This window comes from Sorangium sp. So ce185 (assembly GCF_051526825.1).
Classification (GTDB): Bacteria; Myxococcota_A; Polyangia; order Polyangiales; family Polyangiaceae; genus Sorangium; species Sorangium cellulosum_D.
The window spans coordinates 6,051,594-6,109,264 of record NZ_CP150316.1 but is presented as its reverse complement, the minus strand read 5'-3'; the positions used below and the strand labels follow the sequence as shown (position 1 = coordinate 6,109,264).

At 72.6% G+C, this 57,671-nt stretch carries 42 protein-coding genes and 2 pseudogenes (2 of these 44 cut by a window edge); 19 read left to right on the top strand and 25 right to left on the bottom strand.

From position 1 onward, the window contains the following. Positions 1-102: the 3' portion of an HAD-IG family 5'-nucleotidase gene (locus tag WMF26_RS22315; RefSeq protein ID WP_437563852.1), read on the top strand. Its footprint begins 1,404 nt before the window's first position; 102 of the gene's 1,506 nt are visible here — the last part of the coding sequence; its start codon lies off the left edge, out of view; the stop codon is at positions 100-102. A 62-nt stretch (positions 103-164) separates the two neighbouring features. Here the strand turns inward: WMF26_RS22315 and dusB are convergent, their stop codons facing one another. Further along, the gene (dusB, locus tag WMF26_RS22310) at positions 165-1,151 is read right to left on the bottom strand and encodes a tRNA dihydrouridine synthase DusB (RefSeq protein WP_438001972.1); all 987 of its coding nucleotides are present in this window, start codon (positions 1,149-1,151) and stop codon (positions 165-167) included. A gap of 398 nt (positions 1,152-1,549) precedes the next feature. Between dusB and WMF26_RS22305 the strand changes: the two genes are divergently transcribed. After that, positions 1,550-3,148, top strand: coding sequence for a serine/threonine-protein kinase (locus tag WMF26_RS22305; protein ID WP_437339043.1), 1,599 nt, complete (start codon positions 1,550-1,552; stop codon positions 3,146-3,148). 227 nt (positions 3,149-3,375) lie between these two features. Further along, positions 3,376-4,752 carry an MFS transporter gene (locus tag WMF26_RS22300; protein ID WP_438001971.1) on the top strand — a complete coding sequence of 459 codons (1,377 nt, stop codon included), beginning with the start codon at positions 3,376-3,378 and terminating at the stop codon, positions 4,750-4,752. Positions 4,753-4,997: 245 nt separating this feature from the next. On the opposite strand, the gene WMF26_RS22295 is transcribed toward WMF26_RS22300, so the two are convergent. After that, positions 4,998-5,495 (bottom strand): hypothetical protein, encoded by a 498-nt coding sequence (locus tag WMF26_RS22295; protein WP_438001970.1) that lies wholly within the window; start codon positions 5,493-5,495, stop codon positions 4,998-5,000. A 663-nt stretch (positions 5,496-6,158) separates the two neighbouring features. On the opposite strand from WMF26_RS22295, the gene WMF26_RS22290 reads away from it, so the two are divergent. Together WMF26_RS22290 and WMF26_RS22285 are read left to right on the top strand one after the other, a co-directional pair. Further along, positions 6,159-6,542 (top strand): DUF7793 family protein, encoded by a 384-nt coding sequence (locus WMF26_RS22290; RefSeq protein ID WP_061623259.1) that lies wholly within the window; start codon positions 6,159-6,161, stop codon positions 6,540-6,542. Next, positions 6,539-7,675 (top strand): PAS domain S-box protein, encoded by a 1,137-nt coding sequence (locus tag WMF26_RS22285; protein ID WP_438001969.1) that lies wholly within the window; start codon positions 6,539-6,541, stop codon positions 7,673-7,675. Before WMF26_RS22290 ends, WMF26_RS22285 begins: the two co-directional genes overlap by 4 nt. A gap of 58 nt (positions 7,676-7,733) precedes the next feature. On the opposite strand, the gene WMF26_RS22280 is transcribed toward WMF26_RS22285, so the two are convergent. The 8 genes from WMF26_RS22280 to WMF26_RS22245 all read right to left on the bottom strand — a co-directional run bounded on the left by WMF26_RS22280 (position 7,734) and on the right by WMF26_RS22245 (position 16,613). After that, positions 7,734-8,021, bottom strand: coding sequence for an antibiotic biosynthesis monooxygenase family protein (locus tag WMF26_RS22280; RefSeq protein WP_438001968.1), 288 nt, complete (start codon positions 8,019-8,021; stop codon positions 7,734-7,736). A 79-nt stretch (positions 8,022-8,100) separates the two neighbouring features. After that, positions 8,101-9,165 (bottom strand): 3-isopropylmalate dehydrogenase, encoded by a 1,065-nt coding sequence (leuB, locus tag WMF26_RS22275; RefSeq protein WP_061623363.1) that lies wholly within the window; start codon positions 9,163-9,165, stop codon positions 8,101-8,103. Then, positions 9,162-10,808 carry a citramalate synthase gene (cimA, locus tag WMF26_RS22270; protein WP_438001967.1) on the bottom strand — a complete coding sequence of 549 codons (1,647 nt, stop codon included), beginning with the start codon at positions 10,806-10,808 and terminating at the stop codon, positions 9,162-9,164. The genes leuB and cimA overlap by 4 nt, the downstream gene beginning before the upstream one ends. A gap of 84 nt (positions 10,809-10,892) precedes the next feature. After that, entirely contained in the window at positions 10,893-12,596 is a 1,704-nt protein-coding gene (locus WMF26_RS22265) for a 2-isopropylmalate synthase (RefSeq protein WP_437339037.1), read from the bottom strand. A gap of 34 nt (positions 12,597-12,630) precedes the next feature. Next, positions 12,631-13,644, bottom strand: coding sequence for a ketol-acid reductoisomerase (gene ilvC / locus WMF26_RS22260; RefSeq protein WP_061623365.1), 1,014 nt, complete (start codon positions 13,642-13,644; stop codon positions 12,631-12,633). 60 nt (positions 13,645-13,704) lie between these two features. Next, positions 13,705-14,256 (bottom strand): acetolactate synthase small subunit, encoded by a 552-nt coding sequence (gene ilvN, locus WMF26_RS22255; protein WP_061623366.1) that lies wholly within the window; start codon positions 14,254-14,256, stop codon positions 13,705-13,707. A gap of 137 nt (positions 14,257-14,393) precedes the next feature. After that, on the bottom strand, positions 14,394-16,103 hold the full coding sequence (gene ilvB / locus WMF26_RS22250; RefSeq protein ID WP_061623367.1) for a biosynthetic-type acetolactate synthase large subunit: 1,710 nt from the start codon (positions 16,101-16,103) through the stop codon (positions 14,394-14,396). A 90-nt stretch (positions 16,104-16,193) separates the two neighbouring features. After that, complete coding sequence (locus WMF26_RS22245) at positions 16,194-16,613, bottom strand: hypothetical protein (RefSeq protein WP_437948175.1); 420 nt, start codon at positions 16,611-16,613, stop codon at positions 16,194-16,196. Positions 16,614-16,789: 176 nt separating this feature from the next. On the opposite strand from WMF26_RS22245, the gene WMF26_RS22240 reads away from it, so the two are divergent. From WMF26_RS22240 to WMF26_RS22210, 7 genes and pseudogenes are all read left to right on the top strand, one after another. After that, positions 16,790-16,951, top strand: coding sequence for a hypothetical protein (locus WMF26_RS22240; protein ID WP_437339035.1), 162 nt, complete (start codon positions 16,790-16,792; stop codon positions 16,949-16,951). 459 nt (positions 16,952-17,410) lie between these two features. Further along, positions 17,411-18,430, top strand: coding sequence for a hypothetical protein (locus tag WMF26_RS22235; RefSeq protein ID WP_438001966.1), 1,020 nt, complete (start codon positions 17,411-17,413; stop codon positions 18,428-18,430). Positions 18,431-18,710: 280 nt separating this feature from the next. Next, the gene (locus WMF26_RS22230) at positions 18,711-20,171 is read left to right on the top strand and encodes an amidase (RefSeq protein WP_438001965.1); all 1,461 of its coding nucleotides are present in this window, start codon (positions 18,711-18,713) and stop codon (positions 20,169-20,171) included. Positions 20,172-20,208: 37 nt separating this feature from the next. Beyond that, positions 20,209-21,408 (top strand): saccharopine dehydrogenase family protein, encoded by a 1,200-nt coding sequence (locus WMF26_RS22225; RefSeq protein ID WP_438001964.1) that lies wholly within the window; start codon positions 20,209-20,211, stop codon positions 21,406-21,408. Between the two features lie 369 nt (positions 21,409-21,777). Further along, positions 21,778-24,789 carry an nSTAND1 domain-containing NTPase gene (locus WMF26_RS22220; protein WP_438001963.1) on the top strand — a complete coding sequence of 1,004 codons (3,012 nt, stop codon included), beginning with the start codon at positions 21,778-21,780 and terminating at the stop codon, positions 24,787-24,789. Positions 24,790-24,872: 83 nt separating this feature from the next. After that, a complete protein-coding gene (locus tag WMF26_RS22215) occupies positions 24,873-25,466 on the top strand; it encodes a gamma-glutamylcyclotransferase (RefSeq protein WP_438001962.1) in 594 nt (197 codons plus the stop codon). Positions 25,467-25,470: 4 nt separating this feature from the next. Beyond that, positions 25,471-25,551: pseudogene (locus WMF26_RS22210) on the top strand (hypothetical protein); the annotation flags it as partial. A gap of 50 nt (positions 25,552-25,601) precedes the next feature. Here WMF26_RS22210 and WMF26_RS22205 read toward each other — a convergent pair. From WMF26_RS22205 to WMF26_RS22190, 4 genes and pseudogenes are all read right to left on the bottom strand, one after another. Further along, positions 25,602-25,694 (bottom strand): annotated as a pseudogene (locus tag WMF26_RS22205) (hypothetical protein); the annotation flags it as partial. Positions 25,695-25,723: 29 nt separating this feature from the next. Beyond that, positions 25,724-28,345: a DNA gyrase subunit A gene (gyrA, locus tag WMF26_RS22200; RefSeq protein ID WP_438001961.1), complete on the bottom strand. Its 2,622-nt coding sequence runs from the start codon at positions 28,343-28,345 to the stop codon at positions 25,724-25,726. Between the two features lie 252 nt (positions 28,346-28,597). Beyond that, entirely contained in the window at positions 28,598-29,821 is a 1,224-nt protein-coding gene (locus WMF26_RS22195) for a hypothetical protein (RefSeq protein ID WP_438001960.1), read from the bottom strand. A gap of 395 nt (positions 29,822-30,216) precedes the next feature. Then, positions 30,217-30,999, bottom strand: coding sequence for a hypothetical protein (locus tag WMF26_RS22190; RefSeq protein WP_438001959.1), 783 nt, complete (start codon positions 30,997-30,999; stop codon positions 30,217-30,219). Positions 31,000-31,444: 445 nt separating this feature from the next. Here WMF26_RS22190 and WMF26_RS22185 point away from each other — a divergent pair, with 445 nt between their 5' ends. Beyond that, entirely contained in the window at positions 31,445-32,983 is a 1,539-nt protein-coding gene (locus tag WMF26_RS22185; protein ID WP_438001958.1) for a protein kinase domain-containing protein, read from the top strand. Positions 32,984-33,048: 65 nt separating this feature from the next. Here WMF26_RS22185 and WMF26_RS22180 read toward each other — a convergent pair whose 3' ends face one another. From WMF26_RS22180 to WMF26_RS22165, 4 genes are all read right to left on the bottom strand, one after another. Then, positions 33,049-34,734 (bottom strand): mechanosensitive ion channel family protein, encoded by a 1,686-nt coding sequence (locus WMF26_RS22180; RefSeq protein WP_438001957.1) that lies wholly within the window; start codon positions 34,732-34,734, stop codon positions 33,049-33,051. A gap of 14 nt (positions 34,735-34,748) precedes the next feature. Next, complete coding sequence (locus WMF26_RS22175) at positions 34,749-36,149, bottom strand: family 2B encapsulin nanocompartment shell protein (RefSeq protein WP_438001956.1); 1,401 nt, start codon at positions 36,147-36,149, stop codon at positions 34,749-34,751. Between the two features lie 96 nt (positions 36,150-36,245). Next, positions 36,246-37,652, bottom strand: coding sequence for a family 2B encapsulin nanocompartment shell protein (locus tag WMF26_RS22170; protein ID WP_438001955.1), 1,407 nt, complete (start codon positions 37,650-37,652; stop codon positions 36,246-36,248). 21 nt (positions 37,653-37,673) lie between these two features. Further along, complete coding sequence (locus WMF26_RS22165) at positions 37,674-39,989, bottom strand: family 2 encapsulin nanocompartment cargo protein terpene cyclase (RefSeq protein WP_438001954.1); 2,316 nt, start codon at positions 39,987-39,989, stop codon at positions 37,674-37,676. Positions 39,990-40,417: 428 nt separating this feature from the next. Here WMF26_RS22165 and WMF26_RS22160 point away from each other — a divergent pair, with 428 nt between their 5' ends. Together WMF26_RS22160 and WMF26_RS22155 are read left to right on the top strand one after the other, a co-directional pair. Beyond that, a complete protein-coding gene (locus WMF26_RS22160) occupies positions 40,418-41,326 on the top strand; it encodes a sugar phosphate nucleotidyltransferase (protein ID WP_437948152.1) in 909 nt (302 codons plus the stop codon). Positions 41,327-41,511: 185 nt separating this feature from the next. Next, on the top strand, positions 41,512-41,958 hold the full coding sequence (locus tag WMF26_RS22155; protein WP_438001953.1) for a hypothetical protein: 447 nt from the start codon (positions 41,512-41,514) through the stop codon (positions 41,956-41,958). 107 nt (positions 41,959-42,065) lie between these two features. On the opposite strand, the gene WMF26_RS22150 is transcribed toward WMF26_RS22155, so the two are convergent. From WMF26_RS22150 to WMF26_RS22140, 3 genes are all read right to left on the bottom strand, one after another. Next, a complete protein-coding gene (locus WMF26_RS22150; RefSeq protein WP_438001952.1) occupies positions 42,066-43,472 on the bottom strand; it encodes a hypothetical protein in 1,407 nt (468 codons plus the stop codon). A 352-nt stretch (positions 43,473-43,824) separates the two neighbouring features. Continuing rightward, a complete protein-coding gene (locus WMF26_RS22145) occupies positions 43,825-45,390 on the bottom strand; it encodes a phytoene desaturase family protein (RefSeq protein WP_438001951.1) in 1,566 nt (521 codons plus the stop codon). Positions 45,391-45,676: 286 nt separating this feature from the next. Then, positions 45,677-46,768 (bottom strand): DUF72 domain-containing protein, encoded by a 1,092-nt coding sequence (locus WMF26_RS22140; protein WP_438001950.1) that lies wholly within the window; start codon positions 46,766-46,768, stop codon positions 45,677-45,679. 601 nt (positions 46,769-47,369) lie between these two features. Here WMF26_RS22140 and WMF26_RS22135 point away from each other — a divergent pair. The 3 genes from WMF26_RS22135 (at position 47,370) to WMF26_RS22125 (ending at position 52,908) form a co-directional block, all read left to right on the top strand. Then, positions 47,370-50,774, top strand: coding sequence for a hypothetical protein (locus tag WMF26_RS22135; RefSeq protein WP_438001949.1), 3,405 nt, complete (start codon positions 47,370-47,372; stop codon positions 50,772-50,774). A gap of 203 nt (positions 50,775-50,977) precedes the next feature. Then, a complete protein-coding gene (locus tag WMF26_RS22130; RefSeq protein ID WP_438001948.1) occupies positions 50,978-52,270 on the top strand; it encodes a hypothetical protein in 1,293 nt (430 codons plus the stop codon). Further along, positions 52,270-52,908: an ATP-binding cassette domain-containing protein gene (locus WMF26_RS22125; protein WP_438001947.1), complete on the top strand. Its 639-nt coding sequence runs from the start codon at positions 52,270-52,272 to the stop codon at positions 52,906-52,908. Before WMF26_RS22130 ends, WMF26_RS22125 begins: the two co-directional genes overlap by 1 nt. Positions 52,909-52,953: 45 nt before the next feature. On the opposite strand, the gene WMF26_RS22120 is transcribed toward WMF26_RS22125, so the two are convergent. From WMF26_RS22120 to WMF26_RS22105, 4 genes are read right to left on the bottom strand one after another with little or no spacing between them, the layout of a single operon-like run. After that, positions 52,954-53,688, bottom strand: coding sequence for a hypothetical protein (locus tag WMF26_RS22120; protein ID WP_438001946.1), 735 nt, complete (start codon positions 53,686-53,688; stop codon positions 52,954-52,956). A 9-nt stretch (positions 53,689-53,697) separates the two neighbouring features. Beyond that, the gene (locus WMF26_RS22115; protein ID WP_438001945.1) at positions 53,698-54,450 is read right to left on the bottom strand and encodes a class I SAM-dependent methyltransferase; all 753 of its coding nucleotides are present in this window, start codon (positions 54,448-54,450) and stop codon (positions 53,698-53,700) included. Then, positions 54,447-55,739, bottom strand: a complete 1,293-nt coding sequence (locus WMF26_RS22110; RefSeq protein ID WP_438001944.1) for an alpha/beta hydrolase — start codon at positions 55,737-55,739, stop codon at positions 54,447-54,449. The genes WMF26_RS22115 and WMF26_RS22110 overlap by 4 nt, the downstream gene beginning before the upstream one ends. A gap of 2 nt (positions 55,740-55,741) precedes the next feature. Beyond that, positions 55,742-56,605: a bifunctional 5,10-methylenetetrahydrofolate dehydrogenase/5,10-methenyltetrahydrofolate cyclohydrolase gene (locus WMF26_RS22105; protein WP_438001943.1), complete on the bottom strand. Its 864-nt coding sequence runs from the start codon at positions 56,603-56,605 to the stop codon at positions 55,742-55,744. A gap of 151 nt (positions 56,606-56,756) precedes the next feature. Here WMF26_RS22105 and WMF26_RS22100 point away from each other — a divergent pair, with 151 nt between their 5' ends. Beyond that, on the top strand, positions 56,757-57,671 hold the 5' portion of the coding sequence (locus WMF26_RS22100) for a nicotinate phosphoribosyltransferase (RefSeq protein WP_437339010.1). Its footprint extends 462 nt past the window's final position; the window shows 915 of its 1,377 coding nt (coding positions 1-915); it begins with the start codon at positions 56,757-56,759; its stop codon lies off the right edge, out of view.

The following is a 57,671-nucleotide window of genomic DNA, read 5'->3' as shown; positions in this document are numbered from 1 at the left end:
CGCGGGAGCCTGCCGCACGACCCCATGGGCGCGCCGCCGGGCGCCGACCGGCAGAACGGCGAGCCCGCCCCGGTCGACGACGCGACGCCCGTGGGGATGTAGGCGGCCCCAGCGCGGCTCGGGCGCGCTGCGCTGCGCGCGCGGCCGGCCGAGCCCGGGCGGGCTCAGGCCGCGAGCCGCTGCGCGGCGCTGTCGAGGATGTCGAGGCACCCCGCCAGGCTGTCGCAGAAGAGCAGCTCGCGCCGCAGGGCGGACGCGCCGGGGAGGCCGCGGAGGTAGCCGGTCAGGTGGCGCCGCGTCACGCGCACGCCGTGCGGCTCGCCGCGCGCCTCGGTGTTCGCGATGAGGTGCGCGCGGCACAGGGCGAGGCGCTCCTCGGTCGTCGGCGGCGCGAGCCGCGCGCCGTGGTCGAGCAGCGCCCGGGCCTCGCGGAAGACCCAGGGGTGGTCGATCGCGGCGCGGCCGACCATCACGCCGGCGCACCCCGTCTCCTGCAAGGCGCGGGCGGCGTCGTCGGCGGTCTTGATGTCGCCGTTCACCACGACGGGGATGGACACCACCTCGCGCGCGCGGGCGGCCCAGCTCCAGTCGGCCGCGCCGCTGTGCCCCATCTGGGCCGTGCGGCAGTGGATCGTGAGCGCGGCGACGCCGGCGTCCTCGAGGCGGCGCGCCAGGTCGACGATCGGCATGTGGGACTCGGGCCCCCAGCCGATGCGCGTCTTCACGGTGACCGGGAGCGAGACCGTGCGCACCACGAGGCGGGCCATCGCCACCATCGCCTCCGGATCGCGCAGCCAGCCCGCGCCCGCGCCGCGGCCGGCGATCTTCGGCACCCAGCAGCCGCAGTTGATGTCGAGGAACGCCGGCCCCGCCTGCTCGGCGACCCGCGCGGCCTCGGCGAGGCGCTCTGGGTTGGCGCCGTAGATCTGGATAGCCGTCGGCTGATCGCTGGCGGACAGGGCGAGCTTGCGCCGCGCGGTCTTGCACCCGCGCAGGAGCCCCTCGACGTTGACGAACTCCGTCACGCACAGCTCGGCGCCGAGCTCGCGGCAGATGCGGCGGAAGACGGCGTCCGTCACGTCCTCCATGGGCGCGAGGACGACGGGGCGGCCTTGGAACAGCCGGCGAAAGCTTTCGGGCGAGAGCGGCACGGTGGCGAGCTTTCAAGCACGGATCCGGCCGGTTGACCAGGGCGACGCCGCGGCCCCGGGCCCGCGGCGCCAGGCGCCGGGCGCCGGGCGCCGCGCGCCGGGTCCGCCGGGCCGGAGCCGCGGAGGCGCGGCAGGCATTCGCCACCTCGGATCTCGCGACGTGTATGCCGGCAGCGCACGAACACGGCAGGTCCGGCGGCGAGCGGCCTTGTTGGTATGACATCCTGGGTGGGAGACTGCGCGCGGCGCAGACCGCCATCGTGGCCGGGGAAACCAGCCGCGCCGATGCCCGCAACGCTCGCTTGACGTGCGGCGCGGCTCTGGCGACCCTCGAGTGTGCCATGAAGCGCGCGCTGCTCAGAGACGCTCTCCGCGCTGAGCGCTCGGCGTCGTCGCGCATGCTCAGGGAGCGCGAGACCCGCGCCATCGGCGCGCGGCGCGGCACGCTGACCGCCCACGACACAGAGAGCGTCCGCCGCGCGGTCCGCCGCGCTTTCCGGGTCGCGCTCTGGATATGGCCCGCGTTCACGCTCGTCGACGTGTTCATGGCGACCGTGCTCTACCCCGCGGCGCCGATGTGGCGCTTCATCGTCATGCGCATGATCGAGCAGGCGATCGCCATCGCCGTGTACCGGCTCTCCGGTCGCCCGACGGTCTCGGGGCGGGTCGTGCTGCTCGGGTACGACGCGGCGTTCCTCGTCGCCGCGATCTTCATCTCGCTCATGGCGCTCGATTTCGGCGGCCTGACGAGCGCGTACATGCACGGCCTCTCCATCGTCGTGCTGCTGCGCACCGCGCTCGTGCCGGCGCCGTTCGGCAAGGCGCTGCTCGCCTCCGCGCCGATGTTCCTCGCGTTCCCGACCGTCATGGGCGTCGCCGCGGTCTTCTCCCCGGACATCCTCGCGGCGTGGCTCGACCCGACGACGCTGCTCACGGCCGCGAGCCATTACATCTTCGTCCCCTCCTCGGGGGTGATCGGGGCCCTGTCGAGCCACGTGGTCTGGGCCGCGCAGCAGCAGGTCTATCAGGCGCGCAAGCTGGGCAGGTATCGGCTCGAGGCGCCGATCGGCAAAGGGGGGATGAGCGAGGTCTGGCTCGCCTGGGACGAGACGCTCCAGCGCGGCGTCGCCCTCAAGCTCCTGCGGACCCGCGACGCGCCGGACCCGGCGGTGCTGAAGCGCTTCGAGCAGGAGGCGCACGCGGCCAGCAAGCTCAGCGACCCGCACACGATCCGGATCTTCGACTTCGGCGCGAGCGACGACGGCATCTACTACATCGCGATGGAGCACCTGCGCGGGGCCGATCTCGCCGCCATCGTGCGCCACTACGGCCCCATGCCCGTGGCGCGCGCCGTGCGCTTCGCCCTGCAGGCCTGCCGCTCGCTCATCGAGGCGCACGAGGCCGGGATCATCCACCGGGACATCAAGCCGCAGAACCTCTTCGTCACCCGCGTCGGCGACGATCACGATTTCCTCAAGCTGCTCGACTTCGGCGTCGCGCGGATGGTCGAGGGCGGCCGGGACGCCGAGCTGACGAACAGCGGGATGCTCTGCGGGACGCCCGCGTACATGGCGCCCGAGGTGTGCCGCGGCGACCGCGCCGACGCGCGCAGCGACGTCTACGCGCTCGGCGGCACGCTCTATTTCCTGCTCACCGGGGAGCTGCCGTTCGAGGGCTCGTCGTCGGGGCAGCTGTTCGTCGCGCACATGACCAAGGCCCCGCTCGCGCCGTCGGTGCGCCGCGGCCCGGTCGTCCCGCGCGCGGTCGATCGCCTCGTCCTGCGCTGCCTCGCCAAGGACCCGCGCCACCGCTTCCAGAGCGCGCGCGCGCTGTACGACGCGCTCCTCCCGCTGCTGGACGAGTCCGCCTGGAGCGCGGCGGACGCGGAGCGCTTCTGGGTGACCGATCGAGCGGAGAAGCTCGGCCAGCTCGAGGCGCCGCCCGAGCGCCTCGCCCCGGCGCGGGGCGGCTCTACGCAAACCGCCTCAGCGCGATAACACCGAGACGCCGCGCGCGCTCCTCGACGCGAAGTCGGCCGTCCACGAGATCGGCGCCGCACGGGAAAAGTGCGTCGAAACCGTTCGGAAACACACGAGAAACTCCGATTTTTGATCACTGCCTGTATGACGTAGTGGCCGATGCAGAGCAGGAATTGATCGGAGAGTGGCCGCCTCGTGCGCCATGGTGGATGGCCGCCGCGCCCCGGTCTCGGTGAGGAGGACAGATGTCGACTTTGATTACCGAGTGGAATCCCGACGATGAGGCATTCTGGGAGAAGACAGGGAAGCGGATCGCTCGTCGGAACCTCATCTGGTCGATCATCGCCGAGAACATCGGCTTTTCCGTCTGGCTGCTCTGGAGCGTGACGGCCACCCGGCTCCCCAAGGTCGGCTTCAACTACACCACGGACCAGCTCTTCTTGCTCGTCGCGATCCCGGGCCTCGTCGGCGCGCTGATCCGGTTCCCGTACACGTTCGCCGTCCCGAGGTTCGGCGGGCGCAACTGGACCATCGTCAGCGCGCTCCTCCTGCTGATCCCCACGATCTCGCTCTCGGTGCTCGTGACCAGGCCGGACACGCCGTTCTGGCTCATGGCGCTCGCGGCGGCGACCGCGGGGCTCGGCGGGGGCAACTTCGCCTCCAGCATGGCGAACATCTCGTTCTTCTATCCGGACAAGAAGAAGGGGCTGGCGCTCGGGCTCAACGCCGCCGGCGGCAACATCGGCGTCAGCAACGTGCAGCTCCTCGTGCCGCTCCTCATCGGGCCCGGCGCGGTCGCGACGGCGATCGGCGGGTACCACACCGACGCTGGGATTTACCTGCAAAACGCGGGGCTGATGTGGATCCCGTTCATCCTCCTCTCGGCGGCCGGCGCTTACTTCTTCATGAACAACCTGGCGTCGGCGAAGTCGAACTGGAAAGACCAGGCGGCCGCCGCCAGGAACAAGCACACCTGGATCATCGCGTGGCTGTACGTCGGGACGTTCGGCTCGTTCATCGGCTACTCGGCGGCCCTGCCGCTGCTGCTCAAGATGCAGTTCCCCGCCGTGACGCTCGAGCTCACGTTCCTCGGCGCGCTCATCGGCTCGGTGGCCCGCCCGCTGGGCGGCTACCTCGCGGACAAGATCGGCGGGGCGCGCATCACGTTCTGCAACTTCGTGGTGATGGGCCTCGCGTCGCTCGGGATCATCCACTTCCTCAACGAGAAGAGCTACGCCGGGGTCGTCACGATGTTCATGATCATGTTCGTCTCGACCGGCATCGGCAACGGCTCGACCTTCCGGATGGTCCCCGTCCTCTTCCGGCGCGACTTCCTGCGCGCGGCGCAGGGCAGGGGCGAGGCGGCGCGCGAAGAGGCGCTGATCATGGCGCGCCGCCAGAGCGCCGCCGTCCTCGGGTTCACCTCGGCGGTCGGGGCGCTCGGCGGCTTCTTCATCCCGCGGAGCTTCGGCGCCTCGATCAAGGCGACGGGCGGGGCCACGACGGCGGTCATGTATTTCTTCGTCTTCTATCTCACCTGCATGGGGCTCACGTGGTGGTGCTACATGAGGACCCGCTTCCTCGTGAACCGCATCCCGAGCCTCGCCGAGGCCGACGCCTGATCTGCGCGGGCCGGCGCGCCGCCGAGCGCGCCGGTCCCCGGACGCCTCCTGACGCCGAGGCTCCCCCGCGCGGCTGCGCGAGGGGGCCTCGGCGTTACGGGAACCCGAGCCGTTGACCATTGTGGAGCCGACCGTGGCGTCCCCGAAGGCGTGAAGCGCCATGGCGAGGACCGAGCCACGGCGCTGCCGCCGCTCATCGAGGGCCGCGCGTCGACGTCACCGAGCCGGGCGGTCGCCAGCGCTCGCTACCAACCGCAGAAGCCGCCGCCGCAGCCGCCGCCGCCCCACCAGCCGCCGCCCCAGGGCCGGAAGCCGCCCCACCAGCCGCCCCAGGGCCGGAAGCCGCCCCACCAGCCGCCCCAGGGCCGGAAGCCGCCCCACCAGCCGCCCCAGGGCCGGAAGCCGCCCCACCAGCCGCCGCCCCAGGGCCGGAAGCCGCCCCACCAGAAGCGCGATGCCGCGTCGGGGGTCGCGCCGACGTTCTCCTCACCGGAGGTCGTCGAGCCGGGGCCCGCCGAGCCGGGGTCTGCTGCGCTCGCGTCCTCCGGGCTCACGCCCGTCGCCGGCGCCGCGCTCGACTCCTGATCTGCGGAGTCCATCTCGTCGCCCTGAGCCGCCTGCTTCGCCTCGTCGGTTTGGACCATCGTGTCGTCCGTCGTCGCCTCGGCCGCCACGGCCACGCCGGCCGCGGAGAGCGCCGTCGAGAGCGCGACGAGCGATGCGAACTTCGTCAAATGGCTCATGTTCCCATTCTCCTGTGCACATCGATTCATGTGGATGGCGCCAACGCCCGTCGCGACGACGAGCGTCGACACGCGGGGACCTGAGCTTCCCCGTCGCGAGATCATGTGTGGTGTCAGGGGAGTGATGTCGATTACCCCAGAAAGGACACCTGAGACACCATGGACGCTTTCGGCGCTCGCCCTCGGCGCTGCTGCGCGCGGGGGGGCGCCGCGCGTCCCTCGCCGGCCCCCCGGCAGATCCTCCGGGCGGCGCTACGCGCTTTCCCAGCTTGCGCGCGGCGCGCCGCGCAGGCAGAGGGCGGGCGGGGAGGCTGGGGGCCGAACGCGGGCGAACCGCTGCGGCGCTGCGGCTGATGAGCGCGAGACCCAGCGCGCGCGCAAGACCCAGCGCGCGCCCGCGCGCGCAAGACCCAACGCGCGCCCGCGCGCGCAAGACCCAGCGCGCGCCCGCGCGCGCAAGACCCAACGCGCGCAGGCGGTCAACATGCGTCGGACTGCGGCGCTATGGACAAGCCGGCGAGAAATGCCTTATAGTCGTAAGACTGCCGTGGTCGTGCCCTGGGATACAAGCAGCTCGATCAACCGAGGTGACGCGGAGCCCCCGAGGCTCCTGCCCCCTGGGCGAGCGCTGTGCGGCTGGCGCGGCGCGGTAGAGGATGCGACATGAAGGCTCGCGAGATCGTGACGTCCGCCCAGATACTCCGGCTCGAGGACGACGGAATCATCCGCGCGACTGCGTTTCCTGTGCACATGAGCCTGGGCTTCGCACAGGAGGTCGTCAGGGCCACCATCGAGCTCGGAGGCGGCACGCCGCGCCCCGTTCTGGTCGATATCCGCGCGCAAAAGACGGTGGACAGGGCAGCGCGGGAGTACTTCGCAGGAGCGGAGGCCGCGAAGGGGCACTGCGCCCTCGCGCTGCTCGTGGGCTCGCCCGTGAGCAAGGCCATCGGGAACTTCTTCCTCGGGCTGTCCCAGGCCCCCGTGCCCCGGAAGCTGTTCACGACCGAGGACGAGGCCATCGGCTGGCTGCGGGGGTTCCTCCGTTGAACGACGGACCGCAGGCGGAGGGCCACCCCGACCGCGGCGAGATCGAGCGCGTGATCCAGGAGCTCGCCGCGGGCAACTCGGCGGCCCGCGCGGCGGCGCTGCGCGGCGGCCCGCTCGATCCGGCGCTCGCGCAGCTCAACGCGCTGGCGGAGGAGCTCGCGGCGCTGCGCGCCTTCAAGGCGAAGGCGTCGGCGCGGCTCTCCGAGCTGACCGACGTCGCGCTCGCCGTCGCCTCCCTCGACTTCTCCAGGAAAGCCGAGATCAGCCGCGACGTCGACGAGCTCGACGGGCTCGCCGCCGGCATGAACATGATGATCGAGGAGCTTCAGTCCTCGACCGCGTTCGTCAACAACGTCCTCTCCGCGATGCCCGACGCGCTCCTCGTGCTCGAGGTGGACGGGTCGCTCAAGAGCGCGAACCGCGCGGCCCTGGAGCTCCTCGGCTACTCGAGGGACGAGATCCTGGAGCTGCCGGCCGAGCGGGTGCTCGGGGAGGGCGCGGCGGCCTCGGTGATCGAGCGCCTGCGGCAGGCGAGCCGGATCGCGAACGAGGCGTCGGCGCTCCTGACCCGGGAGGGCGCGGAGGTCCCCGTCGCCCTCTCGGCCAGCACGCTGCGCGGGCCTCAGGACGAGCTCTTGGGGCTCGTCCTCGTCGCCCGCGACGTCACCGAGCGGAAGCGCGCCGAGGAGGAGCGGGAGCGGCTGGAGGCCGCCGTCCGGCGGCAGGCCCGGATGCTCATGGAGCTGTCGACGCCGCTCATCCCCATCAGCGACGGGACCGTCGTGCTGCCGCTCGTCGGCGCGCTGGACGAGGACCGGGCGGCGCAGGTCACGGAGACGCTCCTCCGGGGCATCACGGCCCACCGCGCCCGCGTGGCGATCCTGGACGTCACCGGCGTCTCGGGGGTCGACCAGCTGGTCGCCAGCGCGCTGCTGCGCGCCGTGCGCGCGACCCGCCTGATCGGCGCGCAGGTCGTGCTGACCGGGATACGGGCGGAGGTGGCGAGGACCATGACGGCGCTCGACATCGAGCTCGGCGGCGTCGTCACGTGCGGCACGCTCAAGGACGGGATCGCCTACGCCGAGGGCGCGGGCCAGGCCGCCGCGGGCCGCGAGCGGCGCGCGGCACGCTGACCGCCGGGCGGCGCGCCGACCGCCGGCGGCTCGGCGACCGCCGGCGGCTCACGGGGGCTCACGCCATGATCTCGCCTTCGTAGAACGTGATGTGCGCGGCCCGGAGCGCCTGCTCGCCGTCCATGCCGCGGTGATGGCGCCGGAACACGTCGGACCTCGGGTACTGCTGAAACGCCTCCCGGCTCTCCCACCGCGAGATCGCCCGGAGGCCGCCGTCGCCCAGCCAGATCTCGAGGCCGAGGAAGCCGGAGAACTGGCGCATCTCCGGGGCTGCTCGCCGGAAGCTCTCCACCATGGCCTGGAGCGCCGGACCGGAGGCGGTGATGGTGTTGACGACGATGAACATGGTGCCGTTCTAGCGGCGCGCCGGGCGGCAGCAACGCGAGGCCAGGGCCGGGGTGCCCGGCCCCGCCCCGCGCGGGCGATCAGGCCGCGAGCTTCGCCCGCACCGCCTCGCCCATCGCCTGGGTCGACAGCTTGCCGCCGAGGTCCGCCGTCCTGGCGCCGGCGGCGATCGCCTGCGCCACGGCGCGCTCCAGCGCCGCCGCCTCCTTGTCGAGGCGCAGCGAGTGCCGGAGCAGCATGGCGGCGCTCAGGATCGTCCCGATCGGGTTGGCGAGCCCCTTGCCGGCGATGTCGGGCGCCGAGCCGTGGATCGGCTCGTAGACCCCGCGCGTGCCTTCGCCCAGCGACGCGCTCGGACAGAGCCCCAGCGAGCCGGCGAGCACGGCCGCCTCGTCGGTCAGGATGTCGCCGAACATGTTCTCGGTGACGATGACGTCGAACGCCGCCGCCGCCGTGATCAGCCGCATCGCGCACGAGTCGACGAGCTGGTGCTCGACGCGGATCTCCGGGTGGCGCGCGGCGACCTCGGTCGCCACCGTCCGCCAGAGCCGCGACGACTCGAGGACGTTCGCCTTGTCGACCGACGTGACGAGCCGCCGGCGCGGCGCGGCCAGGCGGAACGCGAGCTCGACGACGCGCTGGATCTCCTCGTCCGTGTACTCGAGCGTGTCGACCGCGCGCCTGCGCCCGTTCACCTCCTCGCGGAGGCGCGGCTTGCCGAAGTAGAGCCCGCCCGTGAGCTCCCGGACGACGAGGATGTCGACGTCCGCGAGCCGCTCCGGCTTGAGCGGGGAGGCCTGGACGAGCTCCGGGAACAGGCGGATCGGCCGCAGGTTCGCGTACAGGCCGAGGCCCTGGCGCAGCGCGAGCAGCCCCTGCTCGGGCCGGACGTTCGCGCTCGGGTTGTCCCACTTCGGGCCGCCGACCGCGCCGAGGAGGACGGCGTCGGCCGCGCGGCACGCGTCGAGCGTCTCCGGCGTGAGGGCGGTGCCGGTCGCGTCGATGGCGCACCCGCCGATGAGGTGCTCGGAGTACGTGAAGCTGTGGCCGAACTGGGCGGCGACGGCATCGAGGGTGACGCGGGCTTCGGCGACCACCTCGACGCCGATGCCGTCACCGGGCAAAAGAACGATATTGGCCTTCATGCGACCTCGCTGGCAGGCAACGTGGATGTGTACTGCGCTGGCTCTCGCGCTGCGAGCGTGAGCCCATACTCGATCCCGTCCGCGAGCGCATGCCAGGAAGCGTCGATGATGTTCGTCGAGGCGCCGACGGTGCTCCACTGGCGGTGCGCGTCGCGGCTGTCGATGAGCACGCGCGTCGTCGCCGAGGTGCCGTCGCGCCCGTCGAGGATGCGGACCTTGTAGTCGACGAGCTGGATGTCGCGCACGGCCGGGAACACGGGCGCGAGCGCCTTGCGGAGCGCGCCGTCGAGCGCGTTGACGGGGCCGGACCCCTCGGCCGCCGTGATCACCACCTCGTCGCCGACCGCGATCTTGATCATCGCCTCGGCGAAGGTGCCGACGCCCTCGCGCTGGCCCGCGATGACCTTGAAATCGAGCAGCCGGAAGGGGGGCTTGTAGCCCGGCGAGCTCCGGCGGAGCAACAGCGCCACCGACGCCTCGGCCGCCTCGAACGACGAGCCGCGCGCCTCGCGCTCCTTGATCTGCTCGAGCACCTCCACCTCGGCGCCGGCCTTCACCTCGAGCCCGAACTCCTCGGCCTTGCTGAGGAGGTTGCCGCGGCCCGACAGCTCGCTCACCACGGTGCGCATCGCGTTGCCGACGAGCGCGGGGTCGATGTGCTGGTAGGACGCCGGCTCGCGCCGCATCGCCGCGACGTGCACGCCGCCCTTGTGCGCGAAGGCGCTCCGCCCGACGTAGGCCATGTGATCGTCGGGGGCGAGGTTCGCCAGCTCGGCGACGTAGTGCGAGAGCTCGGTGATCCCGCGGAGCGCCCCCTCGGGCAGCGCCCGGAGGCCGAGCTTCAGCTCGAGGTTCGGGATGATCGCGCAGAGGTTCGCGTTCCCGCAGCGCTCGCCGTAGCCGTTGATCGTGCCCTGGACGTGGCGGGCGCCCCCGCGCACGGCGGCGAGCGAGTTGGCGACCGCGAGCTCGCCGTCGTTGTGCGCGTGGACGCCGAGCGGGTGGCCGAGCAGCGCCTTCATCTCGGCGACGATCGCCTCGATCTGCCACGGCATCGAGCCGCCGTTCGTGTCGCAGAGCGTGAGCACCTCGGCCCCGCCGCGCGCCGCGGCGCGCAGCGTCTCGATCGCGTACGACCGGTCGAGCGCGAACCCGTCGAAGAAGTGCTCGGCGTCGTAGACCACGCGGCGGCCGTGCGCGCGCAGGTAGGCGACGGTCTCCTCGATCATCCGGAGGTTCTCGTCGAGCGTCGTGCGCAGCACCGCGGTCACGTGCTGGGTCGAGCTCTTGCCGAAGATCGTGCAGACGCTCGTGCCGGCGGCGAGCAGCGCGCGCAGGCCGGGGTCGTCCTCGGGGGCGAGCGAGGCGCGGCGCGTCGAGCCGAACGCGGCGATCTTCGCGTGCTTCCACTCGATGTCCTTCGCCCGCTCGAAGAACTGCGCGTCCTTCGGGTTCGAGCCGGGCCAGCCGCCCTCGATGAAGGTCAGGCCGAACGCGTCGAGGTGGCGCGCGATCTGCAGCTTGTCCTCGCACGCGAGCGAGATGCCCTCGCGCTGGGTGCCGTCCCGTAGCGTGGTGTCGTAAACGTCGACGCGGTCCGCGGGGCGGGCGCCCTGCTCCGCGCCGTTGAGAGGCGGATTCATAAGCTTCAACTTCCTTGTGCGGCGGGGGCAGGCCGCCGAGCTCGCCGGCCCCGCGCGGGGCCCTCGTGCGCTCGGCGCACCGGCCTACCTCGCGCTCTCGACGGCGGCGCCGTGGCCGCTCTGGTTGCTCTCGTTGCTCTCGGACGCCGTCGCGTCTTCCCGGGGCTCGACGCCGTAGGTCGCGAGGAGCCGGTTCAGGGCGGTGAGGTACGCCTTCGCGCTGGCGACCAGGATGTCCGTGTCGGCGCCGTGGCCGTGGAACACCCGGTGCGAGGCGTCGTGCTGCGGGTGCCGCTTGCTCGACGTCGCGTCCGCCCGGACCCGGACGCTCACCTCGCCGAGCGCGTCGATCCCCTCGGTCACCGCGTGCACGGAGAACTCGAGGAGGCTGCTCGGCACGCGGACGATCTCGTCGATCGCCCGGTAGGCCGCGTCCACCGGCCCGGTGCCGATCGCGGCGCGCACGTGCAGCGCCCCGTCCGGCCCGCGGAGGCGGACCGTGGCCGTCGGCATCCCGGTGGTCCCGCAGGCGACCTGGAGCGCGTCGAGCGTGTAGAGCTCGTCGCCCTGCGCCCGCGTGGTCGAGACGATCGCCTCGATGTCGGGATCGGTGACGTGCTTCTTCTTGTCGGCGAGCGCCTTGAAGCTGGCGAACGCCGCCGCGAGCTGGGCCTCGTCGAGGTGGTAGCCGAGCTCCTCGAGCCGGTTCCTGAGCGCGTGCCGGCCCGAGTGCTTGCCGAGGACGAGCCGGGTCTGCGTCACCCCGACCATCTCCGGCCGCATGATCTCGTACGTCTCCTGGTGCTTCAGCATCCCGTCCTGGTGGATGCCCGACTCGTGCGCGAAGGCGTTGGCGCCGACGATCGCCTTGTTCGGCTGGACGTTGAAGCCCGTCGCGGCGCTGACGAGGCGGCTCACCGTGGCGATCTGGGTCGTGTCGATGCCGGTGCGCAGCCCGAAGACGGCCCGGCGCGTCGCGAGCGCCATGACGACCTCCTCGAGCGCGGTGTTGCCGGCGCGCTCGCCGATGCCGTTGATGGTCACCTCGGCCTGGCGCGCGCCCGCGCGGATGCCCTCCAGGGCGTTCGCCGTCGCGAGCCCGAGGTCGTTGTGGCAGTGCACCGAGATGATGGCGCGGTCGATCCCCGGGACGTTCTTGCGGATGCCGGCGATCAGCGCGCCGAACTCGCTCGGCATGGTGTAGCCGACCGTGTCCGGGATGTTGAGCGTCGTGGCCCCGGCGGCGATCGCGGCCTCGAGCACCTGGTAGAGGAACTCGGGCTCGCTCCGGCCGGCGTCCTCGGGGCTGAACTCCACGTCGGCGCAGAGGTCGCGCGCGTACGCGACCATGGCCCGCACGCGGTCGAGCACCTCGGCCCGGGTCATCCGGAGCTTGTGCTTGAGGTGGATGTCGCTCGTGGCGAGGAAGGTGTGGATCCGCGGGTGCGCGGCCCGGGAGACGCCCTCCCACGCCTTGTCGATGTCGACCTTGGTGGCGCGGGCGAGCGCGCAGATGATCGGCGGGGTCGCGGCGGGGCGGCCGGGGACCGCGGCCGCGCCCACGCGCTCGGCGATCGTCTGGACGGCGAGCAGGTCGTCGGGGGAAGCGGCGGGGAAACCCGTCTCGATGACGTCGACGCCGAGCTTCGCCAGCGCGAGCGCGATCTCGAGCTTCTCCGAGGACGTCATCGTCGCGCCCGGCGATTGCTCGCCGTCACGCAGCGTGGTGTCGAAGATGCGCACGTAATCGGACGGGGGCATCGCTTGATTCGCAATCATCTCAGGCATGGTGTTCTCCGCCGCCTCCCACGAGTGGAGACGCTCAGTCGCCGGGCTTGATGGTGACGGGGTCGATGAACGGCATCATCTTGCGCAGGTTGGCGCCCACGACCTCGAGCCGCTGCTCCCGCTCCTTGGCCCGCGTCGCCTCGAACTTCGGCCGGCCCTCCTCGTTCTCCGCGATCCACTTGCGCGCGAACTCGCCGCTCTGGATGTCGGCCAGGATGCGCTTCATCTCCTCGCGCGTGCGGTCGGTGATGACGCGCGGGCCGGACACGTAGTCGCCGTACTCGGCGGTGTCGCTGATCGAGTACCGCATGTAGTTGAGGCCGCCGCGGTACATGAGGTCGACGATGAGCTTGAGCTCGTGCAGACACTCGAAGTACGCGATCTCCGGCTGGTAGCCGGCGTTCACGAGCGTCTCGAACCCGGCCTTCACGAGCTCGCTCGCGCCGCCGCAGAGCACCGCCTGCTCGCCGAAGAGGTCGGTCTCGGTCTCCTCCGCGAACGTCGTGAGGAGCACGCCGGCGCGCGTCGCGCCGATGCCCTTCGCGTAGGCGAGCGCCTGCGCCTCCGCCTTGCCGCTCGCGTCCTGGTGGACGGCGAGCAGGGCCGGGACGCCGCCGCCGGCCTCGTACGTCTCGCGCACCCGGTGCCCGGGGCCCTTCGGCGCGATCATCGTGACGTCGACCGACGCGGGGGGCGTGATCGTGTTGAAGCGGATGTTGAACCCGTGCGCGAACATGAGCGTCTTGCCCGGGCCGAGGTGCGGCGCGATCTGCTCGTTGTAGATGCGGGCCTGCGACGTGTCGGGCGCGAGGATCATGATGACGTCGGCGGCCTTCGCGGCCTCGGACACCGTGGCCACCTGCAGCCCCGCGGCCTGCGCCTTGGGCCGGCTCTTGCTGCCCTCGGGCAGGGCGACGATCACCGTCGCGCCGCTGTCGCGCAGGTTCAGCGCGTGGGCGTGCCCCTGGGAGCCATAGCCGACGATCGCGATCTTCTTGCTCTGGATGAGCGACAGATCCGCGTCGTTATCATAAAAAATCTTCGCCATCTCACTCTCCTTCAACAGGGATCCGCACCTCGCGGCTCCCGTCCTTCACGTCATCCGTCATCAGGGCGCGCTGCTGTCGCTCGCGCGCGTAGGCAGCACGGTGTCGAGCCTGGCCTCGGCCTCCTCGGCGCCGCGGGTCATCACGATCATCCCGGTCCGCACCATCTCGATGATCCCGAACGGGCGGAGCACGTCGAGCAGGCCCTCGATCTTGTCGCCGGTGCCGGTGATCTCGATGGTGAGCGCCTCGGGGGCGACGTCGACGGTGCGCGCGCGGAACACCTCGCAGAGCTGGAGCACCTGCGCGCGGGTCGTCGCGTTCGCCTTCACCTTGATCAGCGCGAGGTCGCGCGCGACCGAGGCCGTGTGGGTGACGTCGCGGACCCAGAGGGTGTTGACCAGCTTGTACAGGTTCGCCTCCAGGCGGCGCGCCCCGTCCTCGTCCGCCTCGAGGACCAGGGTGAGGCGCGAGACCCCGGCGATGTGGGTGCGCCCGACGCTCAGCGACTCGATGTTGTACGCGCGGCGCCGGAACAGCGACGCGACGCGGTTGAGCACGCCGGGGCGGTCTTCGACGTAGGCGATGAACGTGCGCAGGATGGGTCGATCCATGGATGCCTCTTGAAAGTCCCTCTTGTCTCTGGGGCGCCCGGCAGCGGCCGCGACGCGCTCGGACGCGCCCCGCTCGTCCAGCGAGCGGGCGCTCGCGTCGGATCGAGCGCTCGGGGCGCGCGCCTCTACGGGTGCGTTCACGGATCCTCCCCGGTCTCCAGGATGGGGCTCGGGCGGCGGATCATGTCGTTCAGGTCGGCGCCCGCGGGGACCATCGGGTAGACGCTGTCCTCCTGCTCGACGCGGAAGTCGACGACCACGGTGCCCGGCGTCGCGCGGGCGCGCTCGACCGCGCCCGCGATCTCCTCGCGCTTCGTCACGCGGATGCCGGTCAGCCCGTGGGCCTCGGCGAGCTTCACGAAGTCCGGGCTGCGCATCGGGGTCGCCGAGTAGCGCCGGTTGTAGAAGAACTCCTGCCACTGGCGCACCATGCCGAGGTAGCCGTTGTTGATGATGGCCACGTGGACCTTGATGCCCTCCTGCGCGCAGGTCGACAGCTCGCACGCGGTCATCTGGAAGCCGCCGTCGCCCACGACCACCCAGACCTCGTCGTCCGGCTTCGCGAAGCGCGCGCCGATCGCCGCCGGCAGGGCGAAGCCCATCGTGCCGAGCCCGCCGGAGGTGATGAGCTTCCGCGGGTGATCGTGCTTGTAGTACTGCGCTTCCCACATCTGGTGCTGGCCGACGTCGGTTACCACAAGCGCCTTGCCGTCGGTGAGCCGCCAGAGGTCGTGCATCACGTGCGCGGCGTACAGTTTGTCGTGGTACGGCAATTGTTGAATGTCACGGACCGCCGAGTCCCCCTTCAGGGTGGTGATGCGCTCGATCCAGCCGCTCCGGTTGCGCTGCTTGCACCCGGGGATGAGCGACAGGAGCGTGTCCCGGACGTCCCCGACGAGGCCGACGTCGACCTTGACATTCTTGTTGATCTCGGAGCGGTCGATCTCGACGTGGATCTTCTTCGCCTTCACCGCGTAGGTCTTGAGGTTCCCGGTCACGCGGTCGTCGAAGCGCATCCCGAGCGCGATGAGGAGGTCGGCCTCCTGGATGGCGGTGTTCACCCACGCCTCGCCGTGCATGCCCATCATGCCGAGGCTGAGCGGGTGGGTCGCCGGGAAGCCGCCGAGGCCGAGCAGCGTGGACGCGACGGGGATGCCCGTCTTCTCCACGAAGGCGAGGAGCTCGCGCGTCGCCTCCGCCCGGACGATGCCCTGGCCGGCGAGGATGAGAGGCCGCTCGGCCTCGTCGATGAGCTCGATCGCCTTCTCGATGTCCGTCTGGACGGCGTGGTAGCCCGGGCGGTAGCCGGGCAGGCGGACCTCGCCCTTCGGCAGCTCGAAGTCCATCGACGCCTGCTGGGCGTCCTTGGTGATGTCGACGAGCACCGGGCCCGGGCGGCCCGAGCGCGCGATGTAGAACGCCTCGCGGATGGCGGGGGCGATGTCCTGGACCTCGGTCACGAGGTAGTTGTGCTTGGTGATGGGCAGGGTGACGCCGGTGATGTCCGTCTCCTGGAAGGCGTCGGTCCCGAGCAGCTTCGAGGACACCTGCCCGGTGATACAGACGATGGGCGACGAGTCGAGCATCGCCGTCGCGATCCCGGTGACGAGGTTCGTCGCGCCGGGGCCCGAGGTGGCGACCGCCACGCCGACCTTGCCCGAGGCGCGGGCGTACCCGTCCGCCATGTGCGCCGCGCCCTGCTCGTGCCGGACGAGGACGTGGCGGATCGGGTAGCCGAGGATCGTGTCGTAGGCGGGCATGATCGCGCCGCCCGGGTAGCCAAAGACCACGTCCACGCCTTCGCGGACGAGGACTTCCCAGATAATCTGTGCGCCGGTTCGTTTCATAGTCTCGACTCCGATCGAGTCATGCTGGTGGAAGGTGGCGCCGTGGGCGCCGTGGCCGCGGGTTCCGCCGTCTCTCAGAGGCTCGGCAATTTAGGCGATCGCGCGCTGGAGGTCCTCCCGCGGGCCGCCGCCGCTGCTCTCCTCGCGGCGGATCGCGTCGAGCACCCGCCGCGCGTCGTCGAGCGACACGACGCGCGACGAGCCCGCGGCGGGGGCCGCGCCGGGCCGCGCGGAGGGCGGGTCGGAGTGGAACTCGAACGAGGCCTCGGCGGCGCCGCCCGGGCGCGCGCCCTTCAGGTGCGTCGAGGAGCGCTGGGGCGCGCGGACGGCGCCGCGGCTCGCGCGCGCGCGGATCTCGTCGACGAGCGCCTCGAACTCCTCGCGCACCGCGCTCGACGCGACGGGCATCCCACAGCCCGCGGCGACGAGCTCTGCGAGCTCCGCGATGCGCTGGCCAACGGCCTCGCTCGAGGCGTCCTCGCGATTCTTCCTCGAATGTTCCTTGCTCACCTGATCCTCCTTGACGACGGCTGCTCTTCGTGAACCCACAGGCCAGAAAAACGAAAGCCCCCGGACCTTCTCGGTGCGGGGGCCTATCTCCATGCTGCTCAGCTCAGAGCGGCGGCCCGCACCCGTTCCCGACGCGAATCAGCCCGACGACGTCGACTAGGCTGACGAGCGCAGGAATGGCTAGGCCCGCTAGGAGCCCGACGGACACGCCGCCCTCGACGACGAGCGAGCGCGCCGCCGAGGTCGCCGACGAAGCGCGGTGCACCAGCTTCACAGCGGGGGTCCCATCGCCGGAGGCGTGGGCGCTGGCGGTGCACGTCGACTTCTGCATAGCGTGAGTGCCTCTAGCTTGCAGAGCTGCTGCGTCGCGTCAAGTTGTTTCTTTACAGATCGCTTGTTTCTGCGGTGTTTCGTGCAGTTTTTTTTGCTCGCGCACGTCCGCGGCGAGCGCGTGACGTTCCGCACGAACGCGCGCTGTCCGCGTCGCTCGCCGATGCGCCGCTCTAGATGCGCCGCTGTTGTTGAGACGGCGCGACTGCGCGACGCGGACGCGCGCAGTGTGCAGGGATGCGTCGCTCGATCGCGGCGCGCGGCGGGCCCTGCGAGGCGCACCGAGCGCATCGCGCGCACCGAGCGCGTCGCATGGAGCGCGCGGAGACGAGCGGATGCGGCGCCGCTGCCGGAGCCCCAGGGGAGGTGTGAGCAAACACCGGACCTCGTCTCGTGCGCGCCCGAAGCGCAGAGTGCTGCCTTGAACCGACTGCCGCCGGTTCGCGCGGCTCCACCATGGAACCGCCATGCAAGCGCATCGCGTGGCGCAGGCGCGCCCTGCCAGTCGAACGATCTCGCCCTGCGGTCGCCGGCGCCGCCGCGCGGTCTCTCCCGCCGCGATCGGGCTCGTCGCGCTGTGCAGCGCGCGGGCCGGCGCCGCCGCGGATCGCGTCGAGCCCGCGCGACGCGCGGAGCCCGCGGCGCTCGCGAGCGCCCAGCCCGCGCGGCCGCTGCAGCCCGCGCCGACGCGCCCCGCGCCGTCGCGCCCCGGGCCGGGGCCGCGCGGCGCCGCGCCGCCCCGGACGCAGGCGCCGGCGGCCGCCAACCTGAGCACGTTCATCGAGGTCCGGGACGATTTCGTCTCGCGCGGCAAGAGCGGCTTCTTCAACGCCGCGGTGATCCGGGGGGACTACGCCTTCGACAGGAGCTTCTCGCTGCGCGCGGACGTGCCGTTCGCGGTCGTGAGCGGGGTCGACGGCCAGCGCGACGCGGGGCTCGGCGACGTCCTGATCCGGCCGCTCGTCCGCGCGATCGGCACGCCGCGGTACGCGCTCGTCCTCGGCTCGGATCTCATCCTCGACTCGGCGACGCGCCCCGCGCTGGGCTCGGGCAAGAACCAGGTCGCGCCCCTCGTTCAAGCGTACGTCCGCGTGGCGCGGCCCGCGCGGCTGGGGCTGCAGCTGCAGCACGCGGTCTCGTTCGGCGGCGATCCGCTGCGCGACGACATCCAGACGTCGCTCGTGCGGCCCTTCGCGATCGTCGAGCTGCCGCGCGGCTTCTGGGTGAGCCCGGACCAGAGCTTCCAGTTCAACCACCGCGGCGCGCCCCGCGTCGTGTCGACGAGCGTGCTGGAGGTCGGCGCAGAGCTCAGCGATCGCGTGCAGGTGTACGTCGATCCCGGCGTCCAGGTCGACAGCCGCGGGGGGGTCGACTGGCTCATCACCGGGGCCGTGCGGTGGGCCTTCCCGCATCGGTCGCGGGGGCGCGCGGTCGCGGCCGCGCCGGCGCAGGGCGCGGCCGCGGGGGCGACCGCCGCGGGCGAATAGGCGGGCGGCGGTGGTCCGCGCGCCGCCGCGCCGCCGTGCGGGCGCGCTCAGCGGCGCAGGCCGCGGCGGGGCGCTGCGGGGGGCGGCGCGGAGCGGCGGGGGCGGCGCGCGCTCGGCGAGGGCGGCGGCGGGGCCCGGGGAGGGCGGCGCGCGGCGCGCGCGCGGCGAGGGCCACGCGCGGCTGGCGCCGGGGAGGGCGGGTGGGCCATGGTCGGGCCCTGAGGCGGCCTCTTGACCCGGGTCGCCGTCCCGCGCCTGATCCCTTATCGCACCCACGCCCATGCTTTCACGAGATCCATTGCTCCTGCTCTCCGCCACCCGGCTGGCTGCGCTGATCCGCGCCCGGGCCGTGACGTCGGCCGAGGTCGTGGAGGCCCATATCCGGCACATCGAGCGCGTGAACCCGACGCTCAACGCGATGGTGGCGGACCGGTTCGACGCCGCCCGCGCCGAGGCGCGCGCCGCCGACGCGCTCCTCGATCGCGGCGACGCCGCCGCGGCGCCGCCGTTCCTCGGGGTCCCGTGCTCCATCAAGGAGAGCTTCGCCGTCGCGGGCATGCCGAACTCCGCCGGGCTCGTCGCCCGCGCCGGCGTGCGCGCGACGGAGGACGCGGTGACGGTCGCGCGCATGCGCGCCGCCGGCTTCATCCCGCTCGGCGTCACCAACGTCTCGGAGCTCTGCATGTGGATGGAGACGAACAACCGGCTCTACGGCCGGACGAACAACCCCTACGACCCGGCGCGCACCGCGGGCGGCAGCTCGGGCGGCGAGGCCGCGGTGGTCGGCGCGGGCGGCGCCCCGATCGGGCTCGGCTCGGACATCGGCGGGTCCATCCGGATGCCCGCGTTCTTCAACGGCGTCTTCGGCCACAAGCCGACCGGCGGGCTCGTGCCGACCTCGGGCCAGTTCCCGCTGCCCGGCGAGCGCGGGCTCCGCTACATGACCTCGGGGCCGATCGCGCGGCGCGCCGAGGACCTCATGCCGGTGCTCCGCGTCCTCGCGGGCCCCGACGCGCGCGATCCGACCTGCGCGCCGCTGCCCCTCGGCGACCCGGCCTCGGTCGACCTCGGCGGGCTGACGGTGCTCTCGGTCGAGCACGACGGCGTGCGCCGGGTGAGCGACGATCTCCTGGCCGCGCAGCGGCGGGCGGTGGAGGCGCTCGCCGCGCGCGGGGCCACGGTCCGCGAGGCGCGCATCGAGCTCCTCGCGCGGGCGCTCGACATCTGGACCGCGATGCTGGGCGTGGCCGGCGGCGTCACGTTCCGCGCGCTGCTCGGGGACGGCCGCCCGGTCAGCCTGCCGCGCGAGCTCGCCCGCTGGTCGCTCCGCCGCTCGGCGCACACGCTGCCCGCGCTCGGGCTCACGCTGCTCGAGGACGTCGGCCGGCTCGTCCCCTCGCGCATCGCGCGCGCCCTGGAGCTCGGCGAGGCGCTCCGCGCCGAGCTCGTGTCGCGCATCGGCGAGCGGGGCGTGATGCTCTACCCGTCGTACCCGCGGCCCGCGCCGCGGCACTACGCGCCGCTGTTGCCGCCCTTCCAGTGGACGTACACCGCGGTGCTCAACGTCATGGAGATGCCGGCGACGCAGGTCCCGCTCGGCCTCAACGCCGACGGGCTGCCGCTCGGCGTCCAGGTGGCGGCGATCCACGGCAACGATCATGTGACGATCGCCGTGGCGCAGCACCTGGAGCGCTCGTTCGGCGGCTGGGTCCCGCCTTCTCTCTCGTGGTGCCGACGGTGACGTTCCCGCCCGCGGTCGTGGTATCAAGGCTCCCCCCATGACCCTCGACCGCACGTACGATGTGATCGTCTACGGCGCGACCGGCTTCACCGGTCGCCTCGTCGCCGAGTATCTCGCCACCCGGGGCAAGGAGGCCTCCGCCCGGGACGACGCCTCGGAGCGACCCGCCCGCTTCGCGATCGCCGGCCGGAACGCGGGGCGCCTCGCCGAGGTGAAGGCGGCGCTGGAGGCGATCGATCCGGCCTGCGCCGACGTGGGCGTCATCGAGGCGACCTCGGAGGACGCGGCGTCGCTCGAGCGCATGGCGAGCCAGGCGCGCGTGGTCATCACGACCGTGGGCCCGTACTCGAGCCGCGGCGAGCCGCTCGTCGAGGCGTGCATCCGCGCGGGCACCGACTACGCGGACCTCACCGGCGAGCCCGAGTTCGTCGATCGCCTCCTCGCGCGCCACCACGAGGCCGCCCGCGCGGCGGGCGTGAAGATCGTCAACTGCTGCGGCTTCGACAGCATCCCGCACGACCTCGGCGCGCTCTTCACGGTGACGAAGCTCCCCGCGGGCGAGCCGATCGCGGTGGAGGGCGTCGTGCGCGCGCACGGCAGCTTCTCCGGCGGCACGTGGCAGTCGGTGCTCGAGGCCATGGCGCGCGGCGGCCGCAGGCGGCGCGGGGCGCGCTCCGAGGAGGCGTGCGGCGGGCGGAAGGCGCAGGGGCTCAAGGGGCGCATCCGCTACGAGAAGGGGCTGCGCGCCTGGGTCTGCCCGTTGCCGAGCATCGACCCCGAGATCGTGCTGCGGAGCGCGCGGGAGCTCGACGTCTACGGCCCCGATTTCCAGTACGGGCACTACGTGCAGGTCAAGTCCGGGCTGCAGCTCGTGATCGGGATCGCCGGCTTCGGCGCCGTGGCGGCGCTCGCCAAGGTGGGGCCGACGCGGGACCTGCTCCGCAAGGTGCGCAGCCCGGGGGAAGGGCCGAGCGCCGAGGAGCGGGCGCGCGGCTGGTTCCAGGTGACCTTCCACGGCAAGAGCGCGTCGCGCAAGGTGGTGACGCGCGTGAGCGGCGGCGATCCGGGCTATTCGGAGACGGCGAAGATGGTGGCCGAGGCGGCGCTCTGCATGGCGTTCGACCGCGCGCGGCTGCCGGCGCGCGCCGGGGTCCTCACGCCGGCGGTGGCGATGGGGGAGCGGCTCATCGAGCGGCTGCAGGCGGCGGGGATCCGGTTCGAGCTGCTCGAGGGGTGAGCGCCAGCGGCGGGGAGCGGCGGTCCGAGGGAGATCGGCGCCGCTCCCAACGTACCTGGCATTGCCCATCTCCGTCGCGCCGCCGCGGCCCGCCGCCGGCCACAGACATCGATCGAGGCCGCGAGCGCCCTGGCGCCCGCGCTCGGCGCGGAGGAGGGCTGTCGAAGGAACAGACTCCATGACAGGCCGAGAATCCGCGGCGCTCGCGCTCCGCCTCGCCGGCGGATCGCACGTTATCGACTCCCTCTCGAGTCCCTCGACGCGCTCGACGCGCTCGACGCGACAGCGCGCGTGTCCCTGGTGGATTTCTCGATGTCAACGGCCAGTGACATTGTGAAACGCGGAGTCCCTGGGGTATCCTCGCGGGAAGTGACCGGCACCGAGGAGCACGGCCTTCGCGGGGAGGAGACGCTGACCCTGTCGCCGGGCCCGGGGGCAGGTCTGGCGAGCGCCTCGACGACGGAATCCCCGGTCCTCGGCGCGGCGCCTCTCGGGCCCACCGAGCCCGCGCCGCGCCCGGAGGAGAGCCCCGCGAGCAGGACGGGGCCGCTGCGGCGATCCTCGACGGCGCAGGAGCCTTCCGGCCCGCCCGTGTCGAGCCGGCAGGCCGCCGGTCCGGCCATCCGCGCCGGGACCCTCATCGGCCATTACGAGCTGATTCGCGAGCTCGGCCGAGGGGGCATGGGCACCGTCTTCCTCGGCCGCGACGTCCGCCTGGGGCGCCTGGTGGGCATCAAGGTCGTCACAAGCCTCACCGGCGCCAGACTCCAGCGGTTCCTTGTCGAGGCCCGCGCCACCGCGCTCTGCAAGCACGAGAACATCGTGACGATCCACGATGTGAACGAGCACGACGGATATCCGTACATGGTGCTCGAGTACATCGACGGCCAGAGCCTCCGCGCGTGGATGGATCAGCGCCGGCCGGCCGGCGCGGACGAGACGGTCGCGACGGCGCCGGTGTCGGCGAGCGCCGCCGTGGAGATGATGGTGCCGGTGGTGCGCGCCCTGTCGTGCGCCCACAAGCTCGGCATCGTCCACCGCGATCTCAAGCCCGAGAACATCATGCTGGAGGCGTCCGGCGCCATCAAGGTGCTCGACTTCGGCATCGCCAAGCTGCTCGACACCGACGTCGCCGGCCCGGTCGATCGCGCGCCCATCTCGCTCCGCACCACCCTGACGCGCGAGGGCGCGATGATGGGGACGATACCGTACATGTCCCCGGAGCAGTGGCTCGGGGAGGGGATCGATCACGCCAGCGACATCTGGGCCGTGGGCATCATGCTCTACGAGCTCGTCACCGGCGCGCACCCGCTCGCGCCCGTGACGGTGCACAGCCTCATGCAGGTCGCCCTGCTCGACCAGCCCATGCCCGAGCTCGACGGCGCGCGCCCGGAGCTCGGCGCGCTCGGCGGGATCATCGATCGCTGCCTCCGCAAGCGGAAGGCCGAGCGCACCGCCTCGGCGCAGCAGCTCCTCGCCGAGCTCCTGCCGCTCCTGCCAGGGCGCCTCGAGATCGTCCTCGGGGCCGACGAGAGCCCCTTCGCGGGCCTGTCGGCGTTCCAGGAGGCCGACGCGGATCGCTTCTTCGGCCGCGCCGAGGACGTCGCCAGGATGGTGACGCGGCTGCGCAGCCAGCCGCTCCTCGCGATCGTCGGCGCGTCGGGCGTGGGCAAGTCGTCGCTCGTCCGGGCGGGGATCGTCCCGGCGCTCAAGCGATCGGGCGGAGGGTGGGAGTCGCTCATCCTCCGGCCGGGGCGCGAGCCGATGGCGGCGCTCGCCGAGCTGCTCAGCCACCCCTCCTTGCTGACGAGGGGCGGCTCGGAGCGGCCGGAGCCGCAGGGCGGCGACGCGTCGCGCGGGCGCATGCTCGTCGACCGGCTGCGCGCCGAGCCGGGCTACCTCGGGGCCGAGCTGCGCGCGTGGGCGGCGCGGAAGCAGCGCCGCGTCGTGCTCTTCGTCGACCAGTTCGAGGAGCTCTACACGCTCTCGTGCGACGCCGGCGAGCGCGCCGCGTTCCTCTCGTGCCTCGGGGGCGTCGCGGACGACGCGTCATCGCCCCTGCGCGTCATCCTGTCGATGCGGTCGGACTTCATCGAGCGGGTGGCCGAGGACAGGCATTTCATGGCGGCGGTGACGCGCGGGCTCGTGGTCCTTCCGCCCATCGGCCGCGCCGGGCTGCGCGAGGCGCTCACGCGGCCCGTCCAGGCGGCGCGGTACGGGATCGAGGACCCGGCGCTTGTCGAGGACATCCTCGACGTGCTGGAGACGACCCGCGGCGCGCTGCCGCTCTTGCAGTTCATGGCGGCGCGGTGGTGGGATCTGCGCGATCGCGAGCGCCGGCTGCTGACGCGGGCGAGCTACGAGGCGATCGGCGGCGTGGCCGGCACGCTCGCGAGCCACGCCGACACGGTGCTGGCGGGGATGAGCGTGCGCCAGGCGAAGCTCTGCCGGGCGGTGTTCGAGCGTCTCGTGACGCCCGAGCGCACGCGGGCCATCGCCAGCCTGCGGGAGATCCGCGAGCTGCCGGGGGAGCCGGACGAGATCGAGGGGGTGGTCCACGTCCTCTCGGACGCGCGGCTCCTGGCGGTCGAGACGGGGCGCGACGACGCCGGCAGCCGCGTGGAGATCGTGCACGAGTCGCTCATCGAGCGCTGGCCGACGCTGCAGCGCTGGCTCGACGAGAACCAGAAGGACGCGGCGTTCCTCGACAAGCTGCGCGTGGCGGCGAGGCAGTGGGAGTCGAGCGGCTGCGCCGACGACACCCTGTGGCGCGGCAAGATCGCCCAGGAGGCGCGCCGCTTCCGCGACAGGTACTATTATCAGGGCCAGTTGCCCGAGCGGGAGCAGCGGTATCTCGACGCCGTGCTCCGGCTGTCGAGCCAGGCGAAGCGCCGGCGGCGCACGCTGATCGCCGGCACCATGACGGGGCTCGCCCTGCTTGTCGCGATGGCCGCCCTGGGGATCATCAAGGTGGTCCGCCAGAACCAGGTCATCACCGCGCAGCTCGAGGAGATCCGCCAGACCGAGTACAACCTCGAGCAGGCGCTCGCGAACGAGCGGGCGGCCCGCGAGGCCGCCGAGCGGGCCCGGAGGAACACGGAGGACCAGCGGCGGCTGGCGGAGGTCCTGCAGAAGGAGGCCGAGGAGGCGCGGTACCGGGCCGAGTCCGCGGCCGAGCAAGCGCGGAAGGCGGCCCGGGACGCCCGGGCGGCGCGCGACATGGCGCGGGCGTCCGAGAGCGGGGCGCGCGACGCCGAGGCCAGGGCCAGCGCCGAGGAGCGGCGGGCCAAGGAGGCGGCCGAGCACGAGCGCCGCAGCCGCGAGGCGCTGGAGCAGCTGATCCAGCGCTCGGTGGGGAACATCCGGGAGGATCTCCGCTAGCGGCCCATGCAGGCCGCTCGGCGGGAGCCCTCCAGGCGAGCGCGGCGGTTCTGGCGGGCGGCGGCGTTTGATAGGATGGTCTCGTGCATCGCGAGACCTGGATCTTCGGTTACGGCTCGCTGATCTGGCGGCCGGCGTTTCGATTCGAGCGGATGGCGCCCGGGTACATCACCGGCTGGGCGCGCCGGTTCTGGCAGGGCTCCACCGATCACCGGGGTGTTCCCGGGGCGCCGGGCCGGGTGGTCACGCTCGTCCCTGCGCCTCTGGCGCGCTGCTGGGGGATGGCCTATCGGGTCGCCGCTGGCGACGTGGACGAGGTGCTCCGCGCGCTGGACCACCGCGAGAAGGGCGGATATGCGCGCTGCGACGTGCCGCTCACCCTGGCGGAGGAGGCGCACGCGGAGAGCGCGCCTCGGGCGGCCATCGTGTACGTGGCCACGCCCGACAACCCGGATTACCTAGGCGAGGCGCCGCTTTCCGAGATCGCCGCGCAGGTGCTCGCGTCTCACGGGCCGAGCGGCTCCAACGTCGAGTACGTCCTTCGGCTCGCCGACGCGCTCGCGGCGATGAATGCGGCGGACGATCACGTGACCGAGCTCGCGCAGCTCGTCGGCCAGGGCGCCGTCGCGCGCGTGCCTCGCTCCGAGAGCCGACCCGCGCCGGCCGCTGCGCCTTGAAGGCCTCTCGTCTTCCGTCTCTCGTCTCCCGTCTTCCGTCTTCCGTCTTCCGTCTTCCGTCTCTCGTCTTCCGTGCTCGTCTTTCGTGCGCGTGCGCGTGCGCGCTGACTCTGGGGAATCGCGCACGCGCACGCGCACGGAAGAACGAAGACGGAAGAGCGAAGACGGAAGACGGAAGAGCGAAGACGGAAGACGGAAGAGCGAAGACGGAAGACGAGGGTTGGAGGACGATGTGTCAGTCCCAGCGAAAAACCGCTCTAGTTGACCTCTCCGCCCCCGTCTCCGCCCGTGTGGTCCGCGACCCCGTTGGTCCCGTCGGCCGCCGCCGGCGGCGTCGACCCGCCGCCGTCCTCGCCCTCCGTCGCGTCCGCCGCGAACGCCTCGACCGCGACCACCCGCTCGTCCTGCCCCACGTGCATGATCCGCACGCCCTGCGCGTTGCGCCCCGTCTCGCGGATCTCGCTCGCCTTGGTCCGGATCATCTGCCCGCGGTCGGTCACGATCAGCACCTCGTCGCTCGGGCTCACCATGGCCACGCCCACCACCGGCCCGTTCCGCTCGCTCGCGTCGATCAGGATCACGCCCTTGCCGCCGCGGCTCTGCAGCCGGAACTCCTCGAGCGGCGTCTGCTTGCCGTACCCGCGCTCGCACACCGCCAGCACCCGGTCGCGCCCGTCGCCGCTCACGCCGAGGCCCACCACCACGTCGCCCTCGTCGAGCTCGATGCCCTTCACGCCCATCGTCGCGCGGCCCGTCGGACGCACCTGATCCTCGGGGAAGCGGATGCTCATCCCGCTCCGCGTCGCGATCACGAGCTCGCGCTTGCCGTCGGTGAGCGCCGCCGTGAACAGCTGATCGCCCTCCTCGATCCGGACCCCGATGATCCCCTTGTCCCGGTAGTTCTCGTACTCGTTCAGCGCCGTCTTCTTGATCTGCCCGCGGCGGGTCAGCGTCACCACGAACGTCTCGCCGTCGAAGCTCGGCACCGGCGTGATCGCCGCGACCTTCTCCCCCGGCTCCATCCCGACGAAGTTCACGATCGCCCGGCCCTTCGCGTTCCGCGGCGCCTGCGGGATCTCGTAGACCTTCTTGACGAAGACCTTGCCCTTGTCGCTGAAGAAGAAGACGTACGAGTGCGTCGACGCCACGAAGAGCTGGCTCACCCAGTCCTCCTCGCGCGCCTCCATCCCCACCATCCCCTTGCCGCCGCGGCGCTGCGCCCGGTACGTCGAGGTCGGCGTCCGCTTCAGGTAGCCGGCGTGCGAGATGGTCACGACCATGTCCTCTTCCTGGATCAGGTCCTCCATCTGGATCTCGGCCTCGGCCGGCACGATCTCGGTGCGCCGCTTGTCGCCGAAGCGCGCCTTGATCTCCTCGAGCTCCATCACGATCACGTTCATGAGCAGCCCCATGTCCGCGAGGATCGCCCGGAGCCGCTCGATCGTCTGCGACAGCTCGCCGTACTCCTTCGCGAGCTTCTCCCGCTCGAGGCCGGTCAGGCGCGACAGCCGCATCTCGAGGATCGCCTTGGCCTGCCGCTCCGACAGGAAGTAGTCGCCGCGCGTGTCGGCCTCCGCGCACTCGGGCTCAGGCCGGCCGGCGCGCCGCAGGAACTCGCCGAGCCCGCGGAGCGGCAGCCGCTGCAGGTTCTCCCGCGCCTCGTCCGTGTCGCTCGAGGCCCGGATCGTCGCGACGATGCGATCGATGTCGCTCGTCGCCATCCCGAGCCCCTCGACGAGCTCGCGCTGCGACTCGGCCTGCCGCAGCTCGAAGCGGCAGCGCCGCGTCACCACCTCGCGCCGGTGCTCGATGAAGTGCGAGAGCGTGTCCTTCAGGCTCAGCACCGCCGGGCGCCCGTTCGCGATCGACAGGTTGATGACCCCGAACGTCGCCTGGAGATCCGTCAGCCGGTAGAGCTGGTTCAGGACCACCTGCGGGAAGATGTCCTTCTTCAGCTCGACGACGATCCGCATCCCCTCGCGGTCGCTCTCGTCGCGCACCTCGCTGATCCCCTCGATGCGCTTCTCCTTCATGCACTCGGCGATCTTCGCGACCAGCCGGGCCTTGTTCACCTGGTAGGGGATCTCGGTGAACACGAGCTGCTCGCGGTCGCCCTTCATCGTCTTCTCGACCTGGCTGCGCCCGCGCATCGTGATCGAGCCGCGGCCGGTCGTGTACGCCTGCACGATCCCGCTCTTGCCGTAGATGAGGCCGCCGGTCGGGAAATCCGGGCCCGGCACCAGGTGGAGCAGCTCCTCCAGCGTGACGTCGGGGTTGCGGATGATGGCGATCGTCGCGTCGATGATCTCGCCGAGGTTGTGCGGCGGGATGTTCGTCGCCATGCCGACGGCGATGCCGCCCGAGCCGTTGACGAGCAGCTGCGGGAACTTCGCCGGCAGCACGCTCGGCTCGAGCTCCGAGTCGTCGTAGTTCGGGACGAAGTCGACCGTATCCTTGTCGAGGTCGGCGAGCAGCTCGACCGCCATCCGGGACAGGCGCGACTCCGTGTACCGCATGGCCGCGGGCGAGTCGCCGTCGACCGAGCCGTAGTTGCCCTGCCCGTCGATGAGCGGGTAGCGCAGGCTGAAGGTCTGCCCCATGCGGACGAGCGCGTCGTAGACCGCGAGATCGCCGTGGGGGTGGTACTTGCCGAGGACGTCTCCGACGACGCGCGCGCACTTCTTGTGCGCGCCGGTGGGGCCGATCTTCTGCTCGTTCATCGAGTAGAGGATCCGGCGGTGCACCGGCTTCAGGCCGTCGCGCACGTCCGGGATCGCGCGGCCGATGATCACGCTCATCGCGTAGTCGAGGTAGCTCGTCCGGAGCTCGTCCTGGATGCTGACCGGTACCTTCTGCTGGATGTTCGACGTCTCTTCCATGGGATCTGCACCCGAGGCGCGGGGCGAGCGCGGCGCGCGCGGCCCCGTCGTAGAGGCCCATCCCAGCGCGGCTCGAGCGTCGAGCGGGGCGGCAGAGGCGTCTCAGGCCTCGATCGGCGAGCGACGAGGTCGAATCCGGCCTCCGCCGCTCGCCCATGACCCGCGCTGTTCAGGGGATGCGACGGATGCGTTCAGGTACTCCAAGGGGCAGGCCGGCGCAAAGGGTTTGCCGGCCCCTGGACGTCGCTCCGGTCAAGGGGAGGCGCACGCCCCGGCGTGACGGCTCACGCACGCGGCGCGCGTGGTCGCGCCGGGGCGGACCTCGCCGCTGCAATCGGCGCACAGCACCGGCGCCCCCTGCGCGTCGAGCACGTTGACGTCCGTCGTGTACGCGCCCGGCGGGAGGGCCGAGAGGAGCGCGCGCTCGCCGCAGGGCACCGGGCCGACGTAGGGGGGCGCGTCCGCCTCGGGCCGCTCGCCCTCGGCCAGCGGCTCGGTCGCCGTGTAGCTGGCCGCGCCGGCCCCGCAGGCGAGCTGTTCCGCCTCGAGGAGCGCGCCGAGGTCGAGCTCGAGCGCTCCCGCGTCGGACAGCGGGTCGCAGGTCGCCGTCGATGTGACGCCCGCGCTCGCCGCGGCGAAGCAGCTCGACCCGAACAGGAGAGCGCCCGCGGCGTTCTTCGCCTCCAGGCGGAAGACGTGGGCCCCTGCCGGGGCGGCGCCGAGGTCGTAGACGATGGGCTCGGCCGGCGGGCAGCCGACGCCGAGCACCGGCGGGAGCGCGCCGCCCTGGGGGAGGACGTCGAACGACGCGATCTCCCGGTCGCCGGCCCCGCACCGCAGCGCGCCGAGCGCGCTCGCCGGGTCGAGCACGATGGCCGCGCGCTGCGTGTCGTCGGGGCGGGAGACCGCGGCGCACCCCTGGACGACGACGTTGACGCCCGTCTTCGCCACGAGCTTGCCGGCGTCGTCCGCGGCGTCGGGGCCGGGGCACGCCCACGTCCAGCGCGGCGCGACCTGGGCGCCGTCGACGAGCATGTGGGGGCTCCCGGAGGTCTCGTCGCCGACGGGGGTGAGCTCCTCGGCGTACTGCGCGTAGCCGTCGATCCTGGCCGTGTACTCGTGGCCCTCGACGACGTAGGTGAACGACACGCGCGACGTGCAGGGGACCGGCGGCGAAGAGGGGAGGGTGAACGGACCGCCCTCCGCGCTCTCGTCCGTGAGCGTGGCGACGTAGCTGCGGATCGCCCCCGGCTCGTTCGAGCACCGCACGTCGCCCAGGAAGGCGAGCGGGTCGATGGCGAGCGAGGTCTGGATCCGCCCGTCGTCGTCGTCGTCGTCGCTGTCCCCGCTGGTGCAGGCCGCGAGCGCGAGCACGGCGAGCGCCAGGGCGCGCCGGCCGGACCAGGGCAGCGGCGAGAGCCCGCCTTCGCGATCCGCACCGGACGAGGTTCCACAACCAGCTCGAGCTCGGCCCATCGGCAGGGGGCACTAGTCCAAGCCGGGGAACGGCGCCACATGAAACGCGGCCCGCCCCGCGCGGGGAGGGCGCCGGCGGGCCGCCTCCGCCGGCCCTGACCCTCGTGTGAGGCGGGGCCGTGGCCGTGGGGCGTGACCCGGCCGTTGCAAGGCTTGATGCAAGCGTTGAGACGGGCGACTCGGGTGCCGAGCGGGCCATTTCAAGTGTTGAGATGGGCGACTCGGAGGCCGAGCGGGGCATTTCAACGCTTGAATTGTGCGACTCGGGTGCCGAGCGGGCCGTTTCAACGCTTGAATTGTGCGACTCGGGGGCCGAGTAGGCCAACTCGAGCGTCGAGACGGGCGGCTTGCGGAGCGGATCGAGCGAGATGCGCGCTGTGGGCCCGAAGAAAGAACTAGGGAGCAGGAGCGCCGCCAGCGCCGCCGCCTTCACTGGCACCGCCGGCGCCACCGCCGCCGCCTTCACCGTCAGCGCCGGCGCCACCGCCGCCGCCTTCACCGTCAGCGCCGGCGCCACCGCCGCCGCCTCCACCGTCAGCGCCGGCGCCACCGCCGCCGCCTCCACCATCACCGCCGGCGCCACCGCCGCCGCCCCCTTCGCCACCACCGCCGCCGCCGTTCCCCCCGCCTTCACCGGCACCACTGGCGCTTCCGCCGCCGCCACCGTCGCCCGCGCCGGTCGGGTCGACCACGAACGCGCAGGCCTTGAGCGCATGAGCTCGCTTGGTGATCACCTCGCACGGGCTGAGCGCGCCGTCGGCGCCGTGCGCGGGCGGCGCCGCGGAGCACTCCGCCATGGAAGCGACGTTGTCGGCGGCGCACTTGCGCGTCGCGCCGATGGCGTCGACGCAGGCCTTGATCTGGCTTCCGGTCGGCTCCGGCGCGGGGTGGTCCTCGGTGCCGGCGTTCTCGATGCCGTGGAGGCACTGGTCCCAGACGAACTCGACGCAGGCGTCCACCCGCTCGTCGGCGTCGGCCGAGCCGACCCACGCCGGGCACGCGGCGGCGGCCTCGCACCGGGCCGTCTCGATCTGCCGGCAGGCGTCGATGCCCACGGCGGCGGTGCCGCAGCTCTGGGTTGCGAGGGTCACGGCCCCGAGGCCGAGCAACACGGCCGCGACCCACGTTGCGGAGCTCCGCCTCGCGGCGGAGAGGACGGCGAGCGCAGACGAACCCACCCGGCCGAGCTACCACGTGGCCGCCGGGGGCGTCGAGTTTTCCGCCGCCCGCTGCCCCGCAGCGAGCGCGACCGGCGTGCCCGCGACGGCGCCGTCGCCCGCACGCCGGCTCGCGTCCATGGCGCAATCGTGGCGCAGCCGGGCGGACTCGGCCGCGGCGCCGGGCCCCGCGCCTCCGCGGGGAGCGCCGCGTTTCCGCGACCAGCGCCGCGCCTCGGCGACAAGGGCCGCGCCTCGGCGACGAGGGCCACGCCCCCGCCGCGATCCGCGCCCCCGCGACGTGCGCCGCATCGCGAAGACGGCCGCGCCCCCGCGCCGCGCTCGTCGCGAACGGTGTCCGGCCCGGGCCCCGTCCGATCTATGCTCCTGTGGCCTCGATCTCCCGATGGATCCGCCGAGCCTCGCGCAGCTCCGACCTGACACGCTTTTCCACGGGCGATACCGCGTGGTCCGCTCGCTCAAGGCGGGCGGGATGGGGGCGGTGTACGAGGTCGTCGACGAGGTCACCGACCGCCGCCGCGCGCTCAAGGTGATGCTCCCGGGATCCATCCAGGACCCCGGCATGCGCGCCCGGTTCGCCCAGGAGGCCAAGATCACCGGCGGGATCGAGAGCGATCACATCGTCCCGGTCTCCGACGCCGGCATCGACGCCGACTCCGGGATGCCCTTCCTCGTCATGGACCTGCTCCAGGGCGAGGAGCTCGCGAGCCTGTCGGCGCGCCGCGGCCCGCTGCCGCCGGCGGAGGTGGTGCTCTACCTCTCCCAGGTCGCGCGCGCGCTCGACAAGATGCACGCGGCGGCCATCGTCCATCGCGATCTCAAGCCGGCGAACCTCTTCTTGACGCGGCGGGACGACGGCTCGCCGTGCGTCAAGGTCCTCGATTTCGGCCTGGCGAAGATCTCGGCGCAGAGCAGCATGGCGGACCGCACCGCGATCCTCGGGACGCCGCTCTACATGGCGCCCGAGCAGATCCGCGGCGACGGCGCCGTCGGGCCGAAGGCCGACATCCACGCGCTGGCGCACGTGGCCTTCACGCTGCTCGTGGGCAGCCCCTACTGGCTGACCGAGGCCAACGTCCTGCCCTCGATCTTCGCGCTCCTCCAGCGGATGGCGGCGGGGCTGCCCGAGCCCGCGAGCGCCCGCGCCGCGCGGCGCCGCACCGTCCGGCTGCCGCCCGCCTTCGACGCCTGGTTCCAGCAGGCGACCGCGATCGATCCGAGGGACCGGTTCGACCGCGCCACCGCGGCCGTCACCCTGATGGCCGAGGCCCTCGGCGCGCCCCCGCCGTCGAGCCCGCCCCCTGGGCCGGTTCCGTCCACGGGCCCGCCGCCGTCGTCGCGCCGCAGCATCGAGCTCGACGACCGGCGCGCCCGCGCCGTCGAGCCCGAGTCGCGCCGCGGCCTCGAGCTCGGCGACCGGCGCGGCCGCGCCGTCGAGCCCGATCCCGGGCCGAAGCCTCAGGACCCCGGGCCGAAGCCCCTGGACCCCGCGCCGAAGCTCGCGGGCGACGCGCGGCACCGCGACGAGGATCTCGACGAGGTCGTCCACGAGGAGCGGCTCCGGGCCTTCCTCAAGAAGGAGGTCCAGCGCGCCAGGGAGCAGCGGCCCCGGCGGCTGTCCCTGCTGCTGCTCGGCGTGGACGGCCTCCAGGAGATCGAGGAGAAGCACGGGCGGGCGGCGGTCGACCGCATCCTCAACGACCTCGCGCGCGTGGTCCGGATCTACGTGCCCGAGGGCGGGCTGCTCGGGCGGTACCGCCGCGATTTCCTCGCGATCGTCCGCCCCGGGATCGGCCGGACGCGGGCGTCCGCGTTCGCGAAGGTGCTCGGCGAGAAGGTGCGCCAGCACCGGTTCCGGCGCATCCCGTCGATGCCCTTCCGGATGACCCTCCGGATCGGCGTCGCCCACCTCGAGGAGGACGACACGACCGCGCACGATCTGCTCGTGCGCGCGACGTGGGACCTCCTCGAGCGAGGCGAGTGAGCGCCCGGCGGGATCCCCGCGGCTCATGCTCGGGATGAGCCCGACCACGCGCGACGAACCGCTCGTCAGTCGTCGCTCGCGGGCGAGAAAGGCATGACGGGCGCGGATTCCTCGATGTCTCGCCTCGGCGGGTTCTTGACGGAAAGCGTGCTGTCGATGAGGACGGCTCGGCGCGGGCGCGGCGCGCTGACCTGAGCTTTGCAGAGCTCCTCCACGACGCGGCCCCGCAGCGCGTCGTTCACTTCCTTGTTCTTGCCGGGCGGCACGCGCGCGCTGATACGCAGGACGATCGATCCCTCGTTGAGCTCCTCCACGCCGACGTCCACCTGCCCCGGAGCGCCCGTCTGCAGTTCGACCTCCTTCTCGGCGACCCTCGCGAGGAGCTCACGCACCCGCTGGACGTCCTCCTCGTAAGGCACGTGCACGTCGACCACCGCGTTCACGTAGGTTCGCGAATGGTTCGCGACCTTGCGCACCTCGCCGTTCGGGATCGAATGGAGCACGCCGATCTCGTCGCGGATCTTCGTGATACGAACGCCGATCTCCTCCACGCGCCCCTGGATGCCGCCGATTTCCACGAGATCCCCGACGAGGAGCAGGTTCTCGAAGAGGATGAAGAAGCCGGCCACGATGTCGCCCACGAACGTCTGCGCGCCGAAGCCGATGGCCACGCCGATGACGCCGGCGCCGGCGAGCAGCGGCGTGGGATCGACGGACGCCTCGCGCAGGCCCAGCACGAGAGCCGAGAAGTAAATCGCGTACCGCACGAAGCCCATGGCCACAGGAACCAGGGTTTTTCGCTGCTGGAGCGTCTGGGGGTTCTCCTCCGCCACCTTCCCGAGGAAGAGGTCGTTGATGAGGAGCACGCAGATCTCGACGAGGACCCGGCTCGCATAAACGATCGCGATGATCCGGAGCCCGACCCGCCCCGCCTGCGAGAGCCACGTGTCGGGTGTGAGCGCGTCCGCGACCCACGTCGCCGCCGTGATGTACACGCAATAATCGACGACGCGCTTCGTGATCCCGAGCAGGTGCGACAGGTTCCCGAGGTACCTGAGCGGGCTCTCGACGCGGGCGAGCCTCGTGGAGTTGTCGAAGATGACGTCGAGGAGGAGGTATCCGATCCCCGTCGCGAGGCGGCTCACGTAAAACGCGCCCAGCGTGTAGCTGGCGAGCAATACGGCGCGCTGGGGCCCCGGCGCGAGCGCGAGCTTCTCGGTGAGGACGACCGCGGCGGCGCCGAGGACGACCACGCGGAGCGCCTTGCGCAGGCGTATCGTGACCTCTGCGACCGGCTCGCGCCGCTTCGCCAGCCAGTCCGAGCGCGCGACCGCCTTTCCCAGCGCGTCGGCGAGCCCCCGGGCGAGGGCGTCGACGAAGAGCGCGCCGACGACGATGCCGAGCGCGGTGAACAGCCGCGTCTTGGCGAGCGCGGGCTCGTCTCCGACGAGCCCGACGAGCGCGCTCTTCACCACGTCGAAGGCGCGAATTCCGCGAACCGTGGCGAACGCCGCGCCGCCGATGAGCACGGCCCCGACGAGCGCGACCCAGACGAGCGCGCGGCGACGGACGCGACGCCGGAACGATTTGCGCTCGTCCGCCGTGACGTGCTCCAGCGTCGGCGAGCGCAAGACGAAAGCGTAGCCCCGATGGATCAGCCTGACCACGAGCTCCGAGAGGAGCAGGAGCACCACGACCGCGATGCACAGCGCGACGAGGTTGTGGAGGAGCAGGTCGAGATGCAGCGTCATCGAGGCTGACGAGCCTACCGCCCGATCTGCACGTTCTCAAGGACGCCGAGAGCGTCGGGCACCAGCACCGCGGCGGAGTAGTACGTGCTCACGAGGTACGAGCTGATGGCCTTCGGGTCGGTCTCCATCTTGCGGGCCGAGACACCGGGCTCGATCTCCTCGGGGAGGCCCGTGCGGTGGAGGCCGATGACGCCCTGATGCTCCTGCCCCGTGCGCATGACGAGAATGGAGCTCGTGTCGTCCCCGTTGATCGGGATCTTGTCGCAAGGCAGGATCGGGACGCCGCGCCACGCCGTGACTCTCGCGCCGGAGAGCACGACGCTGGTCGGGTAGACGCCGCGGCGACTGCACTCCCGGTGGAAGGCGGCGATCGTGCGCGGGTGCGCCAGGAAAAACTGCGACTTGCGGCGCCGGCAGAGGAGCTCGTCCATGTCGTCGGGCGTCGGGCGGCCGCTCCGGGGATGGAGGCGCTGCTTCAGGTCAGCGTTGTGCAGGAGGCCGAAGTCGCGGTTGTTGATGAGCTCGTGCTCCTGCCGCTCGCGCAGGGCCTCGACGGTCAGGCGGAGCTGCTCCTGGAGTTGATCCATCGGATCGTTGAAGAGATCCGAGACGCGCGTGTGGAGCCGGAGCACCGTCTGCGCGACGCTGAGCTCGTATTCACGCGGCGCGGCCTCGTAATCGACGAACGTCCCCGGGAGCGCGCGCTCGCCCTTGTGACCGGCGGTGATCGCGATCGCCGCCTGTCCGAGCTTGTCCTGCGGCTTCTTCAGCCGCTCCTTGAGCGACTCGACGTGCGCGCGGAGCGCCGGGGATCGCGAGATCAGCTCCTCGAAGGCGCGCTGCGGCAGCTCGAGGACGATGCACGGCGTGACGGCCTTGACCGAATACGTCCAGACGTCGTTCGAGTCGATGACGGACTGATCCCCGAAATGGTCCCCATCCGCGAGGACGTCGAGGATCGTGTCGGCGCCGTACTTGCCGACGCCGAGCTTCTGGGCCTTCCCGTGCGCGAGCAGGAAGATCGTCTCCGCGGGTTTTCCGCGCTCGGCGATCAGCGCGCCGGGCTTGTACTCCCGCTGGATGAACCGGCTCGCCAGGGCGTCGAGCACGGCGTCGTCCGAGAAGCCTTGCAAGAGCGGCAATTCGCAGAGCTCCTGCGGGATCACCTGCACATTCGCCCCGACGTTGCCGAAGCTCAACCGCCCGTCGCCGACGGCATAACTCAGGCGGCGGTTCACGCGATACGTGCCGCCCGTGACCTCGACCCAGGGCAAGACCCGCAAGAGCCACCGGGACGTGATCCCCTGCATCTGCGGATGCGACTTGGTCGTCGTCGCGAGCTTTCGCGCCCCCAGCGTCCCGAGGCTCGAACGCTCTACCTCGTTCCCGATCCCAGGTGTTTCGGCGTTTGCCATGATGTGCCTTTCCTTCTGCGCGCTTCGGAGAGCAGAGCGCTCCGCGTATCCCCCGCGTTTGTACGGGGCACACGCGGAGCGCCTACCGCTCGCGTCTCATTCGTAGGCGCGTCCGATCTCGACGCTCTCCAGGACGCCGAGCGCGTCGGGGACCAGCACGGCCGCCGAGTAATAGAGGCTGACGAGGTACGACATGATGGCCTTCTCGTTGATCCCCATGAAGCGCACGTTGAGGCTCGGCTCGACCTCGTCCGGAATGCCGGCGTGGTGCAGGCCGATGACGCCCTGGTTCTTCTCGCCCGCGCGCACGAGCAGGATCGAGGTCGTCCGCGTCTCCGAGACCGGGATCTTGTTGCACGGGAAGATCGGCACGCCGCGCCACGCCGGGACGTGGTTGCCGTTCACCTCGACGCTCTGCGGATAGATGCCGAGGCGGCTGCACTCCTGGCCGAACGCCGCAATGGCGCGCGGGGGCGCGAGGAAGAACGACGGCTCCCTCCAGACCGTGGCGAGGAGCTCGTCCATGTCGTTCGGCGTCGGGGGGCCGCTGTGGGTGTGGATGCGCTGCTTCAGGTCGGCGTTGTGCAGGAGGCCGAACTCGCGGTTGTTGATGAGCTCGTGCTCCTGGGTCTCCTTCAGGGCCTCGATGGTCAGGCGGAGCTGCTGCTCCGTCTGGTTCATCGGCTCATTGAACAGATCCGCGACGCGCGTGTGGATCTGGAGCACGGTCTGCGCCACGCTGAGCTCGTACTCGCGGGGCGAGGTCTCGTAATCGACGAACGTGCCGGGGAGGACGGGCTCGCCGGAGTGGCCCGCCGCGATTTCGATCGCCGCCTCGCCCGTGTTGTCCTTCTTCTTCGTGGCGAGCGCCTTGAAGTTCTCGAGGTGCTGCTTCAGCGACGGGTACTGGGCGACGAGCTCCTCGAAGACGTTCTGCTGGAGCGTCAGCACCGTGACCGCCGTGACGGCCTTGGCCGTGAACGTCCAGTAATCCTGCGTCTCCAGGAGCGCCTGGTAGCTGTAATGGTCGCCGTCCGCGAGGACCGCGAGCACCGTCTCATCGCCGTACTTGCCCGCGCCGATCTTGTTGATCTTGCCGTGCGCGATGAGGCAGATGTGATCGGCCTCCTTGCCGCGCTCGGAGATGACGTCGCCGGGCTTGTATTCACGCTGCACGAAGCGGTTCGCCAGCGCGGTGAGGACCTCGACGTCCTCGTAACCGCGGAGGAGCGGCAGCTCACAGAGCTCCTGCGGGATGACGTGGATCTTCGCGCCGGTGCTCGTGAACGTCACGCGCCCGTCGCCCACCGCATAGCTCAGGCGGCGGTTCACGCGGTATACGCCGTTGACGTGCACCCACGGCAGGAGCTTGAGCAGCCACCGCGACGAGATGCCCTGCATCTGCGGCGCCGACTTGGTGGTCGTGGCGAGCTGCCTCGCGGCCGCCGTCGCGAGGCTGGTCTGCTGCTGATCGATCGAACCCGAATTCCCTGAGATAGACATGAGTCCCTCTTTCCCGGACGGTTAGGACCGCCCGTGCTTCACCGGCACGGACCGGGCCGTACCCATCGAAAGATCCGCCTTCGCAGCAGGAGCCGCGGCGCCGGCTTTTCCGGCGCCGAAGAAGCTGCTGATACGCGCCGCAGAGGCGCCAAACCCACGCGCGCCCTCGATCGCCCGTTCGATCGGGTGGCGCTCGAGCTCCGCGTCCACGTACCGGCTCGTCGCGACGTGCCAGTTGAGGACGCCAGCCATGTACGATCGCTGCTTCTCGACGTATCCGAGCACGGCCTCGCGGGCCGCCTTGTCGAGATCGAACTCGTCGAGGATGCGGGGCAGCTCGGTCGCGACGATGTGCTCGAACTCCAGCACACGCGCCGTAATCAGGTCATTGACGACCTCCTTGGCCCGCTGCGCGTCGCATTCGAGGAACCGCTCGACGACCAGCACGAGGTTGCTGAGCTCGCCCTCGAACTCGATCTCCTTGCGGTACGAATAGAGATCGTTGATCCACCCGCCCACGTCGGCCGTGGTGTTGTCGAGCCCTCGCATCGTCCGCGTGCGGAAGACCTCGGCCGGGACCACGTCGCCGAGCGTGAGCCTGGACAGGCCCATCGTGAGATCGGCGCCGAACGTCTTGCGGCGCATCTCGACGTAATCGACCGGATCCGGGATCCGGTTCTGGGTCTGGTTCAGGAGCTCCCAGAGCCAGCTCCCGGTCATGTTCTCGATGCTGCGGCGGAGCGTCTGCCGCGACCTCATCGACATGGGGGAAGCTGTGCGGATCCAGAGATCCAGCAGGCCGCTCTCCACCGGGTTCTCGGGCGCCGGGGCGCCCGCGCAGTCGAGGGGCATGAACATCGAGAGCCGCGCGTTGAACCGTTTCGCGCCCGCCATGTCCCGCGTCGCGCCGAACACCAGCGGGAAGTAATCGTCGCCGTACGTCCCCCACGTCAGCCAACCCGAGCTCAGATCGAGCTCGTGCGGGGACGCGTCCGGGTGAATTCCCGCGGCGCAGATGGGAAAATCGAAGCCGATGAACCTGCGCTCGTCCCAGATCCCGGAGCCGAAGACGCCCGGCACCACGTCGAGCATCGCGAGCTTGCGGGCCCACTCGAGGGTGTTCCGGCGCGCCGCGGGCAGGTGTGGGCTCAAGCGGAGCTTGAATGGCATGTAGATCTTCGGGAGCGGCATCCTGCCCACGGGCCGGAACGGGGCGTGGGTGAGGGTCTTGAGCCGCTGCAAACCCAGGGCGCCGGGGGTGAGCCTGATCCGGAACGCCGAGGTGCCGAGCCCCGTCGGCGCCCCGAGGAAATCGGGGGCGCTCGCGGATTTGTCCGCGTTTTCGTTCATGTAGCGGCTCGATCGCATGTGCCATTCGTGGCCGCCGGACTGCCAATCCTGCAGCCCCTTCACATACTTGGCGACGTCGAGGGCTTGGGCCGGCGTCAGCCCGTACTCCACGCAGAGCGCCGGCACCTCGACGAGCGCCGTGTTCTCGAACTGCTGGAGCCGCGACGTCAGGATCTCGTTCGTCAAATCGGCTGCTTTTTGCGTGGGGACGCCGAGGAAACGCTCGAGGACGAGCACGCAGTTGGCGTTCTCCCCTTCGACCTCGACCTCCCGCTGGTACGAGAACAGGTCATTGCGCAGGTGGACGCCGTCCGAGAACGTGTCGCGCAGGACCTCGAGGGGGCGCGTCGCGGCGACGGCGGCCGGGACCTCGGCGCCCACGGCGATCTCGACGAGGCCCGCGGACCAGGGCGCGCCGCCGACCTTGCGGCGCATCTCGATGTATTCGACCGGGTTCGCGACGCGGTTCTCCTGGATATTGGCGAGCTCCCACATGCATTCGAGCAGCAGGTTCTTCGTCGCCTCGAGGAAGCGCTCGCGCCAGTGGACCGAGGTGAGCGGGACGGTCCGCGCCCAGAGGTCCGCGAGCGCGCGCTCGACCACGTTCGTCGGCTCCGGCGGCGTCCCCGTGGGCACGACGGGCATGAAGAGCGGCAGGCGATCGAGGTACGCCTTGGCGCCGCGCATGTCCTTGGTGCGCTTGTAGATTTCGAGGAAATGATCGTCGAAGAAGAACACCCAGACATACCAATCCGTGATCAGATTGAGCTCGGGCGCGGGCGCGTCGGGGTGGGTGTACGCGCAGAGCAGCGCGTAGTCGTGCGCGTCGAGGTCGCTCTCGGTCCAGATGGGTTTTCCTTGCGGGTTCTCCTCCAGGATACCCATCTCGTAGGACCAGCCCTTGGTGTGCGCGCGCGCACCTTCGAGGTGCGGATTGATGCGCGCCGGATACGGCATGTAGAAGTCGGGCAGCGTGAAAGGTTGCATGTTCGCTGACTTCTCTCGTGCGTCGTCGACATGGGCGACGCGGGGCGACCTGAATGTCTTCGGCGGTGGGTATCCCGGACGTCGCTCGGCCGCTCGCACGCAGACGCGCGACGACGAGTTCGTAGGGCTTGTCCATACAGGCCGATCGGGATTTTTCGTACGGGCGGTTCTAGGATAGCTCAGCGGCTTCGACCAAATAAGTTGGTGACCAGCCCCAGACCGCGTTGGCTCCAAAACTGCTGCTTGGTGCGGAACCGCTCGGGCGCCGCGACCGCGGCGACCACGTGCGCCGCGCGGATCGGTCCCAGCCATGCCACGTGACTCGGAGCCGAGCTCCGTCCGACGCTCGTCGATCACGCACAGAGCTATCCGCGGTCGCCCCCTCGATTTCTTGGACGTTCCTCGCGGAGGGGGCGATCCTCCGGCGCATGGCCTCTGCCATGATCCTGGCCGCGGGCCTCGGGACCCGGCTCCGCCCGCTCACCGACGAGCTGCCGAAGCCGCTCCTGTGGCTCGGCGATCGCCCGCTCGTCGCGCACATCGCCGGGCAGCTCGCCGCGGGCGGCGTCCGGCGCGCCGCGCTGAACAAGTCCCACCTCGCGGAGCGCTTCACGCGCGACCTGCTCGCGGCGTTCCCGCTGCCGGTCGAGGTCCTGCACGAGCCGGAGCCGTTCGGCACCGCGGGGGGCCTCGCGAACGCGGCGGGCGCGCTCGGCGACGGCGACGTGGTGCTCTGGAACGGCGACATCCTCATCGACCTCGACGTGGCGGCGCTCCGCGCGGCGCACGGCGAGCGCGGCGCGGCCGCGACGCTCGCGGTGGCGCCGCGGCCGGCCGGGGAGGGGACGGTGGGCGTCGGCGGTCGGGGCGAGGTGGTCCGGCTGCGCGGCGAGCGCTTCGGCGAGGAGGTCGCGGGCGGCGATTTCGTGGGCGTGCAGGTGGTCGGCGAGGCGATCCGGCGCCGGCTGCCGCCGCGCGGCTGCATGGTCGGGGACGTGTACCTGCCGTGGCTGCGCGAGGGGCGGCCGCTCGCGACGTTCGCGGCGCCCGCCGTGTGGCACGACATCGGCACGCTCGCCGCCTACCTCGCGGCGAGCGCGCGCTGGCTCGCGCAGCGCGGCCTGCCGAGCTACGTCGGCCCGGGGGCGTCCGTGGCCGAGGGCGTGGACGTGACCGGCAGCATCGTCGGCGCGGGGGCGCGGGTCGAGGGGGCCGGGGCGCTGCGCGGGTGCGTGGTGTGGCCCGGCGCGCGGGTCGCCGTCGGCGCGGACGTGGGCGCGCCGTGCGAGCGCGCGGTGCTGACGACGCAGGGACGCGTCGTGCGCGCGGCCAGCTGATCGCCCGTCCGGGGCCGTGCCGCGAGGTGCGCCGCGGTGGGCGGCCGGCGCCACGGGCCGCCCCCACTGCAGCGACGTCGCGCGCCGGAGGAGCGCCTCGAGCGCCGGGACACTGGGCATGCGACCGCCTTCGCTCCATGTGTCCGGAAACCCGACCAGAAAGGCACGGTGCAACGATGCTTTCGATGTCTTCCATGCCCCTGCGGCGCCGGCTCCTGCGGCTGCCTTTGCTCGTGTCGGCGCTCATCGGCGCCGCGTGCATCAACGATCCATCGCCGTCGGACCTCCCGCCCCCGAGCCCGCCCTCGGCGCCGCCCACGACGCCTCCTGGCGGGCAGAACAGCGGCAACGGCGGCCCCGCGTCAGGGGCTGGCGCGCAGGGCGACGGCGGGCGGAGCAACGATGGAACGGGGCCCGGCGACCAGGGCGCCGGCGGGCTGGGCGGTGCCGGCGGGCTGGGCGCCGGCGGGCTCGGGGCCGGCGGCGACCTCGGCACGGGCGGCGACCTGGGCACGGGCGGCGACCTGGGCGCCGGCGGGGGCCTGGGCGCCGGCGGGGGCCTGGGCGCCGGCGGGGGCCTGGGCACCGGCGGGGGCCTGGGCACCGGCGGGGGCCTGGGCGCCGGCGGGTAGCGCCGGTCGCACCGCGTCACCCGCCCGAGCGCGAAGCTCCACGGCGCGGCGACAGGCGCCGGCGCGCCGTGGCTGCGCGGAGGGCGAGGCCGGCGCGCGGTGGCTCTTCAGGGGGCGAGCTTCGCCAGGAACATGTCGGCTCCACCCGCGCTCGTCAGCGGCCAGCCGCCGCAGTCCAGCGTGCCCGTGAACGAGCCGCCGACGAACACCCTGCCTCCAGGAGCGACGGCGAGCTCGGGCCGGGACGTCCTGGCCCAGCTTCGACTCCACACGTGATCGCCCGAGGAATCGAGCTTCAGGAGGAGGGCGCCGAACGGCAGCGGCCCTCCGCCGAGATCGATCGTCAACCCCGACGGCGGGTTGATCCCGGTCGGATCGGTCGCCACGACCACGTTGCCCTCCGCGTCCGTCCCGATGCTCCTGCCGGGCCACGAGCCGACGGTATCTCCCGGCTCCACGGGCGTGCCCCAGTAGAACCGGCTCCAGAGCACCGCGCCGCCCGGGGCCACCTTGAACACGCTCAGCGCCCTGCCGCTCGCGCCGCCGCCGCCGTCCCAGCCCGTGGCGACGATGTTGTCGGCGCCGTCGACGGCGAGCGCGTTGACGCTCGAGTTGTACCAGCTGTCGGACGGCAGCATCTGGCTCCAGATGTGGAACCCTCCGGCGTCGAGCTTTGCGAGGAACGCGCTCCGGGAGCCAAGCGAATAGAGGTCCTCGCCCCCGAGGAAGATGCGCGGGCTGAAGTCGCCGGCGAGGATCACGTTGCCCGCGCTGTCGGCGGCGACCGCGCGCGCCACCTGGTTGCCTTCCGCCCCGAAGCGCCAGCTCGAGAGGGTGGTGCCGCCGGCGTCGAGCCGCGCCACGAAGATGTCGGAGCCGAACGCCGGCATCGGCCCGAGCCCCAGATCCGCGAGCTCCGTGTAGGTGCCGGCCACCAGGACATGGCTCGTGCCGTCCACCGCGAGCGCGGTCGCGACCGCGCCCAGGCTGCGGCTCCAGACATGGCTGCCTGTGGCGTCGAGCTTGATCAGCGCCGCCGACGCGGTCTCGACCGGCCCTCCGCCGAAATCGACCGGCTGACTTCCCACCACGTGGATCACCACCTCACCCTGGTCGTCCACCGCCGCGAGCGTCGCCCCTTCGTCGGCAGCGCCGCCGAAGCGCCGGGCCCAGAGCGGGACGCCCCCCGCGTTGATCTTCACCGCGAAGACGTCCGCGCCGCCCGCGCTGCTCAACACGAGGCCGTCGAGGACCAGGCTCCCCGAAAAGCGCCCCACCACCAGGAGGTTTCCCTGGGGATCCAGGGCGACGTCCTCCGCGAGCTGATCGAGCGCGCCCCCGAACCGCCGGCTCCAGAGGTGCTCGCCCGGGCTCGCCGTGAGCGCCTCGGCCGACGTGCCGGAAGGTTCCTGCTCTTCCAATGCGCCCGATGGATCCGGCGCGTCCATGGCGCACCCCGCCAGCCCCAGGGTGCACAGCACGGACAAGAGGCATCGTGATCGGCTCTCCAGCATCGAAATTCCCTCCTTGAGGCGGCCGCGCCGCGGGTCGGCGTCGTGTCGACATGAGAGGCGTTGACGTGCAGCACGAAGCACGTCGCAAAGGCCCATGGCCGCCGGGCCGCGCCCGTCGAGCTGCACGGTCCAGAGCTCGTGGCCTCCCGCTACAGATGCGGTAGACCTTACCGAAATTCACCGTCCGGTGAGGAACGCCACGACGGGGTAGCTGGAGGCTCGACCACGGTCTCTCCTGCGCCGCCGCGTCAGCGTCGCAGCGGTCCGACGGGGTGTGACCCCCTTCCGAGCAGGTGCAGGGCCCGGTCGCGCAGGAGTGCGACCGGGAGCGCTCCCGCGCCCGCCGCCCGGGTCACTTGCCGAGGTCGGCGAGCGCGGCCTTGGCGGCGTTGTGCCCCGCCGCGCCGATCACCGACCCGGCCGGGTGCGTGCCGGCGCTGCACGAGTAGAGCCCGGCGAGCCCGAACCGGTAGGGCACGCGATCGGCGAAGCCGAAGCCGTTGTCGATGTGGTGGATGTGCCCCCGCGTGATCCCGAAGTGCCGCTCGATGTCCGGCGGCGCCAGCGTGAACGTCTCCAGCACGAGATCGCTCATCCCCGGCGCGAACCGGTCGCAGATCGAGAGGAGGTGCTTCACGTAGCGCGGGGCGGCCTGGTCCCACGTCTCGCCGCTCGCGAGCGCGTAGGGCACCCACTGCACGAAGAGCGCGGCGTTGTGGTGCCCCTCCGCGTCGCGCAGGCTCGGGTCGATCGGCGTGTGGAAGTACCACTCGATCGCGGGGAACTCGGGCAGACGCCCGCTCATCGCGTCGCGGTGGGCCTGGCGCAGCGCGTCCATCACGACGTCCTCGTCCGGCAGGAGGTGGATGGTCGGCCCGAACTGCCCGCGGTCCTCCGGGAGGCAGGTGAACCGGGGCAGGCCGGTCAGCGCCATGTTGACCTTGAGCGTGGAGCCGTCCTTCGCGAGCGCGTCGAGCCGCGCCGACAGCGCCGCCCCGATCGCCGCGCCGCCGGCCAGCGCGCGGGTGCGGAACGGATCGGCGTTCGAGACGACCGCCCGGGCGGCGATGCGCGCGCCGTCCTCGAGGAGCACCCCGGAGACGGCGCCCCCGGACGACTCGATCTGCGCGACGCGGGCGCCGGTGACGATCGTGGCGCCCTCCGCCCGCGCCTTGTCGGCGAAGAGGCGGGTGACCGTGCCCATGCCGCCCTCGACGATCATCCACGTCCCGTCCCCGCCCGGAAGGCGGCACATGTTGTGGACGAGGAAGTTCATCCCGGTGCCGGGCGTGTCGAAGCCGCCCGCGAGCCCCGAGAAGGCGTCGGTCGCGGCGTACATCGCCTGGAGGAGATCGCTCTTCCAGGGGAACCGCGCGAGGTAGTCGGAGATCGTGCCGCGGCAGAGCGCCACGAACGTCTGCCGGAGGGCGGGCCGCACGTAGCGCTCCGCGGTCTCCTCGATGGAGAGCGGCTCCTCGAGCCAGGTCGGGGCGATGTCGTCCCGGAGCGCGGCGAGCTCGGCCTGGAGGGCGCTGTTCGCGTCCCAGTCCTCCTGGGAGAAGAACTCGAGGAACTGCCGCTTCATCGCGGCCTGGTCCGAGCCGAAGAGCAGGTAGCGCCGGTCGGTCGTCGGGAGGAAATAGTGCGGATCGCGCCGCCGGAGGGGGAGCGAGACGCCGAGCTCGCCGAGCAGCTCGGGCGGGGCGAGCCCGAGCAGGTAGGCGCCGCTCGAGACGCCCAGGGACGGCGCCTTCTTGAAGGGGCGCTCGGTCTTCACCGCGCCACCCACGGCGTCCTTCTCCTCGAGCACCACGACGTCGAGCCCGCGGCGGGCGAGGAGGACGGCGGCGACGAGACCGTTGTGGCCGGCGCCGACGATGACGACGTCGGCGCGGGCCGGAGCTTCACTGCGTTTCACTGGGCACCTCCAAGCGCTGTGCGCGTCCGCTGCCGCGGCCGGCGCGCGGGCCGCGGCGCGCGAGGTGTTGCACGGATGACGCGGCGAGGAGAGCCCTTTTCGCGCCCCGGAATCCTGAGGAGCGCGCCGCGCCGGCCCCGGGGCCGCCCGCGCGGGGCGCCTTTCCAGCCTGTTCCCGCCGCGGCGCGCGGCGGGCCGGCGCCCTCCTGCGGCGCGGCGGGCGGCCGAGGCGCGGCGCGCGGCCAGCGCCCTCCTGCGGAGCGGCGGGCGATCGGCCCAGGTCGGATCACCCGCCTGCGGCCGCGGTGTGCCCCTGCCACGCCGCGGCGACCTCCTCGGCGATGGCGCGCACGGTGAGGGGGGCCGAGCCCTCGGCCTTGTTGTTCACCAGCACGAAGCTCTCGATGCGCAGCGCCGCGGCCTCGCAGAGGAGCCGCGCGACCTCCGCGCGCATGGCGGGATCGGGCTCGACGATCCGGTTGAACGGGTGGAACCGCCGCTGCTCTGCCTCGTAGCGGCGACCGGGCCCGAGCAAGAGCCGGACGATGGCGAACGGCGCGTTCGAGACGGGCACCACCTCCGCCTGCGCGCCGGGAGACGGCATGTTGCGCCAGTAGCTGTAGGTGTGGGCGACCCCGTGCGCGCCGAGGATCTCCCGGTACTCGCCGGTGAGATACGCCCGCTCCCGGAGCTCGACGGCGTAGGCGAGCTCGCGCGGCAGCGCGCCGAGGAAGGCGTCGAGCCGCTCGAAGAAGGCGCGCGGCGGGAGCCGGTGGGGCGGGCCGACCGGCGGCAGCTCGAGCAGCACCGGCCCCGCGTGCGGCCGGAAGACCGAGAGCAGCGGCGCGGCGACGCGCGACAGGAAGAGCGGGACCGACAGGAAGTCCGGGTTCGGCTCGGCGCGGCCGCGGTTCGCGCCGCGCCCCTCGTCGCCGTCCGGCGGCGCCTCGGAGCGCTGGAGCGTCTGGGACACGACGGCGTGCAGCGCCTTCGGCACGCAGCGGAAGCCGTCCGGCAGCTGCGCTCTATAACGAAGGAAGTCGCTGTCGGGGATGGGGGCGTAGAAGCTCCGGTCGATGCCGACCGTCGTGAGCAGCGGGTGGCGCGCGTACTCGGCGAGGCCGTCGCGCGCGAGCTCCTCCGTGCTCCGCCGCCCGGCGTAGACGAGGCCCTGCCAGCCCGGGAAGCTCCACGAGCTCGTGCCGAGGTGCAGCCCTGCCGGCAGCCGCGCCGCGAGGCGGGCGGCGTCGTCGTAGACCGCGGCCATCGCGTCGGGCTCCGGCGCCGCGGGCGCCTCGGCGGCGGCCGGCCGCGGCGCCTCGCCGAACAGCGAGAGCTGCGAGGGGACAGCGCCACGGCGCCCGGGAGAGCGGCTCACCCGGGCGAGTCTACTGCTTCCGCCGCCCACCGGGAGCACCGCCGCGCCGGCCGGCGCGAGGGGCGCTCGCGCCCTGGGCCCACCGCAGCTTTCCGACGCGCGCCGCCTGCGTACGCGCGGCGGGAGGCGCGGTTTCTCCAGGAACTGCCGCAACTTCTTGCTCAAGTACGCAAGGTGCAATGTCGCGACGCGGCCGGCCAGCTGGCCGGCCAGCGTTTGGCCAGCGCGCCTGAGCCAAGGAACGTTCTGATTTTGGCTCTAACTCGTGAACGCCACGGCGCGGGGGAGGGAGCGACGTCGTTGGTACATCGCGTGCAATTGCTTCGAGGTGAAGACTAGGGCGGCGCTCCTCTGAGCGACGCCGCTTTTCTTACGCGCGCAGCAAGCCGCGGAGATCGCAGACCGCAAGCGATGGCGCCGCCGCCTCTCCCGAGACGGCAGCTCGCCGCCGCCCGCCGGCCGCGCGATCGCCCGGCCGACGCCGGGCGCGCGGGTGTGAGATCGCGCGTCATCGCGCGTCGATGCGGCGGCGGACCGGCTGGTCGCTGCATGGTTGTCATTGTCCTAATTCGAACCTGATCAAGTACGATCGGAGGGATGAATGCGTAGTTATCGTGGACTGGTATCTCTCTTTCTTCTGGGGCTCGGGATGGCGGGCTGCGGCGGCGAGGACACCCCCTCTTCCATCGCGGCTCCCGCCAGCAACCCCCCCCAGGCGGCCAAGACGTACGGCCGCGAGGTGAAGGGCGGCCGTGTGCACCAGGGCAGGGACATCGCCCTTCCGGCCACGCGCTCGCTGAACGCGGCCGACGTGCTGCCGCTGGTGAAGGACGAGCTGAAGATCGCGCTCGGCCCGCTCACCGCGAGCGACTTCGAGACCGCGAGCCAGCATGTCGAGCGCACTCCGGCCCGCGCCACCCTCAGCCATGTGAGCTACCGTCAGGTCCGCGACGGCGTGCCGATCTTCGGCACGTACCTGAACCTGACCCTGCGCGCCGACCGGAACGGCGGGAGCAAGCTGGCGGCGTCGAGCCACCACCTCTACCAGGACGCCGCCGTCGACACGGAGGACAAGGTCGGCGAGGAGCGCGCGAACGCGCTCGCCCGGACGGTCCTGCGCGCGCAGCCGGACGCGCGCGTGGCGAAGGCCGAGCGGGTGATCCGCCCGATCGCGGGCGCGCTCCAGATGGTCTGGGACGTCAGCCTCGCCGGCCGCCACGAGCGCGTGCTCGTGATCGCCAACGGCCCCTCCGCCGGCCGGGTCCTCACGATCGACGACCGCGTGTTCGAGGTCGTGAGCGGCTCGGTGTCCGGCTTCACGGTGAGCGGCGGCGCCCCGGGCGCGTCCGGCGGCACCGTCGCGCAGACGAGCCTCCCGCACGCGCGCGTCACGGGCCCCGGGACCCTCGTCCACGCCGACGCCGCGGGGGCCTTCAGCCTCGACGTGCCGCTCGGCTCGCCCCTCCAGGCGACGCTGAACGGCCGCGCGGCGACGGTCCAGAACGTGTCGGGGCCGAACCTCGTGGCCGCCGCCGCGGCGGCCCCGGGGGTCGGCCTCGTGTTCTCGTCGGCCGGCGCGAGCGAGCAGGAGATCGCGCAGACCACCGCCTATCGCTACGTGGACGCGGCGCGCTCGTTCCTCGAGGCGAACGGCCTCGCGCCGGACGCCCTCGGCGAGCCGCTGCCGACCAACGTCAACCTGAACGACTTCTGCAACGCGTACTACGATCCTGGCGCGATCAGCATCAACTTCTTCCTGTCGGGCGGCGGCTGCAACAACTCCGCGATCGACAGCGTGATCGCCCACGAGTACGGCCACTTCGTCGACGATCGGTTCGGCGGGATCTACGACGGCGGTCTGTCGGAGGGGTGGGGCGACACGCTGGCTTGCCTGCTGCTCAAGGACCCGCTCGTCGGCGGGGGGATCACCGACGACGGCGGGCTGATCCGCACGTGCGACAACGATTACGTGTATCCGCCGGGCGGCTGGGACGAGGCGCACAGCCTCGGGCAGTCGTGGGCCGGCTTCGTGTGGCACGCCCGCGCCAACCTGATCGGCGAGCTTGGCGAGGCGGCCGGCGACGCGCTCGCCCGCGCCCTGGTGCTGCCCTCCTTCCCGTCGAACGCGCCCGACATCCCGACGGCCGTGCGCGAGGTGTTCCTGCGCGACGACGACGACGGCAACCTGGAGAACGGGACGCTCCACTGGGGCGCCCTCTGGGCTTCCGCCCAGCTGCACGGGCTGACCTTCGCGCTCACCACCGACGTCACGCCGCCGGGGCAGGTCACGGATCTGACCGCGATCGACGCCGGGGCCACGTCGGCGGTCGTGCAGTTCACCTCTCCCGGCGACGACGGGCTCGAGGGCACGCCGACGGCGTACGAGATCCGCTGGTCGCTGTACCCGATGGACGACAGCAACTTCGCCTCCGCGAAGCTGACGTCGGCGCCGCCGGCGCAGCCGGCCGGCTGGCTGGTGCAGGCGCAGGTCGAGGGCTTGCCGCCCTCCGCGACCGTGTACGTCGCCATGCGCGCCGTCGACGAGGCGGGCAACGTCGGGCCCGTGTCGAACAACGTCCAGGTCACGACCGAGGGCGGCCTCGTTGTGTACTCGGAGGGCTTCGAGGGCGACTCGGGCGGCTGGAGCTCCGACGGCCTGTGGCACATCACCACGCGCCGCGCGTCCGAGGGCGAGCGGTCGTTCTGGTACGGCCTCGAGGACACCGGCACCTACGACACGGGCACGTGGAACGCGGGCACGCTGACGCTGCCGGTCATCGATCTCACCGGCGTGTCGAGCCCGTTCCTCGTCGTCGACCAGTTCATCCAGGTCGAGGGCGGCCTGTACTACGACGCGGCGACCATCGTCGTGACCGACATCGACGATCCCGGCAACGTGGCGGTGTTCCCGAGGACGACCTCGTGGACGAACGGCACGTTCGAGCCGCGCTTCGAGTCGCTGGCGGGCTTCGCGGATCGGCGCATCACCATCGCGTTCAGCTTCGACACGATCGACGGCGCCATCAACGACCTCGAGGGCTGGTACATCGACAACGTGCGCGTCATCGGCGAGGAGACGACCTCCTGCGCGCACAGGAAGTGCGAGGAGGGCGGCGCGCTCGACCCGGCCTGCGACCCGTGCGTCGCGTCGATCTGCCAGCTGGATCCGTACTGCTGCGACGGCGCGTGGGACAGCGCGTGCGTGAACGAGGTCGCGTCGATCTGCGGCGAGACCTGCGAGGTCGCCACCTGCGGCGACGGCGTGTGCGGCGAGGGCGAGGACTGCGGCAGCTGCTCGCTGGACTGCGGGTCGTGCCCGACCTGCGAGCACGAGGTCTGCGACCCGGGCGCGCCGCTCGACCCGGCGTGCGACCCGTGCGCTCAGGCGGTGTGCGCGGCGGATCCGTACTGCTGCTCCAACGAGTGGGATCGGGTGTGCGTCGAGCAGGCCGCGAACACCTGCGGCGTCGTGTGCCAGGACGCCTGCGCGCACGACCTGTGCTCGCCCGGGGGCGCGCTCGATGCGCAGTGCGACCCGTGCGCTCAGGCGGTGTGCGCGGCGGATCCGTACTGCTGCAACAACTCGTGGGATCGCGCGTGCGTCGAGCAGGCCGCGAACACCTGCGGGCTGACCTGCACGCAAGCGTGCAGCCACGACCTGTGCTCGGCGGGCGAGGGGCTCGACCCGTCGTGCGATCCGTGCGCGAGCGCGGTGTGCGCGGCGGATCCGTACTGCTGCAACAACGCGTGGGACGCGCGCTGCGTGGACCAGGCGGCGTCGGCGTGCGGCCTCTCCTGCGGCTGCAGCCACGACGTGTGCGACACCGGCGTCGCGCTCGACGCTGGGTGCGACTGGTGCGTCTCGGAGGTCTGCGCGCAGGATCCGTACTGCTGCAACAACGCGTGGGACGACCGCTGCGTCGGCACGGCGAACAACGTCTGCGGCCTGACCTGCTCGTTCGACGCCAGGGCGGCCGCGCTCCCGCGCGAGCCCGCCCGCCGGTGAGGTCGGCGCCGGGGCCGCGCCGCGGCCCCGGCCGGCCTGCCGGCGCGGCCGGCGCGGCCGGGGCCTCCGATCCGGATCCATCCCCGTAGAACATCGTCGCAGCGAGGGGGCCGTGTGCCCCCTCGCTGCGTTCGTGCGCGGCGCTGCCCTGGTCGCATTTCCGGTGGGAAGAGCCCGCCCGCCGCGGGTACAAAGCACCTGACGTGCTGCGCCGCTTCGCCCTCGTCCTGCGCGTCCTGGTCTCGACGGCCGGCAAGGACGCCTTCGCCCGCGCCATGCCGCTCTACATGGGGCTCGGCGTGGTCGGCGCGGTCGTGTTCGGCGGCAACGGGATGCACCCCGCCCAGCTCACCGGCCTCGCGGGCGAGTCGCTCCCGTTCCGGCTCGCGCTGTGGGCGGCGTGGCTGCTCGTCGGGACGCCCGCGGCGCGCGCGCTGCTCCGCGCCCCGGCGACCTTCTTCCTCCGCGCGCTGCCGGTCCCGCGCCTCCAGCTGCTCGCCGCGCACGCGCTGCTGCTCGCCGTCGCCGAGCTCCCCTGGGCGCTGCTCTGGGCGGTCGGCGCCGGCCCGCTCGCCGGCTGCGCCGCCTGCGCCGCCGCGCTCGCGGCGCACGGCATGCTCGTCGCGCGGCCGCGCGGCGGCCGCGAGCTCGCGGCGCTCGCGCTGCTCGCCATCGCGATCTTGCTCGCGGCGCCGGCGCCGCTCCTGCTCGCGTGCGCCGCGCCCGCGCTCGCCTTCGGGCTCCGCGCCGCCGTCGTCCGCGCGCCGGAGGTCCCGCCCGGCCGCGAGCTCCCGCTCATCCCGCGGGCCGCGCCCGCCCGCGGCGGCGCGCCCCTCGCGCTCTCGCTCGCCTACGTGGCGGCGCTCGGGCGCGGCCATCGCGCGGTGCTCCTGCGCGGCGGCGCGCTCACGCTGATCGGCGCGCTCGCCGCGGCGGCGTGGGCGCGGAGCAGCGAGCCGGTCGAGGACGCGTCGCTCGCCGGCGCGTCGCTCGTCGCGCTCGCGCCGTTCGCGCTCTGCGCGGGCGCCGGCTTCTCCGGCCCGGTGCTGCGCGAGGAGCGGCGGATCGCGTGGCTCCTCGACGCCTGCGGCGCGTCGGCCCCGCTCCGGGCGGTCGCCGCCGCCGCCGCGGTGGCCGCGCCGCTTGCCGCCCTCGGGCTCGCGCACGGGGCGGCGGTCGCCGCGCTCACCCGCGCGGCGCCCCTCGCGGCGCTGCGCCTGCTCGGCGGCGCGGGCCTCGCGGGGCTGCTCCTGTCCGGGGTCGCGCTCGGCTGCGTGCGCTGGTCCGTGCGGCAGGACGGCCGCGACAGCAGCCGGGTGCTCCTCTCGGTGCTCGCCGCCGTCGTCGCGGCGACCGTGGCCGCGTGGATGCTGGACGAGATCGCCCTCGCGGCCTGGGCCCCGGCGGCCGCGCTGCTCGCGGGGCCCGCCGGCGCGCGCTGGCCCGCGCCGCGCGGCGCGCGCGGCGCCAGGGCAGGGGAGAGGAGGGCGGGGTGATGCTCGAGGCGACGGGGATCCACAAGCGGCTCGCGGGCAGGGACGTGCTCTCGGGCGTCGACCTCCGCTGCGGGCCCTCGGACGTGGCCGTGGTGATGGGCGGCAACGGCGCCGGCAAATCGACCTTGCTGCGGATCGTCGCCGGGCTGCTGGAGCCCGATCGCGGCGCCGTCGTCCTCGGCGGCGATCCGGTCCACGGCGGCGGCGTCGCGGCGCGGCGCCGGCTGGGGTACGCGCCCGACGCCATCGAGGCGCTGCCCGACCTGCAGGTCTGCGAGCTCGTCGCCCTCGTGGCGGCGCTCAAGCAGGCGCCGCCGCTCGATCGCGCGTGGGTCGAGCGGATCGGCGCCGGCTCGTTCTTTCGTCAGCGCCTCTCCGGGCTGTCGTTCGGGCAGCGCAAGCGCGCGCTCCTGCTCGCCGCGCTCGTCGGCGACCCGTGGCTGCTCGTGCTCGACGAGCCGACGAACGGGCTCGATGAAGTCGGCGCGCGCGTGGTGCTGGACCTCATCGCGGAGCGCCGCGCCGGGGGGAAGGCGACCTTGCTCACGACGAACGATCCGGCGCTCGCGTCGGCGCTCGGCGATCGGCCGCGCTGGCTGAGCGAGGGGCGGCTCGGCGCGCCCGGGGTCGCGCCTTGAGGTGGACGCCGATGGCGTGATCCCGGCGCAGGGCGCTCGCGACCTCTACCGGGGCGGTCGCGGGCAGAGCTGCTTCTTCAGCTCGTCCATCCCCGCTGCGCCCTTCACCGCCATCGAAGCCAGCCGCTCGACCTTGGGCGCGAAGGAGCAGTCGACAGGCTCGTTCGGCGCCTGGTCCAGCAGCGATCCGACCTTGTCGGAGGGGCCCTCCGCGCTCTTCCTCGTGCAGAGGATCGGGCTGCCCTGGTGGTAGTAGTACCTGCGCTGCACGAGGAGCGTCTTCGGGGGCTCGCCGAAGGGGAACGCATCGTTGAGGGCGAAGATGAGCCGGCCGCGATCGTAATAGAACTGGTAGGTGGACCCGGCGTCTCCCGCGGCGATGTCCTTCAGCACGGCCTTCGAGACAGCGCCGTTCTTCTGGTGCAGCCGGACCTCGGCGCTCCCCTCGCCACCCGAGCACTCCATGCGAAGATCGCTCGTCTGCAGGCCTTTGTCCGCCTGGATCTCCGCGTATTTCTTCCGGATTTCATCGATCCGAGGGTCGCCCGACGCCTCCGGGGCGGCGCCCTGGTGCTCGGCGTCCGCCGCCGCGTCGGGGGCCGCCGTGCTCGGCGTTGGCTGGGCGGTCGCCGGGGCGGCGGCCGCGGCCGCGGGCGGCGAAGCGCCGTGCTCGCCGCCAGTCGCTGCAGCTGCGCCCGACGGGGAAGCAGGCGCCGTGGCGCCGCGCCCGCAGCCGGCGGCGAGCAGGACGCCCGCGAAGATCATCGCCAATCGACTCATGATGAGGCCCTATTCTCCATCGTGGGTTGAATCCACCGCGGCGCCCCCGGAGAGCGGGAGCAGCCGCAGCACCCGCGCCTCGCGCGTCTCGCGCCCCTCCAGATCGAGCGACGTCGGGACAAGGCAACGCGCGAGCTCCTCGACGCCTTCCGAGGGGCAGTAGGCGCGCCCCGGATCGCCGACGAGCACGTCCGCCGGCCCCGCGGCCTGCCGCCGCAGCCAGGGGAGCATCCGGTCGACCATCGCGCGCTCGTAGAAGATGTCGCCCGCCACGATGACGTCCCACGCGCCGCGGGCGGCGCTCGCCGTGAGATCCTCCGCGATCACGTCGACGGCGACGCCGTTCTGGGCCGCGTTCAGCGCGATCGCGGCGGCGGCGAACGGGTCGATGTCGGCGGCGCTCACGCGCGCGGCGCCGGCGAGGACCGCGGCGATCGCGACGATGCCGCCGCCGGCGGCGAGGTCGAGCACGCGCTTGCCCGCGACCGCGGCGGGGCGATCGAGCAGGTACCGCGCGAGCGCCTGCCCGCCGGCCCACGCGAACGCCCAGTACGGCGGCGGCACGCCCGCGCGCGCGAGCGCCGCCTCGGTCGCGTGCCAGAGCGGCGTGACCTCGGTCGCGAGGTGGAGCCTCACCTCGGGGACGAGCGGCGGGCTGGCCACGGCGGTCTCGCGCGCCACGAACGCCGCGGCGCTCCCGGCAGGGGAGAGGGCCACGGCAGGCCCGCGGGGCTCCGGCGCCGGCTCGAGATCCCGCGTCACAGCGCCTCGAAGATCCGGAGCGGCTCGGCCACGCGCGCGGCCCACGCCGCCTCGTCGTGCCCGGCCCCCGGGTGCCATGCGTAGAACACGCTCTCGCCCTCCACGTACGGCGACCGCGCCCCCGCGAGCGCGCCGCGCAGCTGGCGGTTCTCGCAGTAGTTGTCGGCCGCCGCCGGGTCGTCGTCCTCGATGCCGTCGCCGTCGTCGTCCACGCAGTCCCCGCCGCCGCCCGAGTCCAGGTAGAGCGCCGCCGCCGGCTCGGCGTGCGCGGCGTACCGCTCGATCATCGTCTCGTGGCGCACGCCCGCCCCGATGCTGCCCCAGCCCATGGTGCCGGACAGGCTCGCGGCGAACGCGTACTCGCCCCGGTGGCGATCGGCGGCGTGGAAGCTGATGAGCCCCCCGAGCGACGAGCCCATGATCCCGACCGGACCCGGCTCGCCGTAGCGCGCCCGGATCAGGGGCCGGACCGTGTCGCGCACGAAGTCGGCGTACGCGTCGCCCATCCCGCCGATCAGCGCGCCGCCGTCCTCGATGCGATCCGTGACGTGGGTGTACTCGGAGAGGCGCGCCGCGGTGCTGTCGATGCCAACGAGGAGCACCCCGGGCGGCGCGTGATCCTGCAGGTGCCAGCCGCCCGCCGGGCCCGCTGGATCGAAGAGGTTCTGGCCGTCGTGAACGTAGAGGACGCGCTCCACGTCCCCCTCCGGGACCCACACGCGCACGGTGCGCGGCTCCATCGCCGCGTCGCCCACGCCGAAATGGCGCTCGAGGTGCGCCGCGCTGGGCGCGACGAGGCTCATCTCGCCGAAGGCGTCGTAGGTGATCGCGCGCGACCAGGGATCGGCCGCCCACGCGGTGCGGTCCGTGAGCTTGTAGCGAGCGCCCGCGGGCACGTTCAGCACGATCCAGTGGAAGCCGGCGTCGCTCGTCATCTCGGTGCCGGTCCACCCGTCGTGATCGCCCGCGATCAGGCGCAGGCTCGCGCTCGTCGAGACGAAGAGAACCCCGCCGTCCACCGGGACGGGCCAGCCGGTCCGCGCGGCGTGCGCGAGCAGCGCCGCGTCGCGGTCTTCCCGCAGCTCGTCGAGGATCGCCTCGACCGAGGTCCCGCTCTCGACCGAGGTCTCGCTCGCGCCGCCGCCGTGCCCACCGACGCCCGCGCTCGCGGCGCTGGACGCGCGCGGCGCGCCGCCGGCCTCCGCGGCGTCTCCGCAGCCGGCCAGCGCGGCGAGCCCCGCGACCGCCGCCGCCCGTCCCATCGCCGCGAGCCAGCCCGGCGCCGCCACGGCTACCGCTTCGCGACCCGCGCTTCCGCCGCGCGCAGCGTCGTCTCCAGCAGCGAGGCGATCGTCATCGGGCCGACGCCGCCCGGCACCGGCGTGATCCAGCCGGCGCGCTCCCTGGCGGCCTCGAAATCGACGTCGCCCACGAGCTTGCCCGCGTCGTCGCGGTTCGTGCCGGCGTCGATCACCGCGGCGCCCTCCTTGATCCAGTCGCCCCGGATGAGCTTCGCCTTGCCGACGTCGGCGACGACGATGTCGGCCTCGCGGCAGAGCGCCGGCAGATCGCGCGTGTCGGCGTGGGCGACCGCGACCGTCGCGCCCTGCGCGAGCAGCAGCAGCGCCACCGGCCTGCCCACGAGGTCGCTCGGGCCGACGACCACGGCGCGGGCGCCGGCCAGCTTTACGCCCGCCTCGGCGAGCAGGCGCATGCAGCCGGCCGGCGTGGCCGGCGCGAGCCCACCCGGTCGCCCGAGCGCGAGCAGGCCCGCGTTCACCGGGTGGAGGCCGTCGACGTCCTTCGCGGGATCGACGGCGTCGAGCGCGGCGTGCTCGCGGAGGTGCCGCGGCAGCGGCAGCTGGACGAGGATCCCGTCGACCGTGTCGTCCGCGTTGAGCTCCGCGATGCGCGCGAGCAGCTCCGCCTCGGTCGTGTCGACGGGGAGCGCGCGGAGCCGGCCTCGCATGCCGACCTCGTTCGACATCCGCTCCTTGCTCCGCGTGTAGCTCACGCTGGCCGGGTCCTCGCCGACGAGCACCACCTCGAGGCCGGGGGGCCGGCCGTGGGCGGCCGCGAAGCGCGCCACCCCCTCTCGCACCTCGTCGCGGACCTTCTGAGCGATCGCCTTGCCGTCCAGGATCTTCGCTGCCACGGCCGCGGAGCTTAGATCAGCCGCGGCCGCCCCGGGGGCGCGGCCCGCACGGCCCCCGCGCCGGCCTGCCTGGCGCGGCGCGCGGCGACCGATACGTCCGCGGCGCGATCTTCAGGTTGACCCGTCCGTCCAGCGTCTTTAGCCATGAACGGTGGACGCGCTGCACACCGACCTCTACCAGCTGACGATGGCCGCGGGGTACTTCCACCGCGGCATGGCCTCGCGCGTCGCGACGTGCGAGCTCTTCGTGCGGCGGCTGCCCAGGCACCGGCGCTTCCTCGTCGCGATGGGCCTGGAGCGCGCCGTGCGCTACCTCGAAGGGCTCCGCTTCACCGACGAGCAGATCGCCTATCTGCGCGGGCTCCCCGCCCTCGCGGACGCGATGACGCCGGCGTTCTGCAGCTACCTGCGCGACTTCCGCTTCCGCGGCGACGTCTGGGCCGTCCCCGAGGGGACCGTGTTCTTCCCGAACGAGCCGCTGCTGCGCGTCACCGCGCCGATCATCGAGGCGCAGCTCATCGAGACGTTCGCGCTGTCCGCCGTCAACTACGCCACCGCGATCGCGTCGAAGGCCGCGCGCATCGTGCTGGCCGCCGGCGACGCGGGGGTCATGGAGTTCGGCACCCGGAGGGCCCACCCGGAGGCGGCGGTCGACGCGGCGCGGGCCGCGTACGCGGTCGGCTGCGTCGGCACCTCGAACGTCGAAGCCGGAATGCGCTTCGGCATCCCGGTGCTCGGGACGGCCGCGCACATGTGGACCATGGCCCACCCGACCGAGGAGGCCGCGTTCGAGGGCTACGTCGCCGTCTTCCCGAACGCGGCGATCCTGCTCATCGACACGTACGACACGCTCGTCGGCGCCGCGCGCGCCGCCGCGGTCGCGCGCGACAAGCTGAAGGGGGTGCGCATCGACTCCGGCGACCTCGCCGCGCTCAGCGTGGCCGTGCGGAAGATCCTCGACGACGCCGGGTGCGCGTCGGCGAAGATCGTGGCCTCGGGCGATCTCAACGAGCACCGCATCGCCGAGCTCCGGCGCGCCGGGGCGCCCATCGACCTCTACGGCGTC

What these genes read in the sequence shown, in the direction of transcription:
- WMF26_RS22180 (WP_438001957.1), bottom strand. Translation starts at nt 34,734, where the DNA reads ATGACGCTGCATCTCGACCTGCTCCTCCACAACCTCGTCGCGCTGTGC.
- WMF26_RS22160 (WP_437948152.1), top strand. Translation starts at nt 40,418, where the DNA reads ATGGCCTCTGCCATGATCCTGGCCGCGGGCCTCGGGACCCGGCTCCGC.
- ilvC (WP_061623365.1), bottom strand. Translation starts at nt 13,644, where the DNA reads ATGGCGAAGATTTTTTATGATAACGACGCGGATCTGTCGCTCATCCAG.
- leuB (WP_061623363.1), bottom strand. Translation starts at nt 9,165, where the DNA reads ATGAAGGCCAATATCGTTCTTTTGCCCGGTGACGGCATCGGCGTCGAG.
- WMF26_RS22170 (WP_438001955.1), bottom strand. Translation starts at nt 37,652, where the DNA reads ATGTCTATCTCAGGGAATTCGGGTTCGATCGATCAGCAGCAGACCAGC.
- WMF26_RS22125 (WP_438001947.1), top strand. Translation starts at nt 52,270, where the DNA reads ATGCTCGAGGCGACGGGGATCCACAAGCGGCTCGCGGGCAGGGACGTG.
- WMF26_RS22155 (WP_438001953.1), top strand. Translation starts at nt 41,512, where the DNA reads ATGTCTTCCATGCCCCTGCGGCGCCGGCTCCTGCGGCTGCCTTTGCTC.
- WMF26_RS22295 (WP_438001970.1), bottom strand. Translation starts at nt 5,495, where the DNA reads ATGAGCCATTTGACGAAGTTCGCATCGCTCGTCGCGCTCTCGACGGCG.
- WMF26_RS22195 (WP_438001960.1), bottom strand. Translation starts at nt 29,821, where the DNA reads ATGGGCCGAGCTCGAGCTGGTTGTGGAACCTCGTCCGGTGCGGATCGC.
- gyrA (WP_438001961.1), bottom strand. Translation starts at nt 28,345, where the DNA reads ATGGAAGAGACGTCGAACATCCAGCAGAAGGTACCGGTCAGCATCCAG.
- WMF26_RS22235 (WP_438001966.1), top strand. Translation starts at nt 17,411, where the DNA reads ATGCAAGCGCATCGCGTGGCGCAGGCGCGCCCTGCCAGTCGAACGATC.
- WMF26_RS22165 (WP_438001954.1), bottom strand. Translation starts at nt 39,989, where the DNA reads ATGCAACCTTTCACGCTGCCCGACTTCTACATGCCGTATCCGGCGCGC.
- WMF26_RS22150 (WP_438001952.1), bottom strand. Translation starts at nt 43,472, where the DNA reads ATGCTGGAGAGCCGATCACGATGCCTCTTGTCCGTGCTGTGCACCCTG.
- WMF26_RS22305 (WP_437339043.1), top strand. Translation starts at nt 1,550, where the DNA reads ATGCTCAGGGAGCGCGAGACCCGCGCCATCGGCGCGCGGCGCGGCACG.
- WMF26_RS22120 (WP_438001946.1), bottom strand. Translation starts at nt 53,688, where the DNA reads ATGAGTCGATTGGCGATGATCTTCGCGGGCGTCCTGCTCGCCGCCGGC.
- ilvN (WP_061623366.1), bottom strand. Translation starts at nt 14,256, where the DNA reads ATGGATCGACCCATCCTGCGCACGTTCATCGCCTACGTCGAAGACCGC.
- WMF26_RS22280 (WP_438001968.1), bottom strand. Translation starts at nt 8,021, where the DNA reads ATGTTCATCGTCGTCAACACCATCACCGCCTCCGGTCCGGCGCTCCAG.
- cimA (WP_438001967.1), bottom strand. Translation starts at nt 10,808, where the DNA reads ATGAATCCGCCTCTCAACGGCGCGGAGCAGGGCGCCCGCCCCGCGGAC.
- WMF26_RS22265 (WP_437339037.1), bottom strand. Translation starts at nt 12,596, where the DNA reads ATGCCTGAGATGATTGCGAATCAAGCGATGCCCCCGTCCGATTACGTG.
- WMF26_RS22300 (WP_438001971.1), top strand. Translation starts at nt 3,376, where the DNA reads ATGTCGACTTTGATTACCGAGTGGAATCCCGACGATGAGGCATTCTGG.
- WMF26_RS22230 (WP_438001965.1), top strand. Translation starts at nt 18,711, where the DNA reads ATGCTTTCACGAGATCCATTGCTCCTGCTCTCCGCCACCCGGCTGGCT.
- WMF26_RS22290 (WP_061623259.1), top strand. Translation starts at nt 6,159, where the DNA reads ATGAAGGCTCGCGAGATCGTGACGTCCGCCCAGATACTCCGGCTCGAG.
- WMF26_RS22175 (WP_438001956.1), bottom strand. Translation starts at nt 36,149, where the DNA reads ATGGCAAACGCCGAAACACCTGGGATCGGGAACGAGGTAGAGCGTTCG.
- WMF26_RS22240 (WP_437339035.1), top strand. Translation starts at nt 16,790, where the DNA reads ATGGCTAGGCCCGCTAGGAGCCCGACGGACACGCCGCCCTCGACGACG.
- ilvB (WP_061623367.1), bottom strand. Translation starts at nt 16,103, where the DNA reads ATGAAACGAACCGGCGCACAGATTATCTGGGAAGTCCTCGTCCGCGAA.
- WMF26_RS22225 (WP_438001964.1), top strand. Translation starts at nt 20,209, where the DNA reads ATGACCCTCGACCGCACGTACGATGTGATCGTCTACGGCGCGACCGGC.
- WMF26_RS22135 (WP_438001949.1), top strand. Translation starts at nt 47,370, where the DNA reads ATGCGTAGTTATCGTGGACTGGTATCTCTCTTTCTTCTGGGGCTCGGG.